The organism is Citrobacter sp. CK195 (assembly GCF_030333365.1).
In the GTDB taxonomy this organism is placed as follows: Bacteria; Pseudomonadota; Gammaproteobacteria; order Enterobacterales; family Enterobacteriaceae; genus Citrobacter_B; species Citrobacter_B koseri.
Window position 1 is genome coordinate 476,320 of sequence record NZ_JAOWGB010000026.1, and the last position, 57,671, is coordinate 533,990.

Annotated in this window: 53 protein-coding genes and 1 pseudogene (2 of these 54 only partly in view); 19 read left to right on the forward strand and 35 right to left on the reverse strand. The window is 54.9% G+C overall.

All coding sequences use genetic code 11. The features are described 5' to 3' along the window. The 11 genes from eutG to maeB form a co-directional block, all read right to left on the reverse strand. Positions 1-288, reverse strand: the 5' end (the start) of a protein-coding gene (eutG, locus tag OGX93_RS19750) for an ethanolamine utilization ethanol dehydrogenase EutG (protein ID WP_012131334.1). 900 nt of this gene lie to the left of the window's left edge; 288 of the gene's 1,188 nt are visible here — the first part of the coding sequence; the start codon lies at positions 286-288; the stop codon falls past the left edge of the window. Further along, positions 278-1,117, reverse strand: a complete 840-nt coding sequence (eutJ, locus tag OGX93_RS19755; protein WP_286449828.1) for an ethanolamine utilization protein EutJ — start codon at positions 1,115-1,117, stop codon at positions 278-280. Before eutJ ends, eutG begins: the two co-directional genes overlap by 11 nt. A gap of 36 nt (positions 1,118-1,153) precedes the next feature. Then, positions 1,154-2,557: an aldehyde dehydrogenase family protein gene (locus OGX93_RS19760; protein ID WP_012131332.1), complete on the reverse strand. Its 1,404-nt coding sequence runs from the start codon at positions 2,555-2,557 to the stop codon at positions 1,154-1,156. Positions 2,558-2,568: 11 nt separating this feature from the next. Further along, a complete protein-coding gene (gene eutN / locus OGX93_RS19765) occupies positions 2,569-2,856 on the reverse strand; it encodes an ethanolamine utilization microcompartment protein EutN (protein WP_024130131.1) in 288 nt (95 codons plus the stop codon). A gap of 144 nt (positions 2,857-3,000) precedes the next feature. Continuing rightward, positions 3,001-3,291: an ethanolamine utilization microcompartment protein EutM gene (gene eutM, locus OGX93_RS19770; RefSeq protein WP_000387720.1), complete on the reverse strand. Its 291-nt coding sequence runs from the start codon at positions 3,289-3,291 to the stop codon at positions 3,001-3,003. A gap of 39 nt (positions 3,292-3,330) precedes the next feature. Continuing rightward, on the reverse strand, positions 3,331-4,347 hold the full coding sequence (gene pta, locus OGX93_RS19775; protein ID WP_012131330.1) for a phosphate acetyltransferase: 1,017 nt from the start codon (positions 4,345-4,347) through the stop codon (positions 3,331-3,333). Further along, entirely contained in the window at positions 4,344-5,147 is an 804-nt protein-coding gene (eutT, locus tag OGX93_RS19780; RefSeq protein WP_012131329.1) for an ethanolamine utilization cob(I)yrinic acid a,c-diamide adenosyltransferase EutT, read from the reverse strand. Before eutT ends, pta begins: the two co-directional genes overlap by 4 nt. A 9-nt stretch (positions 5,148-5,156) precedes the next feature. Further along, on the reverse strand, positions 5,157-5,846 hold the full coding sequence (gene eutQ / locus OGX93_RS19785) for an ethanolamine utilization acetate kinase EutQ (RefSeq protein ID WP_012131328.1): 690 nt from the start codon (positions 5,844-5,846) through the stop codon (positions 5,157-5,159). Then, positions 5,824-6,303 (reverse strand): ethanolamine utilization acetate kinase EutP, encoded by a 480-nt coding sequence (gene eutP / locus OGX93_RS19790; protein WP_012131327.1) that lies wholly within the window; start codon positions 6,301-6,303, stop codon positions 5,824-5,826. Before eutP ends, eutQ begins: the two co-directional genes overlap by 23 nt. A 13-nt stretch (positions 6,304-6,316) precedes the next feature. Continuing rightward, entirely contained in the window at positions 6,317-6,652 is a 336-nt protein-coding gene (eutS, locus tag OGX93_RS19795; protein ID WP_012131326.1) for an ethanolamine utilization microcompartment protein EutS, read from the reverse strand. A gap of 159 nt (positions 6,653-6,811) precedes the next feature. Continuing rightward, entirely contained in the window at positions 6,812-9,091 is a 2,280-nt protein-coding gene (gene maeB, locus OGX93_RS19800; protein WP_012131325.1) for an NADP-dependent oxaloacetate-decarboxylating malate dehydrogenase, read from the reverse strand. Positions 9,092-9,369: 278 nt separating this feature from the next. On the opposite strand from maeB, the gene tal reads away from it, so the two are divergent. Together tal and tkt are read left to right on the forward strand one after the other, a co-directional pair. Then, entirely contained in the window at positions 9,370-10,320 is a 951-nt protein-coding gene (tal, locus tag OGX93_RS19805; protein WP_198448645.1) for a transaldolase, read from the forward strand. A gap of 20 nt (positions 10,321-10,340) precedes the next feature. Next, the gene (gene tkt, locus OGX93_RS19810; RefSeq protein WP_012131322.1) at positions 10,341-12,335 is read left to right on the forward strand and encodes a transketolase; all 1,995 of its coding nucleotides are present in this window, start codon (positions 10,341-10,343) and stop codon (positions 12,333-12,335) included. 675 nt (positions 12,336-13,010) lie between these two features. Here the strand turns inward: tkt and OGX93_RS19815 are convergent. The 3 genes from OGX93_RS19815 to aegA form a co-directional block, all read right to left on the reverse strand. After that, positions 13,011-14,054, reverse strand: coding sequence for a DUF1176 domain-containing protein (locus tag OGX93_RS19815; RefSeq protein ID WP_286449830.1), 1,044 nt, complete (start codon positions 14,052-14,054; stop codon positions 13,011-13,013). A 126-nt stretch (positions 14,055-14,180) separates the two neighbouring features. After that, the gene (nudK, locus tag OGX93_RS19820; RefSeq protein ID WP_049009707.1) at positions 14,181-14,756 is read right to left on the reverse strand and encodes a GDP-mannose pyrophosphatase NudK; all 576 of its coding nucleotides are present in this window, start codon (positions 14,754-14,756) and stop codon (positions 14,181-14,183) included. A gap of 91 nt (positions 14,757-14,847) precedes the next feature. Continuing rightward, positions 14,848-16,821: a formate-dependent uric acid utilization protein AegA gene (aegA, locus tag OGX93_RS19825; protein WP_286449831.1), complete on the reverse strand. Its 1,974-nt coding sequence runs from the start codon at positions 16,819-16,821 to the stop codon at positions 14,848-14,850. Positions 16,822-17,039: 218 nt separating this feature from the next. Here aegA and narQ point away from each other — a divergent pair, with 218 nt between their 5' ends. Both narQ and acrD read left to right on the forward strand, forming a co-directional pair. Then, complete coding sequence (gene narQ, locus OGX93_RS19830; RefSeq protein WP_071258044.1) at positions 17,040-18,740, forward strand: nitrate/nitrite two-component system sensor histidine kinase NarQ; 1,701 nt, start codon at positions 17,040-17,042, stop codon at positions 18,738-18,740. A 185-nt stretch (positions 18,741-18,925) separates the two neighbouring features. After that, positions 18,926-22,039, forward strand: a complete 3,114-nt coding sequence (acrD, locus tag OGX93_RS19835; RefSeq protein ID WP_047462093.1) for a multidrug efflux RND transporter permease AcrD — start codon at positions 18,926-18,928, stop codon at positions 22,037-22,039. Positions 22,040-22,112: 73 nt separating this feature from the next. Here the strand turns inward: acrD and ypfM are convergent, their stop codons facing one another. Further along, positions 22,113-22,172: a protein YpfM gene (ypfM, locus tag OGX93_RS19840; protein WP_001386977.1), complete on the reverse strand. Its 60-nt coding sequence runs from the start codon at positions 22,170-22,172 to the stop codon at positions 22,113-22,115. A gap of 410 nt (positions 22,173-22,582) precedes the next feature. Here ypfM and OGX93_RS19845 point away from each other — a divergent pair, with 410 nt between their 5' ends. The 3 genes from OGX93_RS19845 to OGX93_RS19855 are packed head-to-tail and all read left to right on the forward strand — an operon-like array spanning position 22,583 to position 24,298. Then, positions 22,583-22,939, forward strand: a complete 357-nt coding sequence (locus OGX93_RS19845; protein WP_012131310.1) for an ArsC family reductase — start codon at positions 22,583-22,585, stop codon at positions 22,937-22,939. 3 nt (positions 22,940-22,942) lie between these two features. Then, a complete protein-coding gene (gene dapE / locus OGX93_RS19850) occupies positions 22,943-24,070 on the forward strand; it encodes a succinyl-diaminopimelate desuccinylase (protein ID WP_012131309.1) in 1,128 nt (375 codons plus the stop codon). Between the two features lie 27 nt (positions 24,071-24,097). Further along, a complete protein-coding gene (locus OGX93_RS19855; protein ID WP_012131308.1) occupies positions 24,098-24,298 on the forward strand; it encodes a YpfN family protein in 201 nt (66 codons plus the stop codon). Positions 24,299-24,403: 105 nt separating this feature from the next. Here OGX93_RS19855 and ypfH read toward each other — a convergent pair whose 3' ends face one another. The 6 genes from ypfH to dapA form a co-directional block, all read right to left on the reverse strand. After that, positions 24,404-25,102, reverse strand: a complete 699-nt coding sequence (gene ypfH, locus OGX93_RS19860) for an esterase (RefSeq protein ID WP_286449832.1) — start codon at positions 25,100-25,102, stop codon at positions 24,404-24,406. Between the two features lie 73 nt (positions 25,103-25,175). Further along, on the reverse strand, positions 25,176-27,191 hold the full coding sequence (locus tag OGX93_RS19865; protein WP_286449833.1) for a tRNA(Met) cytidine acetyltransferase TmcA: 2,016 nt from the start codon (positions 27,189-27,191) through the stop codon (positions 25,176-25,178). A gap of 15 nt (positions 27,192-27,206) precedes the next feature. Then, positions 27,207-28,070 (reverse strand): KPN_02809 family neutral zinc metallopeptidase, encoded by an 864-nt coding sequence (gene ypfJ / locus OGX93_RS19870; protein ID WP_024130129.1) that lies wholly within the window; start codon positions 28,068-28,070, stop codon positions 27,207-27,209. Between the two features lie 130 nt (positions 28,071-28,200). Beyond that, positions 28,201-28,914 carry a phosphoribosylaminoimidazolesuccinocarboxamide synthase gene (purC, locus tag OGX93_RS19875; RefSeq protein ID WP_012131304.1) on the reverse strand — a complete coding sequence of 238 codons (714 nt, stop codon included), beginning with the start codon at positions 28,912-28,914 and terminating at the stop codon, positions 28,201-28,203. 189 nt (positions 28,915-29,103) lie between these two features. Continuing rightward, entirely contained in the window at positions 29,104-30,138 is a 1,035-nt protein-coding gene (gene bamC, locus OGX93_RS19880; protein ID WP_115181295.1) for an outer membrane protein assembly factor BamC, read from the reverse strand. A gap of 16 nt (positions 30,139-30,154) precedes the next feature. Next, a complete protein-coding gene (gene dapA / locus OGX93_RS19885) occupies positions 30,155-31,033 on the reverse strand; it encodes a 4-hydroxy-tetrahydrodipicolinate synthase (RefSeq protein ID WP_012131302.1) in 879 nt (292 codons plus the stop codon). A gap of 145 nt (positions 31,034-31,178) precedes the next feature. Between dapA and OGX93_RS19890 the strand changes: the two genes are divergently transcribed. Both OGX93_RS19890 and bcp read left to right on the forward strand, forming a co-directional pair. Then, a complete protein-coding gene (locus tag OGX93_RS19890; protein WP_024130128.1) occupies positions 31,179-31,751 on the forward strand; it encodes a glycine cleavage system transcriptional repressor in 573 nt (190 codons plus the stop codon). Next, positions 31,751-32,221 (forward strand): thioredoxin-dependent thiol peroxidase, encoded by a 471-nt coding sequence (bcp, locus tag OGX93_RS19895; protein ID WP_012131300.1) that lies wholly within the window; start codon positions 31,751-31,753, stop codon positions 32,219-32,221. The genes OGX93_RS19890 and bcp overlap by 1 nt, the downstream gene beginning before the upstream one ends. A gap of 115 nt (positions 32,222-32,336) precedes the next feature. Here the strand turns inward: bcp and iadA are convergent, their stop codons facing one another. From iadA to OGX93_RS19915, 4 genes are all read right to left on the reverse strand, one after another. Continuing rightward, positions 32,337-33,500 (reverse strand): beta-aspartyl-peptidase, encoded by a 1,164-nt coding sequence (gene iadA, locus OGX93_RS19900; RefSeq protein ID WP_286449834.1) that lies wholly within the window; start codon positions 33,498-33,500, stop codon positions 32,337-32,339. 11 nt (positions 33,501-33,511) lie between these two features. Further along, positions 33,512-33,973 carry a YjiG family protein gene (locus tag OGX93_RS19905; RefSeq protein WP_047462074.1) on the reverse strand — a complete coding sequence of 154 codons (462 nt, stop codon included), beginning with the start codon at positions 33,971-33,973 and terminating at the stop codon, positions 33,512-33,514. Position 33,974: 1 nt separating this feature from the next. Further along, complete coding sequence (locus OGX93_RS19910) at positions 33,975-34,634, reverse strand: nucleoside recognition domain-containing protein (protein WP_024130126.1); 660 nt, start codon at positions 34,632-34,634, stop codon at positions 33,975-33,977. A gap of 175 nt (positions 34,635-34,809) precedes the next feature. Further along, positions 34,810-35,871: an AI-2E family transporter gene (locus tag OGX93_RS19915; RefSeq protein WP_012131296.1), complete on the reverse strand. Its 1,062-nt coding sequence runs from the start codon at positions 35,869-35,871 to the stop codon at positions 34,810-34,812. A 225-nt stretch (positions 35,872-36,096) separates the two neighbouring features. On the opposite strand from OGX93_RS19915, the gene bepA reads away from it, so the two are divergent. Then, the gene (gene bepA, locus OGX93_RS19920; protein ID WP_024130125.1) at positions 36,097-37,560 is read left to right on the forward strand and encodes a beta-barrel assembly-enhancing protease; all 1,464 of its coding nucleotides are present in this window, start codon (positions 36,097-36,099) and stop codon (positions 37,558-37,560) included. A 72-nt stretch (positions 37,561-37,632) separates the two neighbouring features. After that, on the forward strand, positions 37,633-37,992 hold the full coding sequence (gene arsC / locus OGX93_RS19925) for an arsenate reductase (glutaredoxin) (protein ID WP_153257765.1): 360 nt from the start codon (positions 37,633-37,635) through the stop codon (positions 37,990-37,992). On the opposite strand, the gene OGX93_RS19930 is transcribed toward arsC, so the two are convergent. Continuing rightward, positions 37,989-38,834: an XRE family transcriptional regulator gene (locus tag OGX93_RS19930; protein ID WP_286449835.1), complete on the reverse strand. Its 846-nt coding sequence runs from the start codon at positions 38,832-38,834 to the stop codon at positions 37,989-37,991. The genes arsC and OGX93_RS19930 overlap by 4 nt on opposite strands. A 159-nt stretch (positions 38,835-38,993) precedes the next feature. Here OGX93_RS19930 and celB point away from each other — a divergent pair, with 159 nt between their 5' ends. Genes celB through OGX93_RS19945 form a run of 3 tightly spaced genes read left to right on the forward strand, consistent with a single transcriptional unit; the run spans position 38,994 to position 42,703 of the window. Further along, on the forward strand, positions 38,994-40,313 hold the full coding sequence (gene celB, locus OGX93_RS19935; RefSeq protein ID WP_286449836.1) for a PTS cellobiose transporter subunit IIC: 1,320 nt from the start codon (positions 38,994-38,996) through the stop codon (positions 40,311-40,313). A gap of 3 nt (positions 40,314-40,316) precedes the next feature. Then, positions 40,317-41,276, forward strand: a complete 960-nt coding sequence (locus OGX93_RS19940) for a glycosylasparaginase (protein ID WP_286449837.1) — start codon at positions 40,317-40,319, stop codon at positions 41,274-41,276. After that, on the forward strand, positions 41,273-42,703 hold the full coding sequence (locus OGX93_RS19945) for a leucyl aminopeptidase family protein (protein WP_286449838.1): 1,431 nt from the start codon (positions 41,273-41,275) through the stop codon (positions 42,701-42,703). The genes OGX93_RS19940 and OGX93_RS19945 overlap by 4 nt, the downstream gene beginning before the upstream one ends. 35 nt (positions 42,704-42,738) lie before the next feature. Here OGX93_RS19945 and OGX93_RS19950 read toward each other — a convergent pair whose 3' ends face one another. The 4 genes from OGX93_RS19950 to OGX93_RS19965 form a co-directional block, all read right to left on the reverse strand. Further along, on the reverse strand, positions 42,739-43,440 hold the full coding sequence (locus OGX93_RS19950; RefSeq protein WP_213164963.1) for a DnaA inactivator Hda: 702 nt from the start codon (positions 43,438-43,440) through the stop codon (positions 42,739-42,741). Between the two features lie 96 nt (positions 43,441-43,536). Continuing rightward, a complete protein-coding gene (gene uraA / locus OGX93_RS19955; RefSeq protein WP_012131287.1) occupies positions 43,537-44,826 on the reverse strand; it encodes a uracil permease in 1,290 nt (429 codons plus the stop codon). 87 nt (positions 44,827-44,913) lie between these two features. Further along, positions 44,914-45,540, reverse strand: a complete 627-nt coding sequence (gene upp / locus OGX93_RS19960; RefSeq protein WP_012131286.1) for a uracil phosphoribosyltransferase — start codon at positions 45,538-45,540, stop codon at positions 44,914-44,916. Between the two features lie 183 nt (positions 45,541-45,723). Beyond that, positions 45,724-47,154, reverse strand: a complete 1,431-nt coding sequence (locus OGX93_RS19965) for a 6-phospho-beta-glucosidase (protein ID WP_114848606.1) — start codon at positions 47,152-47,154, stop codon at positions 45,724-45,726. A 292-nt stretch (positions 47,155-47,446) separates the two neighbouring features. Here OGX93_RS19965 and purM point away from each other — a divergent pair, with 292 nt between their 5' ends. From purM to ppx, 4 genes are all read left to right on the forward strand, one after another. Continuing rightward, the gene (gene purM / locus OGX93_RS19970) at positions 47,447-48,484 is read left to right on the forward strand and encodes a phosphoribosylformylglycinamidine cyclo-ligase (RefSeq protein ID WP_286449839.1); all 1,038 of its coding nucleotides are present in this window, start codon (positions 47,447-47,449) and stop codon (positions 48,482-48,484) included. After that, the gene (purN, locus tag OGX93_RS19975) at positions 48,484-49,119 is read left to right on the forward strand and encodes a phosphoribosylglycinamide formyltransferase (protein ID WP_077956824.1); all 636 of its coding nucleotides are present in this window, start codon (positions 48,484-48,486) and stop codon (positions 49,117-49,119) included. The genes purM and purN overlap by 1 nt, the downstream gene beginning before the upstream one ends. Positions 49,120-49,349: 230 nt before the next feature. Continuing rightward, a complete protein-coding gene (gene ppk1, locus OGX93_RS19980) occupies positions 49,350-51,416 on the forward strand; it encodes a polyphosphate kinase 1 (protein ID WP_012131280.1) in 2,067 nt (688 codons plus the stop codon). 4 nt (positions 51,417-51,420) lie between these two features. Then, a complete protein-coding gene (ppx, locus tag OGX93_RS19985; protein ID WP_012131279.1) occupies positions 51,421-52,962 on the forward strand; it encodes an exopolyphosphatase in 1,542 nt (513 codons plus the stop codon). A gap of 7 nt (positions 52,963-52,969) precedes the next feature. On the opposite strand, the gene OGX93_RS19990 is transcribed toward ppx, so the two are convergent. Next, positions 52,970-55,219, reverse strand: a complete 2,250-nt coding sequence (locus tag OGX93_RS19990; RefSeq protein ID WP_286449840.1) for a sensor domain-containing phosphodiesterase — start codon at positions 55,217-55,219, stop codon at positions 52,970-52,972. Between the two features lie 164 nt (positions 55,220-55,383). Then, positions 55,384-55,452 (reverse strand): annotated as a pseudogene (locus OGX93_RS22395) (hypothetical protein); the annotation flags it as partial. Positions 55,453-55,571: 119 nt separating this feature from the next. Between OGX93_RS22395 and OGX93_RS19995 the strand changes: the two are divergent. Next, positions 55,572-55,763, forward strand: coding sequence for a YfgG family protein (locus tag OGX93_RS19995; protein WP_012131276.1), 192 nt, complete (start codon positions 55,572-55,574; stop codon positions 55,761-55,763). A gap of 119 nt (positions 55,764-55,882) precedes the next feature. Here the strand turns inward: OGX93_RS19995 and OGX93_RS20000 are convergent, their stop codons facing one another. The 3 genes from OGX93_RS20000 to guaA all read right to left on the reverse strand — a co-directional run. Then, positions 55,883-56,215, reverse strand: coding sequence for a type II toxin-antitoxin system RelE/ParE family toxin (locus OGX93_RS20000; RefSeq protein ID WP_200030526.1), 333 nt, complete (start codon positions 56,213-56,215; stop codon positions 55,883-55,885). A 30-nt stretch (positions 56,216-56,245) separates the two neighbouring features. Further along, positions 56,246-56,479, reverse strand: coding sequence for a type II toxin-antitoxin system Phd/YefM family antitoxin (locus OGX93_RS20005; RefSeq protein ID WP_286449841.1), 234 nt, complete (start codon positions 56,477-56,479; stop codon positions 56,246-56,248). Between the two features lie 271 nt (positions 56,480-56,750). Next, positions 56,751-57,671 carry the 3' portion of a glutamine-hydrolyzing GMP synthase gene (guaA, locus tag OGX93_RS20010; protein WP_058667885.1) on the reverse strand. It continues 657 nt past the right edge of the window, so the window shows 921 of its 1,578 coding nt (coding positions 658-1,578); the start codon falls outside the window, past its right edge; the stop codon is at positions 56,751-56,753.

Below are 57,671 nucleotides of genomic sequence, written 5' to 3' on the forward strand. Positions count from 1 at the left end.
GCAAACGTCAGTGATCGAAGGTTCTCCCACCGGGCAGGGCCAGATGCTCATCGCCACGCCTTTCATCGCCAGACTCCGTTCAAGCCCGGCGGTCATCCCTGCCTGATGCAGAAAACTGTCAACCATGACAAACAGATGCGTCAGCCCGCGCGTTTGCGCTTCCTGCCCGCAGGCGCTGAGCGCCCCCAGGCCGCACAGCGTGACGGGCGGAACGCTGAACGTTTTTATCCGTTGCAGATTCAGGGTATCGAATGCCTGAAAGAGCGCGGTCTGCAATTCACTTTGCATAGATCCCCTCCGCTTTTTCTTTCCCGATGTTGGCAATCGCCAGCGGCGTCATAAACAGGCTGTGTTCAGGTAAATGCACCCGCAGTTCCGGGAAGCGTTTACGGAATAGTTCATCCACGCCCGGTTGCATACAGGAGCCGCCCGCCAGCCACAGATCGGCTATACCTTGCCCTTCGATATGCCGGGCAACAATCTCCGCCATCTTTTCGTACACCGGTTTTACCACCGGCCAAATCTCCCGGGCGTTGCTGCGCTTGAACTGCTCAGCGTCTTCCAGTTCGATGCGGCGGTTTCCGGCCAGCGTCAGGGAAATATGGTGTCCGCCGGTCGCTTCATCAGCGGAGTAAGTCACCTTGCCCTGCTTCACAATGGCGATCCCCGTCGTACCGCCGCCGATATCCACCACGCCCGCGTTATCCAGTCGCAGCAGATCCGCCACGGCGGTCGGCTCATCCAGCACATGGCTAACCTCCAGCCCGGCGGATTCCAGAACATTGATGGAGATACGCGGGTCGGTGCCTGGCGGAAATGAGGTCGCCGCGTGGGTGAACTGGCAGCCAAGCTGGCGTTCGAGCGTGTCGAGATGGCGACGCACGATGGTGACGGCGCCGAAGAAGTCCCAGACGATGCCGTCACGCACGACGTCAGCCCAGTCCAGACAAACGGCGACTGGCTGCGCGTCGCGGTCGACAACTATCGACACCACATCGCACGTCCCTAAATCAATACCCAGCCACAGCGGCGAATCGCTGGCGACGGGATGCTGATTACATAGCTCAGCGGCTTTCTGGAGTCTCGGCGTCAGCCAACGTTGTTCATCGTGCGCCATCTCTTTTCTCCTTATAGACAGTCTGCTGGGCCGGAATCAGACAATGCGAAACGCATCCACCAACACGCAGCGACGCAGACGCACGAAGGTGCGCGCGCTGGTCACCCCTTCCCCGGTTGGCGTAGTAATGGTCATGGTGGTCCAGCCTTCGCCGCCCAGACCCAGCCCGGCGATACACGGCCCGTTCTTGACGAAGATGCTGGTATCAATGGCGTTTGCCATCCGGTTCATGTTGTCGATGTTGCGCGAGTGCATCGCCGCCGTATGGTGGCAACCGCCTTCCAGCGTGACCGCCAGCTCAATGGCCTCTTCTACGTTGGCAACCCGCACCACCGGCAGTACCGGCATCATCAGTTCCGTGACCGCGAACGGGTGCGTGGCAGGCGTTTCCACAAACAGCAAGCGCGTTTGCTCCGGCACCGTCAGCCCAATCGCGGCGGCGATTTTGGCGGCGTCACGCCCAACCCAGTCGCGGCTGACCGTTCCTTTGCCACGCTCGTCGATATTTTTCAGCAATACCGGCTGAAGCTGTTCGGCCTGTGCGGCGGTGAGTTTCACCGCATGCTGCCCTTCCATCAGGCGCATCAGTTCATCGGCAACGCTATCGACAACAATCAGCACCTTCTCGTCGGCGCAAATGATGTTGTTATCGAAGGATGCGCCTTTGACGATGGACTGCGCGGCACGCGCCAGGTCAGCGGTTTCATCCACCACCACCGGCGGGTTCCCGGCGCCTGCGGCAATCAGACGTTTGTTGGTGTGTTTACGCGCGGCCTCGACGACCGCTTCGCCGCCGGTCACCACCAGCAGACCGATACCGGGATATTTAAAGAGGCGTTGGGCGGTTTCGATATCCGGGTTCGCAACGGTCACCAGCAGGTTAGCCGGGCCGCCTGCGGCAACAACCGCCTGATTAAGCAGCGTAATGGCGCGCTGAGAAACCTTTTTCGCCGCCGGATGCGGCGCAAAGACCACGCTGTTGCCTGCGGCAATCAGGCTGATGGCGTTGTTAATCACGGTTGCCGCCGGATTGGTGGACGGCGTGACCGATGCCACAACCCCCCACGGCGCATTTTCAATTAAGGTCAGACCGTTATCGCCAGTCAGTACCTGCGGCGAGAGGCATTCCACGCCCGGCGTACCGCGCGCCTGCGCCACGTTTTTCGCTAATTTATCTTCGACGCGTCCCATGCCGGTTTCTGACACGGCAAGTTCCGCCAGTTCTCTGGCGTGCTTTTCACCCGCCTCACGTATCGCATGAATAGCGAGCTGGCGCATGGCCACGCTCTTCAGCCCCTGCTGAGCCACTTTCGCTGCGGCAACGGCGTCATCCAGGGAGGCAAAGACGCCCATTTCATGAACGGCGGCGGCAGGTTGACTGCTGTCTTTCATTTTCAGCAATACCGCTTTTACCACCTGTTCAATATCCTGTTGATTCATGATGTTCAGTCCTATTTATGGAAAACGACTTTCCCACCAGCCACCACTTCATCGACAATACCAATCACGCACAGATCGACAGGTGAGGATTCGCTCCGATGCGCCTGGCGGGCAGAACTGCCGCTAACCAGCAGCACCCACTCCCCGGTTCCCGCCCCAATGCTGTCGATTGCAACGGCGCACTGCCCGTCGGGATTCCCTTCGGCATCAATCATTTTCACCATCAGCAATTTGTCATGCGCGAGCCCTTCATGGCGCACCGTACAAACAATTTGTCCTGTGACGACTGCCAGCTTCATACCCGCCTCCATGTGTTGTGTGTTGCGTGCCGAAACTGTAGGCCGGATAAGCGAGGCGTCATCCGGCATCGATGCCATCTCATTGCCGGATGGCAACGCGTTTGCGTCTTCTCCGGCCTACACGATCAGACGTAGCCATCCAGCTTAGATATTGCTGTCACCTTTGAAGCTGATCGGGAACACCTCTTCCAGATCGCCGTGCGGGCGCGGAATGACGTGTACGGAAACCAGTTCGCCAATACGCTGCGCCGCTGCGGCGCCGGCATCAGTAGCGGCTTTGCACGCTGCCACATCGCCACGCACCATCGCGGTGACCAGACCGCCGCCAATCTGCTTCACGCCAACCAGTTTCACGCGTGCTGCTTTAACCATCGCATCAGAGGCCTCAATCAGTGCAACCAGGCCCCGGGTTTCAATCATTCCTAATGCTTCCATTGTGTTTTCCTCTTCGGTAAGGGGGTCCAGACGGGACCTTTATACAACCAGTGTTTGCGAGTCGTGTTCACGACTCACGTCAGTCTGGCGCGGCACTGCTGCCACCAACGCCAGTTCGATAATTTCCTGTACGCTACAGCCTCGGGAGAGATCGTGAAGCGGTGCGGCAAGCCCCTGAATCAGCGGCCCAACGGCGCGATATCCTCCCAGACGCTGGGCGATTTTGTAGCCAATGTTGCCCGCTTCCAGTGACGGAAAGACCATCACATTGGCTTTGCCCTGTAACGGACTGGCGGGCGCTTTTTGCGCGGCGACGTCCGGGACAAAAGCGGCGTCGAACTGCAACTCGCCGTCAACAATCAAATCCGGCGCGCGCTCACGAACGATCTCTGTCGCCTGCTGCACATTGGCGACATTGGGGTGACGCGCGCTGCCATGACTGGAGAACGACAGCATGGCGACCCGAGGCTCCTCTCCGGTAATGGTTCGCCAGGTCTGCGCGCTGGCGATGGCGATATCCGCCAGTTGCGCCGCCGTGGGTTGCGGCACCACGCTGCAATCGGCGAATCCCAGCGCCTGCCCGGTGTACTGCGGCAGCATCAGGAAGATCGACGACAGCGTTTTGCAGCCCGGCTGCAAACCGATCAGGCGTAGCCCTGCCCGCAGCACGTTCGCTGTCGAAGAGAGGTTGCCGGCAATGCACACATCGGCATGACCGGCGCTCACCATCGCGGCGGCGAACATCAGCGGGTCGTTCAGTTTTTCCAGCGCATCCGGCGGTGTTTTCTCTCCCGCCCGCGCCAGCCAGCGCCCGGCGAACACCTCGCGCATAGACAGATTGCTCTGTGGGTCAATCACCTGAATGCCATCCATCGCGATACGGTGAGTGAGCGCAAACTGGCGTAGCGCAAACGGGCTGGTGACAAGAACCGGTCGCGCCAGACCATGCCGTTGCAGATAGTGCGCCGCCTTCAGGACACGGACATCCAGCGCATCCGGGAAGACCACCCTGGCGGGCGCACGTAAGGCCTGTTCGCGGCAACGTTCAATGATCATTGCTCCCCTCCCAGTCGCTGTTGAATCTGGCTGACGGTGAGCGGATGCTTCGTCACGCACAAAATCATCATCACGTAGACCGTACTGGAGAGGCGGTTCAACGCCTGTAGAAGATCCGGGCGCAGCACGTCAAAATTGCGGGTGATAAAGACCTGAGCGGCCACGACTTCCGTCTCACGCACTTTGGTACGCAGCAGATTCAGCAGCGCGGCATCGCGGCCGTGGCTGGCTTCCGGCACCAGATGATCGTGATCGAGATAGCGCAGCGGCTGATGGGACAGACGATGCAATTCGTCTTCGTTTAGCCCCACAATGGCCTGCGCGGCCAGCGGTTCATCCATCGCATCGGCGCGCATGATGTTGCCCAGGCGGGACCGAATGTCAGCAAGCCAGGGTTGCCACTGCTCCGGCAACTCAATTTGCAGCCACACCACCAGCGCGATGGTGCTGTCCAGCGCGGCGCGAAATCCCAGGCGCGGATCGCTTTTCGCAACCATTTTGTCGGCGGTCAGGTGGGTCAGCGTATCGGGCTTTTTTGCCACCGGCTGGCGACACAGTTCGCAGCACGCCTTAGGGTGCGTATCGCTGCTGGTCAAACCGTGCACCGGCTGTAATTGCTGCTCATCGTCATCGACAAAAAGACGGCCTTGCTCATCCAGAAACTTGATGCGCAAATGGCGGCTTTCCAGCAATTCCCGGGCAGATGGCGTCAGGCGAGCGTCAGCGGGAAGATGGATCTCCGCCCCTTCGCTGAGCGTATGATTCGCTCTGAGCCATGCTTCGGTAATGAAATCCTTCATACATCCGCCTTAGCAGGACTGCCAGTTCGCAGGCCAGGCAACGTATAAGAAGCGCACGGTCGACGGTGTGCCAAACTCAATGCTGGAGCCTTTCGGGATAAACATCACGTCCCCGGCTTTCGCGATCATGGTTTCGCCTTCATGACGCACATGCAGTTCGCCCTCCAGTACCATATCGATCTCGTCGTAGTTCAGCGTCCACGGGAAAAACGCGTTATCCCACTGCATGAACCCGGCGGCCATGCTGCTGCCGTCCTTGTCGGTGACCAAATCCGTTAAGCCGACGCAGTGGGGCTGCGCGCCGTCGAAGCGACCAAACTTCACGCTGCTGCCGTCGATCACTTTTACGCCGCCCTTGCCGGTGACCGACTTAAAGCCCGGCTGCATGTCAGCCTGCTCCAGCGACTGTTTTTCCTTCATCACTTTGTCCATCAGCTGCGCGACCAGGCTTTCGGTAAACTGCCCTTCCGGCAGTTGTGCGATGATGGTTTCACGAATGCGCTGACTTTCGGTTTTCGCGTCTTCCACCGGCGCGACAGCCGGTGCCGATTCGTCGCATTCCACGATCGTGAAGTCCAGCAGTTCCGCAACTTCGCGGGCTTCCGGGGTAATGATGCTGGCGCGCAGAACAACCGACATTTCCTGTTCGCCGCGTGCGTGAGCCGCACGAATATCGTTAGCTGTGATGAGTTTCTTCACCTGCGCCTTCCTCCTGTTCGGTGAGTGCTGCCAGATAATCCACCAGGTGCTGCACACTTTGCGGGTCATGGCTGTTAAGCTCGAAAATCGGCTCCTGAAATCCCAGCCCGCTCAGTAGCTGTCGCGCGGCGGCGACGTCGGCATCCGGCATGTCCGTTTTGCTGATGACGGCGATGTGTCGTTTACTGGCACCAATATCCAATAACCCGGCGGGTAAGCGACTTTCGCGGTCATTTGCCGCATGTACATAAATCAGCGTATCCACATCCTGTAGCGTGGTAATTAAGGCGTGATACCAGCGAGGATGGCTAAAATATTCTCCCGGCGTATCGATATCGCCGTTGTCATTAAATTCCACGGCTTGTGTTTTTCGGGCGAGGGAATAATTTCCCTGCAAGGCGTTAAAAAGCGTTGTTTTCCCCGCGCCAACGGTGCCGACAAACGCAATACGTTTCATTGCCGCCCCCCAATTAACTTTTTGTTAATTCGCACAACGTGAAATTTAATAAGCGTCCCAGCCCGCTGACCGTTTGCAATAAGGCTTCCTCGACGGCGCCAACGGAGCCATAAATCACCAGCGCGCCGCTGAATCTATCGAGAAAACCGATATGAACATCGGCGGCTTTCATGGCTAAATCACCCGCGATCATCGCCGTTTCCCCTGGCGTTAGCGTCATGATGCCGATGGCGCCCGCTTCGGGAACGCCGATCTTTTTCGCCAGTTCTTCACCCGGGTGGGCAATCAGATGCGCCAGCGTGACCTGTTTCCCCGGCACAAATTCCTGAATAATGCGTTCTTTATCCATTGCTCACCGCCTCCGCTGAAACTGACCTCATCGTGGCAATTTTTTGTCAGAGTAAATAACAAAATTCGGCAAGCAGATTTAAAAGGTGAAGTAGATCACTAAGAAAGGAGGAAATAAAAAAGCGCGGGGAACCCCGCGCCGGAATGAATTAAAGTGAAATTACAGTGGCTGTGTTTGCGCTTCGACCACCGCCAGCGCCACCATATTAACGATACGGCGAACAGAAGCGATCGGCGTTAATACATGCACCGGTTTGGCAACGCCCATCAATACCGGCCCTACCGTCACGCCTTCCGAGCTGGAGACACGCAGTAAGTTGTAACTAATACGCGCGGCCTCCACGTTAGGCATAATTAAAATATTCGCCGCCCCTTTCAGCGGGCTGTCCGGCATTCTGTCGTTGCGAATACTTTCAACCAGCGCGGCATCACCGTGCATTTCTCCGTCGATCATCAGCTCAGGCGCACGCTCGCGTACTAACTCCAGCGTCTGACGCATTTTGCAAGCAGCGACCGACTTAGACGAACCAAAGTTGGAATGCGACAACAGCGCCACCTTCGGTTCAATACCAAAGCGGCGCACCGTTTCCGCAGCCATTAACGTAATTTCCGCCAGTTGCTCCGGCGTCGGATCGTCATTGACATAGGTGTCGGCGATAAAGGTGTTGCCGCTCGGCAACAGCAAGGCGTTCATCGCCCCCGCCGCGTGGACGCCCTCACGGTAGCCAAACAGTTCCTGCACCACGCTGAAGTGTTCGTGGTATTCGCCGATGGTGCCGCAGATCATCGCATCCGCTTCACCGCGCAGAACCATGATCGCGCCAATCACCGTGGTATTGCTGATCACCGCCCGCTGCGCCTGTTCCTGCGTCACGCCACGGCGTTTCATGATCTTATAGTATTCACCCCAGTACTCTTTGAAGCGCGGATCGGATTCATTGTTGACGATCTCAAAATCCACACCCGATTTGATCTGTAGCCCCAGCTTCTGAATGCGCATTTCGATCACGCTCGGGCGACCAATCAGGATCGGTTTCGCCAGACCTAACGTAATCAACTCCTGCGTCGCATGCAGGACACGCGCCTCTTCCCCTTCCGCCAGCACCACGCGCTTCGGCGCTTTACGGGCCAGAGAGAAGATTGGCTTCATGAACAGGTTGGTTTTGTAGACAAATTCGGTCAGCTTATCGATGTAGGCATCGAAATCAGCGATCGGCCGCGTCGCCACGCCGGAATCCATCGCCGCTTTCGCCACGGCAGGCGCAATCTTCACAATCAGGCGCGGGTCGAACGGTTTTGGAATGATATATTCCGGGCCGAAGCTCAAGTCCTGATCGCCATAGGCGGAAGCGACCACTTCACTTTGTTCGGCGTGCGCCAGTTCGGCAATGGCGTGTACCGCCGCCAGTTTCATCTCTTCGTTGATCGCGGTTGCGCCGACATCCAGCGCGCCACGGAAGATGAACGGGAAGCAGAGCACGTTGTTGACCTGGTTCGGATAGTCGGAACGTCCGGTACAGATGATGGCGTCTGAACGCACCTCTTTCGCCAGCGGCGGCAGAATTTCCGGCTCCGGGTTCGCCAGCGCCAGGATCATCGGCGCACGCGCCATTTTTTTCACCATCTCCTGGGTCAGCACTTTCGGGCCGGAACAGCCCAGGAAAATGTCCGCCCCGTCGATCACGTCATCCAGCGTGCGTTTACCGTCATCCACCACCGCATAGGCCGCTTTGGTCTCCACCATGTTGGGTTCGCGATCTTTATAGATAACGCCTTTCGAGTCACAGACCACGATATTGTGTTTCTGCATCCCCAACGCCACCAGCAGGTTCATACAGGCGATTGCCGCCGCCCCTGCCCCGGAAACCACCATCCGCACGTCAGAGATATTTTTTTCCACCACGCGCAGGCCGTTAAGAATAGCGGCGGTGCTGATAATCGCCGTTCCGTGCTGGTCATCATGGAATACCGGAATATTCATGCGCTCACGCAGTTTCTGCTCGATATAGAAACATTCAGGCGCTTTAATATCTTCGAGGTTAATCCCGCCGAACGTCGGCTCCAGCGCGGCAACGACATCAATGAATTTATCCGGGTTATGTTCATCGACTTCAATATCAAACACGTCGATGCCCGCGAATTTCTTAAACAGAACGCCCTTACCTTCCATTACCGGTTTACCGGCCAGCGCGCCGATGTTGCCCAGGCCGAGCACCGCCGTTCCGTTAGAGACCACCGCGACCAGATTGCCGCGAGCGGTGTATTTGTAAGCCGCCAGCGGGTCTTTTTCAATTTCAAGACACGGCGCCGCTACGCCAGGCGAATAGGCCAGCGCCAGATCGCGCTGTGTGGCAAGGGGCTTGGTCGGGGAAACCTGGATTTTACCTGGAACGGGAAATTCGTGGAAATCGAGGGCGCTTTGTTTTAATTGGTCATCCATCTTGTTGTTCCTTTCACGTATCGATCAAAAAAGTGGCGCGGGTAACCTCTGGTGCGCCGCACATTATCACCTCCCTGCGCGGCATAAACTTTGAAGGTAGCCATACTCTCACTACTCAAAGAAAGAATTTGTTATCAATTTATAGCATCCATGTTACCCGCTTAAACCCGCATTACCATGCCTGTCTGCTATGCTTTTTTGTTGTGTACTGCATGAATTTCTCAGAAGTGTGAATCAACGCACTCACCTAACGCTTTACTTTTCAAGGAGTATTTCCTATGAACCAGTTAGACGGCATCAAACAATTCACCACTGTCGTGGCAGACAGCGGCGATATCGAATCCATTCGCCATTATCAGCCTCAGGACGCCACCACCAATCCCTCGCTGCTGCTAAAAGCGGCTGGCCTTGCGCAATACAGCCATTTGATTGATGACGCGATCGCCTGGGGCAAGAAACGCGGTAAAACCCAGGAGCAGCAGGTCGTCGAGGCCAGCGATAAACTGGCCGTCAATTTCGGTGCGGAAATTCTGAAAATCGTCCCCGGACGGGTCTCTACGGAAGTGGACGCGCGCTTATCCTTCGATAAAGAAAAAAGTATGCAGAAGGCCCGCCACCTGGTTGACCTCTACCAGCAGCAGGGCGTGGAAAAATCGCGCATTTTAATTAAGCTCGCGTCAACCTGGGAAGGGATACGGGCGGCGGAAGAGCTGGAGAAAGAAGGCATCAACTGTAACCTGACGCTGCTGTTCTCTTTTGCACAGGCGCGCGCCTGCGCGGAAGCGGGCGTTTTTCTGGTTTCGCCGTTTGTCGGGCGTATCTATGACTGGTATCAGGCGCACAGCCCGATGGACCCCTACGTCGTGGAAGAAGATCCGGGGGTGAAATCGGTACGTAATATCTATGACTACTTCAAACGTCACCGCTACGAAACCATCGTCATGGGGGCCAGTTTCCGTCGCACCGAGCAAATCCTGGCGCTGACAGGCTGCGACCGCCTGACCATTTCTCCCAACCTACTGAAAGCGCTACAAGAAAAAGAAGAGCTGGTGATCCGCAAACTGGTGCCGTCATCGCAGACGTTCCATCGCCCGACCCCGATGACCGAAGCGGAATTCCGCTGGGAACATAATCAGGACGCGATGGCCGTTGAGAAACTGTCGGAAGGTATCCGCCTGTTCGCCGTTGACCAACGCAAACTGGAAGACCTGCTCGCCGCCAAACTGTAAACCTTGCCACGGAGTGATTTATGTCCCGAAAAGACCTTGCCAATGCCATTCGTGCGCTCAGTATGGATGCCGTACAAAAAGCCAATTCCGGTCATCCCGGCGCGCCAATGGGCATGGCGGATATTGCTGAAGTGTTGTGGAATGATTTTCTCCGCCACAACCCGACCGACCCCACCTGGTATGACCGCGATCGCTTTATTCTTTCCAACGGCCACGCGTCAATGCTGCTCTACAGCCTGCTGCACCTGACCGGCTACGATCTGCCAATCGAGGAGCTGAAAAACTTCCGTCAGCTCCATTCAAAAACGCCGGGGCACCCGGAAATCGGCTATACGCCAGGCGTTGAAACCACCACCGGGCCATTGGGTCAGGGACTGGCGAATGCCGTCGGTCTGGCAATTGCCGAACGCACGCTGGCCGCGCAGTTTAATCAGCCCGATCATGACATCGTCGATCACTACACGTATGTCTTTATGGGCGATGGCTGCCTGATGGAGGGGATTTCGCACGAAGTCTGCTCGCTGGCGGGTACGCTGGGGCTGGGCAAGCTAATCGGCTTCTACGATCACAACGGCATCTCAATTGATGGCGAAACCGAAGGCTGGTTTACCGACGATACCGCCAAACGGTTCGAAGCGTATCACTGGCATGTAGTGCATGAGATCGACGGACACGATCCCGAAGCCGTGAAGAAAGCAATTCTTGAAGCGCAGAGTGTGAAAGACAAACCGTCGTTGATTATTTGCCGGACGGTAATCGGCTTCGGCTCACCGAATAAAGCCGGGAAAGAGGAGTCTCACGGCGCGGCGCTGGGAGAAGAAGAAGTGGCGCTGACCCGCCAGAAACTGGGCTGGCATCACCCTGCTTTTGAGATCCCGAAAGAGATTTACCGTGCCTGGGATGCGCGTGAAAAAGGGGAAAAAGCGCAGCAGGCATGGCAGGAGAAGTTCGCGGCGTATCAGAAAGCGTATCCCGATCTGGCAAGAGCGTTTACCCGACGAATGCGCGGCGAGTTGCCAGAGTCCTGGGAAACCACGACGCGAAAATACATTGCTGAATTGCAGGCCAACCCGGCCAAAATCGCCACCCGCAAGGCATCGCAAAATACGCTGAACGCCTACGGCCCAATACTGCCGGAACTGCTCGGCGGCTCGGCGGATCTCGCGCCCAGTAACCTGACTATCTGGAAAGGTTCGACGTCGCTGAAAGAAGATCCGGCCGGGAATTACATTCACTACGGCGTGCGCGAATTTGGTATGACGGCCATTGCCAACGGCATTGCCCACCACGGCGGATTTGTGCCTTACACCGCGACCTTCCTGATGTTTGTGGAATACGCCCGTAACGCGGCGCGAATGGCGGCGTTGATGAAAGCCCGGCAGATCATGGTTTATACCCACGACTCCATCGGGCTGGGTGAAGATGGGCCGACGCACCAGGCCGTGGAGCAACTGGCCAGCCTGCGTCTGACGCCGAATTTCAGCACCTGGCGTCCGTGCGATCAGGTTGAGGCGGCAGTCGGCTGGAAGCTGGCGGTTGAGCGTCATACCGGCCCGACGGCGCTGATTCTCTCAAGGCAGAATCTGGCGCAGGTGGAGCGTACCCCGGAGCAGGTGAAGGAGATCGCCCGTGGTGGTTATGTGCTGAAAGACAGCGGCGGTAAGCCGGATGTGATCCTGATTGCCACCGGGTCTGAAATGGAAATCACCCTACTGGCGGCGGAAAAGCTGACCGGAGAAGGCCATAACGTCCGGGTGGTATCCCTGCCTTCGACGGATATTTTTGATGCTCAGGATGAGGCGTATCGCGAATCCGTGCTGCCGTCGAACGTTGCCGCTCGCGTGGCGATTGAGGCGGGCATTGCCGACTACTGGTACAAATATGTCGGGCTGAAAGGTGCGATTGTCGGGATGACGGGATATGGCGAATCGGCCCCGGCCGAAAAACTGTTCCCTTATTTCGGCTTTACGGTCGAGAATATCGTCGAAAAAGCGCATAAGGTGCTTAAAGCGTAAAAATGGATGAGTGGGTCGGAAGCCGGATGGAAACGCAATGTGCCTTATCCGGCCTACAAAACAGTCCGTAGGCCCGGTAAGCCTTAGCGCCTCCGGGCACCTTGCCGGATGGCGACGCAATGCGTCTTATCCGGCCGACAAAACAGCCCGTAGGCCCGGTAAGCGTTAGCGCCTCCGGGCGCTTTGCCGGATGGCGATGCGATGCGTCTTACCGGGCCTACAAAACAGCCCGTAGGCCCGGTAAGCCTTAGCGCCTCCGGGCACCTTGCCGGATGGCGACGCAATGCGTCTTATCCGGCCGACAAAACAGCCGTAGACCCGGTAAGCGCTAGCGCCACCGGGCGCTTTGCCGGATGGCGACGCGATGCGTCTTATCCGGCCTACAAAACAGTCCGTAGGCCCGGTAAGCGTTAGCGCCACCGGGCACCTTGCCGGATGGCGACGCGATGCGTCTTATCCGGCCTACAAAACAGTCCGTAGGCCCGGTAAGCATTAGCGCCACCGGGCACCTTGCCGGATGGCGACGCGATGCGTCTTATCCGGCCTACAAAATGGCCCGTAGGCCCGGTAAGCCTTAGCGCCACCGGGCGCCTTGCCGGATGGCGACGCGATGCGTCTTATCCGGCCTACAAAACAGTCCGTAGGCCCGGTAAGCGTTAGCGCCACCGGGCGCCCCTAACGTGTGATCCACAACGTGGGCCAGGCATCTGGCCCATGCCAGTTATCGCAGCTTGGCTCTTCGGCATAACGCACCAGACGAAAACGCTGCCCGTCAAAACGCCAGCGCGTCTGGATACCGCAATCGGCCAACCTCCGCCCTTTTGCCAGCGTGATTAATTCCCGGGATTTCTCGTCAAAAACCGCGTTCATCAGCTCCATATCATTGCTTTCAGCCCCGGAGTTAAAGGGCAAACGCAACCGTACGGCGCGGGAGGCGAATGGTTTTTTGCGTGAGACAATCCACGCGAGATCGACCGTATTATAGGCTCCGGCTTCACAACCGGTCATCAGCAGGGCTTTGTCATCGGTCAGGGCCGCGACACGCACTTCCCGGCGCATCGGGTCAAGCGAGCAGTGAATACTGTTCATCCGCCAGTTACCGTAATCCAGCAGATCGTTGCGTTCATCATAAGAGAGCGGCGTCGGCGTTGGGTTGACGATAGCCACGCCTTTCAGCGCTGGCGCGGGCGGCACGCTGAGCGGTGGATCATTCCCTTTATCAATCCACGCCGTTTCGCTGCCAACGCGTTTTTGCTGTGCGTCGATAAACAACAGCGCAGCTTTAAGCCCCACCAGAGAAATCGTCTGTTTTCCCTTTTTCAGAGTAATCGCCTGGGCTTCCTGAATGGTCTGTAAAAACGCGGCAATGGTGGCGGTGTCGTCCGTCATCAGATGCCAGGGCGTGATACGCCATTGCCCGGCATTTAGCGGCAGCGGTTTTTCATCCAGCAGCAGACGCGGCGCAATCTCCGCCTCTTTCGCACCGGGCGAGGTCAGCCCCCCCAAATCAATGCGAAGTACCGCATCGGTATGCGCCCCGGCGCTGCGGCTTAAGGTCATCACCAGCCCGCGATGTTCGCCGGTATTACGCGCCACGCAAAAATTCTGATTGTTACAGGTGACCTGCCAGTCAGAAAAAGTCTGCTGCGCTGGCGCCGCCCACGTCAGCGACGTCGGCAGCAGACCGAGCAGGAAAACGAAAATAACGCGATTGCGCATGGACGGTACAACCCCAGAAGAAAAACGAAACGGCTTTAGGCGGTATCTTCCTTGCGCGACTCCTGTGGCTCAATCAGATTTGTCGGATAGCGACATCATTATGTAAAGAAATATAAACCTTATTTATCAATCCATTAGCGAGGAAGAATGCAAATAATTGAGCAATAACACGGTCTTACCGTCTCGTATCTCACCGGTTTTGATCATCGCCAGCGCCTGTGTTAATGGCAGTTCCAGTACCTCAATATCTTCATCTTCCACACCGCCGCCTGCGTTTGCCCGCTGGCTGTCGCTATATTCTGCAATGAAGAAGTGAATCAGCTCCGTCACGCCGCCAGGCGACATGTATAACTCAAACAGTTTACGCACCTCACCCACTTCATAGCCGGTCTCTTCAATCGCTTCTTTGCGAATGCACGCTTCCGGCTCGTCGTTATCCAGCAGCCCGGCGCAGGTTTCTATCAACTGGCCGCTTTCATTGCCGTTCACCCAGGTGGCAACGCGAAACTGGCGGATGAGCACCACGGTCTGTTTTTCGCGGTTATACAGCAGGATCGTTGCGCCATTGCCGCGATCGTAAACCTCGCGCTTATGGCGAATCACATCGCCATTTTTACGGGTCAGATCGTAGGTAATATTGCGCAGGATAAAGTAGTTATCAGAGAGAACTTTGTCTTTGATGAGAGTAATTTTTTGCGACATACCGGCTCCACAGCGTAAGAAGACAGGTAATCTTACGCCGCAAGGCCGGTTTTGTCTGCGCGCTATCATGCTGCTCACGCCGAATGGAGACTTATCCGGTTTGCATGATCCCCAGCCACTGAATAATCCCCTGCGCGGCGTGACGCCCTTCCGCCATCGCCGTCACCACCAGATCGGCGCCGCGCACGGCGTCACCGCCCGCGAAGATTTTAGGATTACTGGTCTGGTAACGGAACGCGCTTTCAACATTTGCCGCAATGCGCCCCCAGTCGTCCACTTTCACACCGTGCGCCTCCAGCCACGGCATACCATGCGGATGAAAACCAAACGCCATAATTACCGCATCAGCGGGCATGACAAACTCGCTGCCCGCGATGGGCATCGGGCGGCGACGCCCCTGCGCATCGGGTTCGCCAAGCTGAGTACGTAAAAAACGCACGCCGCTGACGCAACCGTCGGCATTCAGCACCAGCTCAACCGGCTGTACGTTAAATTCAAAGTGCGCCCCCTCTTCCCGCGCGTTTTTTACCTCTTTTTTCGACCCCGGCATATTCGCCTCGTCGCGACGATATGCGCAGGTCACCTGGCTTGCGCCATGACGCAGCGCGGTACGCACGCAGTCCATCGCGGTATCGCCGCCGCCCAGCACCACAACATTAAGCCTGGCGGTGTCGATAAAAGGTTCGTCAGGCAATTCATCCAGCCCCATAACCTGTTTTGTGTTAGCAATCAGGAACGGCAGCGCATCATATACGCCCGGCGCATCTTCGTTTGGCAGGTCGGCCTTCATGGAACGGTATGTGCCGACGCCGACAAAAACCGCATCGTACTCATCCAGCAACGACGCCAGCCTGACGTCTTTGCCGACTTCGCAGTTCAGTTCAAAATGAATTCCCATCGCGCTGAAGATTTCGCGACGGCGCGCCAGCAGTGATTTATCCAGCTTAAAAGAGGGAATGCCAAAGGTCAGCAGGCCGCCAATTTCAGGGTGGCGATCGAACACGGTCGTGCTCACGCCATGACGCGCCAGCACATCCGCGCAGGCCAGCCCGGCCGGGCCCGCGCCAATAATCGCCACGCGTTTATCCTGCTGCTGCACGCCGCTCAGGTCTGGCCGCCAGCCTTTGTCCAGCGCCCGGTCGGAAATGTAGCGTTCAATATTGCCGATCGTCACCGCGCCATACTCATCGCGCACCGTACAGGCGCCTTCACACAGCCTGTCCTGCGGGCATACGCGCCCGGTAATTTCCGGCAGGCAGTTAGTCTGGTGCGACAGCGCCACCGCATCGTCAATGTTTCCTGCTTTTACCAGCTCAATCCACTGCGGAATATGGTTGTGCAGCGGACACGTCCACTCGCAGATACTGTGTTCACCGCACTTCAGGCAACGGGCCGCTTCGCGTTCAGCCTGCGCGGTACGAAACGGCAGGTAGATTTCATCAAAGCTGGTTTTTCGCGCGTCAATCGCCAGCTTATCCGGCTCGCCGCGTGGGGGCGTCGCCCGCATCTGTTCGACTTTATTGAGCGCACCAGGAGTGACTCCCGTCGCACAGGCATGCCAGGGCTGATTTTCCTGACGCGCGGTGCGCAGACGCCGCGCTTTCGACAGCCGGGTCAGCGACGCCTCCGTTACCAATTGCAACGCATCTGCCGGGCAGTTTTCAACACAGGCCGGGCCGTCTTCGCGATCCAGACACAAATCACATTTGTGCGCCGTGGCTTTGACCTGATCCTGACCTGTTGGCGTAAGGATTATCTGCATTGTGCCGAAGGGACAGGCAACCACGCAGGATTTACAGCCGATACATTTTTGCTGGTTGACCTGAACGCTGTCTTTGACATGACGGATTGCGCCATTTGGGCAACTCCTGGCACAAGGCGCATCCTCGCAGTGGTGGCAGGTTACCGCGCTGCGCTGATGCTGATGTTTGATCACCGTAATTCGGGGCTGAAAATGCCGCTGGTGCAGTACGTGTTGCTCATCATTGTGGGCCATTACGCAAGCGACCTCACAGGCATGGCATCCCAGGCACTGTTGGCTATTGGCCATAATAAAACGATTCATGGCGTCCTTCTGTTTTGGTGGCAAAAACCTTATTCTTTATATGAATGTTATTAACCGACGCCGAAGGGGTCGGCAATGTTCATTTGCCCAGGACGCACAACTATTTATCCAGAACCTGTGGCAGATCAATTTATTTCATCGCTGGTGAAATTGCGTTTCAGTTACACTTGCCAATATTTATCCGTTCACTGTGAGCATATTTTTCGGGGATTACGCGCGTGGTCGTCAAACGCCCTGTCTCGGCCAGCCTGGCCCGGGCCTTTTTTTACATTGTGCTGCTGTCGATTCTCTCAACCGGTATCGCCCTGCTGACGCTGGCGAGCAGTTTGCGGGATGCCGAGGCCATTAACGTGGCCGGTTCACTGCGTATGCAGAGCTACCGACTGGGTTACGATCTGCAAAGCGGCAGTCCGCAATTGAACGCGCACCGTCAGCTTTTTCAGCAAGCGCTCAACTCTCCCGCGTTAAGTAACCTGAACGCCTGGTACGTTCCGCAGACGGTTAAAAGCCGTTACGGGCAACTGCATGCAAACTGGCTGGAGATGAACACGAGACTGGTGGATGCGGATATAAAGTGGTATCGCGCCAATATCAATAACTATGTCGATCAGATTGATCTCTTCGTTCTGGCGCTGCAACACTATGCCGAGCGCAAGGTGATGCTGGTGGTTGGCATATCGCTGGCGGGCGGCATCGGGATCTTCACGCTGGTCTTTTTCACCCTGCGGCGCATTCGCCAGCAGGTAGTCCAGCCGCTTAACCAACTGGTCGCCGCCAGCCAGCACATTGAACATGGTCAGTTCGACATCCCGCCGCTGAATACCCACTTGCCGAATGAGCTGGGGCTGCTGGCCAAAACATTTAGCCAGATGTCGAGCGAGTTGCATAAGCTGTACCGCTCTCTCGAGGCTTCGGTAGAAGAAAAAACCCACGATCTGCACGAAGCCAACCGCCGTCTGGAAGTGCTGTACCAGTGCTCACAGGCGCTCAATACCAGCCAAATCGACGTTCACTGTTTCCGCCATATTCTACAGATCGTCCGCGAACATGACGCCGCGTACTATCTGGAATTAACCGTGGGCGATAACTGGCGGATCAGCGAAGGAACGGAAAGCGCTGATTTGCCCATGCAGATTCTGCCGGTCACGATGCAGGAAACGGTCTACGGCGAACTGCACTGGCAAAGCCCCAACGTCAGCGCCTCCACCCCGCTGCTGCACAGCGTATCGACCATGCTGGGGCGCGGTTTGTACTTTAATCAGGCGCAAAAACATTTCCAGCAACTGCTGCTGATGGAAGAGCGCGCGACTATTGCCCGCGAGCTGCATGACTCACTGGCGCAGGTGCTCTCCTATTTGCGCATTCAGTTGACGCTGCTGAAGCGCTCAATTCCAGAAGATAATCTCCCCGCGCAAAGCATCATGGCGGATTTCTCCCGGGCGCTGAACGACGCTTATCGTCAGTTGCGCGAGCTGCTGACCACCTTCCGCCTGACGTTACAGCAGGCCGACTTACCTTCTGCGCTGCATGAAATGCTGGATACCCTGCAAAGCCAGACCTCTGCGAAACTGACGCTGGATTGCCGTTTACCGACGCTGGCGCTGGATGCGCAAATGCAGGTGCACCTGTTACAAATCGTTCGCGAGGCGGTGCTGAATGCGATTAAACACGCCAGCGCCACGGAGATCGCCGTTAGCTGCGTCACCGCCCCCGATGGCAACCATACGGTCTATATTCGGGATAACGGCGTCGGCATTGGCGAACCGAACGAACCAACGGGGCACTACGGTCTGAACATTATGCGCGAGCGTGCGGAAAGACTTAGCGGCACGCTGAATTTCTCGCAACCGTCAGGGGGCGGGACGCTGGTCAGCATCAGTTTTCGCTCATCGGAAGATGAAGAGGGTCAATTAGCGTAAAGAACGGCAAAGCACCGCACGGCGGGAATACAGACAGGGCGGCACTGGCACAAAATGTATGCTGTAAACGTGCATGATAATTTACATTATCTTCTTTTTTTCTCCACGTTTGACACGTACCTTGCCGCTACAGTGAAGCAGGTCATACCCAATAATTATACGCAGAAACACGAGGTCCTCCTTTAATGGCGAATTTCTTTATCGATCGCCCCATTTTTGCCTGGGTGCTGGCAATCCTGTTGTGTCTGACGGGCACCCTGGCCATTCTCTCTTTGCCCGTAGAGCAATATCCCGACCTGGCGCCGCCAAACGTCCGCATTACCGCGAATTATCCGGGGGCATCCGCGCAGACGCTGGAAAATACCGTCACTCAGGTTATCGAACAGAATATGACCGGCCTCGATAATCTGATGTATATGTCGTCGCAAAGCAGCGGGACGGGCCAGGCAACGGTGACGCTCAGTTTTGTGGCCGGAACCGACCCCGATGAAGCCGTCCAGCAGGTACAAAACCAGCTGCAATCGGCAATGCGTAAATTGCCGCAGGCGGTACAGAACCAGGGCGTCACGGTCCGTAAAACCGGGGACACCAACATCCTGACCATTGCGTTTGTCTCCACCGACGGCTCAATGGATAAACAGGACATCGCCGACTATGTCGCCAGTAATATCCAGGACCCGCTCAGCCGCGTAAACGGCGTGGGGGATATCGACGCCTACGGTTCGCAATATTCGATGCGTATCTGGCTGGACCCGGCCAAACTCAACAGCTACCAGATGACCGCAAAAGATGTCACGGATGCTATCGAATCACAGAACGCGCAAATTGCCGTCGGGCAGCTTGGCGGCACGCCTTCGGTCGACAGGCAGGCGCTCAATGCGACAATCAACGCCCAGTCGCTGCTGCAAACGCCCGAGCAGTTCCGTGATATCACGCTGCGCGTAAACCAGGACGGTTCAGAGGTCAAGCTGGGCGATGTGGCGACCGTCGAAATGGGCGCTGAAAAATATGATTATCTCAGCCGCTTCAACGGTAATCCGGCCTCCGGTCTGGGGGTAAAACTGGCCTCTGGCGCCAACGAAATGGAAACCGCCAAACTGGTGCTTAACCGCCTGGACGAGCTGGCCGAATACTTCCCGCACGGTCTGGAGTATAAGGTGGCGTATGAAACCACCTCCTTCGTCAAAGCCTCGATTATCGATGTGGTGAAAACCCTGCTGGAAGCCATCGCGCTGGTGTTCCTGGTGATGTACCTGTTCCTGCAAAACTTCCGCGCCACGCTGATCCCCACTATCGCCGTACCGGTGGTATTGATGGGGACGTTCTCCGTCCTGTATGCCTTCGACTACAGCATTAACACGCTGACGATGTTCGCGATGGTGCTGGCGATCGGCCTGCTGGTCGATGACGCCATCGTGGTGGTGGAAAACGTCGAGCGCATCATGAGCGAGGAAGGTCTTTCGCCGCGCGAAGCCACCAGAAAATCGATGGGGCAGATACAAGGGGCGCTGGTTGGTATCGCGATGGTGCTGTCAGCCGTATTTGTGCCGATGGCTTTCTTTGGCGGTACGACCGGGGCTATCTATCGCCAGTTCTCCATCACGATTGTCGCCGCGATGGTGCTCTCCGTGCTGGTGGCGATGATCCTGACGCCCGCCCTGTGCGCCACGCTGCTAAAACCCCTGCACAAAGGCGAGCATCACGGACAGAAAGGCTTCTTCGGCTGGTTTAACCGGACGTTCAACCGCAACGCTGAACGCTACGAGAAAGGCGTTGCGAAGATCCTGCATCGCAGCCTGCGCTGGATACTGATCTACGTTCTGTTGCTCGGCGCGATGGTGGTGCTGTTCCTGCGTCTACCGACCTCCTTCTTACCGCAGGAAGACCGTGGGATGTTTATTACCTCGGTACAGTTGCCAAGCGGCTCCACGCAGCAGCAGACCTTAAAAGTGGTGCAGGAAGTTGAAAAATATTACTTCACCCAGGAGAAAGACAACGTCATGTCCGTCTTCTCGACGGTGGGATCGGGGCCTGGCGGGAACGGTCAAAACGTGGCGCGCATGTTTGTCCGCTTAAAAGACTGGGACGAACGCAACGCCACAACCGGCACCTCGTTTGCCATTATTGAACGCGCCACGAAAGCCTTTAACAAGATTAAAGAAGCGCGCGTTTACGCCAGCAGTCCACCGGCAATCAGCGGTCTGGGCAGTTCCGCAGGGTTTGATATGGAACTTCAGGACCACGCGGGCGCCGGTCATGATGCCTTAATGGCCGCGCGCGATCGGTTGATTGAGCTGGCGGCGCAGGACAGTTCGCTGACCCGCGTGCGTCACAATGGTCTGGACGACAGTCCACAGTTGCAAATTGATATCGATCAGCGCAAAGCCCAGGCGCTGGGCGTCTCTATCGACGACATCAACGACACGCTGCAAACCGCATGGGGCTCCAGTTACGTCAATGACTTTATGGACCGGGGTCGCGTGAAGAAGGTCTATGTACAGGCGGCGGCGAAATACCGCATGCTGCCGGACGATATCAATCTCTGGTATGTGCGTAATAAAGACGGCGGCATGGTGCCTTTCTCCGCCTTTGCGACGTCACGCTGGGAAACGGGCTCTCCACGTCTGGAGCGCTATAACGGCTACTCGGCGGTCGAAATTGTCGGCGAAGCGGCGCCTGGCGTCAGTACCGGCACGGCAATGGATGTAATGGAGTCGCTGGTTCGCCAGTTGCCAACGGGGTTTGGGCTTGAATGGACGGCGATGTCTTATCAGGAACGCCTCTCTGGCGCGCAGGCGCCTGCGCTGTACGCCATTTCGCTGCTGGTCGTTTTCCTGTGTCTGGCCGCGCTGTATGAAAGCTGGTCGGTGCCGTTCTCGGTTATGCTGGTGGTGCCGCTGGGCGTCATTGGCGCGCTGCTCGCCACCTGGATGCGCGGACTGGAAAATGACGTTTACTTCCAGGTCGGGTTGCTAACGGTGATCGGCCTTTCCGCGAAAAACGCGATCCTGATTGTCGAATTCGCCAATGAGATGAACGAGAAAGGCCACGATCTGCTGGATGCCACGCTGCATGCCTGCCGCCAGCGTTTACGCCCAATTTTGATGACCTCTCTGGCCTTTATTTTCGGGGTGCTGCCGATGGCGATTAGCAACGGGGCGGGTTCCGGGAGCCAGCATGCCGTCGGGACAGGCGTCATGGGCGGGATGATCTCCGCCACCATCCTGGCGATTTACTTCGTACCGCTGTTCTTTGTGCTGGTGCGTCGCCGCTTCCCGCTGAAACCGAAGCCGGAATAAGACACAAAAAAGGCGACTTACTTTGAGTCGCCTTTTTCTTATCCTTTTCAGAATCAGGATATCTTCCAGAAATTTATTTGCGAAGCATAACTTCGATAAAATCTTTCCAGTTCCCCAGTTCACGTTCAATCATAACAACCTCTCTTATTATTATGGCTATTCTACGAAAACATTATCCTCAAGAGAAGATAATTTAACCGATTGCAGTGATTACATCCTCCGGTGAATGGGGTTCATGGCATTACTATGACCCTGTAACCATAAATTTTATGTGACTTACTGCAATATTTTGAAACATTAATCCACTTCTGAAAACCGCGCTCATTTCAGTTAAGAAACAGCCTATTGCAGCTCGCTGGATTTATACTTCCCGATGAGATGCTTATTAAGCAACATTTCAGAATTATTATTCACAAGAGTTCAACAATGTTATATTTACCGTTTATTATGTCATGATAAATAACCGGTATATGGCAGTTCCGCACTGACGGATACCACGATAATATTGCTTAATTATTCGTAATTCGCGTAAAAGGATTCAACATGATCACCGTCTACGGCATCAAAAATTGTGACACGATTAAAAAGGCGCGACGCTGGCTGGAGGCTCACGGTATTGACTACCGCTTTCACGATTACCGCGCAGACGGAATCGATGCCGCGTTATTGAATACGTTTATTGCGGAGTCAGGCTGGCAGCCCTTGCTGAATACGCGCGGAACGACATGGCGTAAACTTGATGAAGCCACGCGTAACGGCATCACGGATGCGGCGTCCGCCGCAGCATTAATGACTGAAATGCCAGCAATTATCAAACGCCCATTGCTCTGCGCGACCGGGAAGCCTATGCTGCTGGGTTTTAGCGAATCCAGTTATCAGCAGTTTTTTGATGAGGTGTAGTCTATGTCGTGCCCGGTTATTGAGCTGACACAGCAGCTTATTCGCCGCCCTTCCCTGAGTCCAGATGACGCAGGATGCCAGGCGTTAATGATTGAACGCCTGCGTGCAATCGGTTTTACCGTTGAGCATATGGATTTTGGCGATACACAGAATTTTTGGGCATGGCGCGGACAAGGCGAAACGCTGGCTTTTGCCGGGCATACCGATGTCGTACCTGCGGGTGATGTCGATCGCTGGATCAACCCGCCTTTTGAACCGACAATCCGCGACGGAATGCTGTTTGGCCGTGGTGCGGCAGACATGAAAGGCTCTCTGGCGGCGATGGTCGTTGCGGCTGAACGTTTCGTCGCCCAGCATCCAGATCATCAGGGGCGTCTGGCGTTCCTTATCACCTCGGATGAAGAAGCCAGCGCAAAAAACGGCACCGTGAAGGTGGTCGAAACGCTGATGGCGCGTAACGAACGTCTGGATTATTGCCTGGTCGGCGAACCGTCCAGCACTGAAATCGTCGGTGATGTGGTCAAGAATGGCCGTCGCGGGTCGCTGACCTGTAACCTGACGATCCACGGTGTGCAGGGGCACGTCGCTTATCCTCATCTGGCGGATAACCCGGTGCATCGCGCAGCGCCGATGCTGAATGAACTGGTGGCGATCGAGTGGGATCAGGGAAATGAATTTTTCCCGGCGACCAGTATGCAGATTGCCAACATTCAGGCTGGCACCGGCAGCAATAACGTCATTCCGGGCGAGCTGTTTATTCAGTTCAATTTCCGCTTCAGCACCGAACTGACCGATGAGACTCTCAAAGAGCGCGTTCACGCGCTGCTGGATAAACATCAATTACGCTACACGGTGGACTGGTGGCTTTCCGGCCAGCCGTTCCTGACGGCGCGCGGCAAGCTGGTGGATGCGGTGGTGAACGCCATTGAGCACTATAATGAGATAAAACCGCAGTTACTCACTACGGGTGGAACGTCCGACGGGCGCTTTATTGCGCGTATGGGGGCGCAGGTAGTCGAACTCGGGCCGGTCAACGCCACCATTCATAAAATTAATGAATGTGTTAATGCAGCCGATCTGCAACTGCTTGCCCGCATGTATCAACGTATAATGGAACAACTCGTCGCCTGACGCGTGTTCCTGTAAGAGGAAATAAGCATGGACTGGCTGGCAAAATATTGGTGGATTCTGGTGCTGGTGTTTTTGGTGGGCGTACTGATCAATGTGATCAAAGACCTCAAGCGGGTCGATCACAAAAAATTCCTCGCCAATAAACCGGAGCTGCCCCCGCATCGTGATTTTAACGATAAGTGGGACGATGACGACGACTGGCCGAAGAAAGATCAGCCAAAGAAATAGTCAGATAAACCTGTAGGCCTGATAAGCGTGTCGCCATCAGGCAACATACCGTCTGAATGCCGGATGGCGGCTTCGCCCCTATCCGGCCTACGGTTCAGTTCCGGCTTATATCATTTCGATAATATCATCATCATTCGGCTTACCGCCGCTCAACGCTTCATCAAAGTAGTGTTTCGGCACGGTATAGCGCAAATGGTCGAGCGCAAACTGCATACTGCGATCGTCAATCGCATGGCCTAAATCCTCGACGATATCCAGCGTCACATCGCCTCCGGCACGGACTAACGCTTCCTGTGCGGCAACCGCATGAGATAACTCAATCACCCGGTCTTCACCGCCGTGAATCAAATGTACCGTTGTGGCGGTCGTGGCGATTTCCGGCAAGCTGGCGTAGCGTCCGTTGAAAGCAATCACGCGCGATGCCAGACCCGGCTCGGCCTTGATGCTCTCAAGAGACATAATCGCCCCCTGCGAAAACCCAATCAGCGCGGTAGCCTCCGGCCCAACGCCGCTCTGTTTCTGCCAGTAGTGAACCGTTTCGATAAACACCGGCATAATCGCATCAACCCGCGCCTGGCGGTTCTCTTCCGTCACATCCTGAACCGAAAACCACTGACGCCCAGGCGCCGGGCCACAAGGTTCCGCGCCGCCAATGCTGACCACCAGCGCCTCTGGAAACAACGGTGCGAACCAGGAGCCAATTTCTCCCATTGAGACCGGGTTATCGCCCACGCCATGAAACAGCAACAGCAGTTGTTTCGCGGGTTTATCGGGGCTTTGAACAACAAAATGGTCATGTTTCATGGCGATCTCCTTAACTGATAGAACAGATTCTACGCCGCTTAATCACAATGACCATGCCAGGAAATTGAAGGAGTTAGTGAAAAAATTGCCATTGCAAAACGCGTTCGCGTAACCGCTGCGCCCGTTCGTCATCCAGCGCGGTAAGCGCATGGGCGACTTCCCGACGCTGAGCGACAAGCAGCGCTTTACGCCCAGGCAAACCCAGCCGGATACAAAGATTCGCGTCGCTGCACTTCTCCTCCAGGCGTCCACGCAGCGCGGGGAGCGCCAGCTCGCAGCACTCAAGCAGTCGACTCAGACAGCCTAACGACGTGAGCAACGGTCGATGGGCAAACGCAAAGCCCGCCAGTTCATCCCAGTCATCATCATTAAGCGTAGACGCTTTCAGCGGGATAACCGGGATCGCTTCGCCGTTCCAGCGAGCAAGGATCTCCGCATCCCGGCGCAGACGCTGGTGCTCGCGGTGCGCCAGCCGCGCGCCGGTCTCGCTTATGGGCAGCAAAGCCATCGCCGTATAACAGCCACTGCTCGCCTCCTTGTGGTTCCCCATCCGCACCAGCACAAAACCGCAACGCTGCCAGAATCGCCAGAGTTCGGCGGTATAACCAAAACTGACGGAGAGATAGTCGCACTGGCTGGCGCCGCCGTATGCCTCAGCGATCAGCTGCTGCCCAATCCCTTCCCGCTGGCGGGCCGGGTGGACGGCAATACGGCTCACCCGACGCCCGGTCAGCGTCGCCGCCAGCGGATCGCCACCATGAGCGGCCAACGACTGCGCGACAAGATTCCCGCGCGGGCGACGATAGCCCGCCCACACGGCCTGGCTCAGCGCGGCCGATAATCCGCCCTCTTCCACCAGCCAGGCGGCCCCCGCCACTCGCTCAGCCGTAAAAGCGCCGAGAAAATGCTGCCCCGGCGCATCCATCATGCGACGCAGATCGAGCGGAGAGGTGCGGTAGTGCGCGCCGGAAAGCAGCTGATACACCGCCAGCGGCTGCGTCGGCCCGGTATGCCAGAGCGCCTGCGTAAAAGCGGAGAACCGAATCGCCCCCTGCGGCGCATGGGCAAACGTCTCGTCGTCGAATATCAGCGCTTCGCCGACCCATTGTTCCAGCGGGCACCCCTGCGCCCAGCGAACAGGCTGTCGCAGTTCAAAACGCCGGAGATGAGGAAAACGGGCGCAGAACTTCAGCAAAAAACCGCGTCCCGTCCCTTCATAGCCCTGAACGGTGGTGGTCAACAATATGCGTGAAAAACGCGACGCCAGGCGATGCAGCAGCGGCGCGGGGATTGCCGCCGCTTCATCGACAATCAGCCAGTCGGCCGTCTCCGTGCCCGCCAACAGCGCATCAGGAGCGAGAAAGCGAAATTCCTCACCGGCAAACTGCGCCAGCACGTCCGTCGCCGCTTTCGACGGCGCAGTTACAATGGCCGTCCCGCTCATCCGCGAAATTAACTGCCCGGCCAGCGCCGATTTACCCCGACCTCGCGCTGCCGTAACGGCGGCCACGCCAGGCGGCATCCGCAGCAGATGCCGCAAAATCGCGGCCTGCTCAGGCTGTGGTTCACCCGTAGCGGGTCGCCAGTGGGGACGGGCAGGAAAGCGCGGCCATGAAAACGGTTGAGACTGCTGCCAGTGCAGCGCCTGCTCGTCACGGGCCATCACGCGTTTGAGGTGCTGGATAAAATGTGGCGTTGCAACAGGCTGCGGGCAGTCGCTCCAGCGCAGCGAATCCGCATCGGGACGGGATTCCCATGCAGAATACGGCGGCGTCAGCAGCACCAGCCAGCTTCCGGCTCGCAGCGTGCCGCTCAGCGCCGCGAATGCCGAGGCATCAAACCCCGACTGCGCATCAAAAACCGCGTGGCGGAACTCGCGTCCCAGTAGCGTTTGTAACGCCTGCGGCGTACAGTGCGGCGCGGCGGGCGCATCGGTTGCCACCCACAGCCAGTCGCCAGCCAATGCTTCTCGCAGCGCCAGCGCCCGTTCACGACACCAGGACGCATCGCCGCTGAGCACCAGCAGCCGACGAATCCCTTCCTGCGCCATTTGTGCGGTTAGCGCCCGCAATGCGTCATTGTCAGACATCCCTGCCCCGGTATGTTAAAAACCTTTGCCGAAGGTATTACATTGCGCCGGATCGCCGCTATCAAAACCGCGTTTAAACCAGGTATAGCGCTGCTCGGAAGTGCCGTGAGTGAAGCTGTCCGGCACCACGCGTCCCTGACTTTGTTGTTGCAGACGATCGTCACCAATCGCCTGCGCCGCATTCAACGCTTCTTCCAGATCGCCGGATTCCAGCACGCCCTGTTGCTGCATGTTGTGCCCCCAGACGCCCGCGAAGCAATCCGCCTGTAGCTCCATACGTACGGAGAGTCGGTTCACTTCCGCTTGCGATGCGGTCTGTTGCAGCTGACGGACCTTCGGTTCGATGCCCAACAGTTTTTGCACATGGTGCCCCACTTCGTGGGCGATAACGTAACCCTGGGCAAAATCGCCATCCGCGCCCAGTTTGTTTTTCATGTCATCGTAGAAGGAAAGATCGATGTAGACCGTGCCATCCGCCGGGCAATAGAACGGCCCCATTACGGACTGACCCGCACCGCATCCTGTGCGCGTCGCGCCACGGTACATCACCAGCTTAGGCTGCTGATATGTGCGCCCCATTTTCTCAAACTGCTGGCCCCAGGTATCTTCTGTGGTCGCCAGAATAACGGAGGTAAACTTCGCGGCCTCGTCGTCATTTGGACTGATCGAACGCGTCGTTTCCTGCTGAGAAATCGGCTGCCCGGTCATTAAACCGGTAAGATCCACCCCGTAATAGCCCGCCACCAGCACGACAATCAGCAGAATAATTCCGCCTTTGCCGCTGGGCAAACGAAAGCCCGGCCCGCCCATTGACGGGCCGCCGGAGCTATTGCGTCTGTCTTCTACATTGTCACTTTCACGACGCCCTTGCCAGCGCATAATCACCTCAACATACTATTCATTATGATGATGATCGTAGGCGGTTCAGCGCAAGATTACCATTAGAATAATGGTGGTAGAGAAAAACCGGAGAGCGTTGACTCTCCGGTTGATGCTGATGGGGGAAGAATTAATCTAACTGCACACCCAGGCGACGTGCGACGGTTTCATAGGCTTCGATCAGGCCGCCCAGACTCTGGCGGAAACGGTCTTTGTCCATTTTATCCAGCGTCTCTTTGTCCCACAGGCGGCTGCCGTCCGGGGAAAATTCATCGCCCAGCACCACTTCGCCTTTGTACAGACCAAACTCCAGTTTGAAATCGACCAGGATCAGACCGGCATCGTCAAACAGCTTTTTCAGCACGTCGTTAGCTTTGTAGGTCAGCTCTTTCATGCGCGCCAGATTCTCTTTGCTCACCCAGCCGAAGGTTTCGCAGTAAGAATCGTTGACCATCGGATCGTGCATCGCATCGTTTTTCAGGAACAGGTCGAACAGCGGCGGGTTCAGTTCGATGCCTTCTTCAATGCCCAGACGCTTGACCAGAGAACCAGCCGCACGGTTACGCACCACGCACTCGACCGGCACCATATCCAGCTTTTTCACCAGACACTCGGTATCGGACAGCAGCTGCTCCATCTGGGTCGGGATGCCCGCTTCTGCCAGTTTAGTCATGATGAAATGGTTAAACTTGTTGTTCACCATCCCTTTGCGATCAAACTGTTCAATGCGCGCGCCATCCCCTGCTGACGTATCATTGCGGAATTCGAGCACCAACAGGTCCGGGTTTTCCGTGCTGTATACGGTCTTCGCTTTACCACGATACAACTCAGCTTGCTTTTGCATCTTTATTACTCCTGGTGTGAATTAACGATAAAAATTCATTTTCTGCCACACTTTGCCGGATGGCGGCGTTGCCTTATCCGACCTACAGCCTGGGGGCGAAATTACGGTAAAAATTGCGTTTTTCTGCTGACGCACACGTTTGCGTATCATATCAGAAAAAAGGGCTGGATTGCTCCAGCCCCTCAATTTTTACTTGCTGAACGCTGCCTGGAAGACGGCAACCAGCGCGTCGTTCTGGCTCTGCGTCAGGGTATGCCCCTTCGGATCGATAAACTGTAGGCTACTGCGGTTGTCTAAATCGCCCACCTGCAATTTATAGTCGCCGGACGACAGCCCCGGATCGGTTGCGCCCAGCTCCTGCCAGCCGCTGTCAGACAGCGGTTTGTAGGTCACTGCCAGGCTGCCCTGAGAACGCGTGCTGTCGGTCACTTTCATGCCCACTTTTTCAAGCGCGGCTGGCAGACGCTGCCACACCACGTTGAACGGCCCACGGACGACCAGCATTGGCAAACCGGTGTCATCTGCGGCGCTCTGCACATCCATCGTAGCGGCAGAACGGTTTTGCGCGGCGTTCGCAGCGTCGGTGGCGGTTTTATCCAGACCCGCCGAGATTACGTTCATCATCTCAGCGCTATAACGCTGTAGCGAAGCGGCATCTGCGGCAGGCTTGCCAGCCTGTTCCAGATTCACCAGTTTCACCGTTACAGCCTGCTGATAACCCTGCGGTTTCACCGAGATTTGATAACGTCCACGGTATTGCTGGTCTTCATCCAGACGGTTCCATTCAACCCAATCGGTCGTCAGGGTCTGGCTGGCGTCATCACGTTTTTCAATCGTGTAGTTTTTGGACTGAATCACGCTGACAACCTGCGGCCACAGGTTGGTATTGCGACCATTTTCCACCAGCAAGGTTGCGGTATCACCCGTAAACTGGGTACGCGCGCCGGTCACCAGCGCTAACGGCTGAGCAGGCGGACGAATGTCCAGTGCTTTGCCGACAGCGCCGCTGCCGTTGGTCACCGGAATGTTATAGTCGCCCGTCGTTACCGGCAGAATCATCCCTGCTGGCGCATGAAGTTCAGCAAGCGGCGCGGCTTCCAGATAGGATTCATCACCGCTCACCTGGCGCTTGTAGCGCGAGTCAGAGCTACAGGCCGCGAGCAGCATAATGAGCGAAACACCCGCAACCCTGGCCAGGCGCGACTTTTGTACTGAGTAAGCCATCAAATCTCCCTAAACTTTACAGCAAACCGGCATGCTTGAGCGCCGCTTTGACAATCTCACGACCCGTATCGGTGATCGGCGTCATCGGCAAGCGCAGCGTATCGGTCGCCACAAGTCCCAACTCCTTACATGCCCATTTCACCGGGATCGGATTGGGTTCGACAAATAGTTTGTTATGTAACGGCATCAGACGCTGATTAATCACCCGCGCGTCGGCAAAACGACCTTCCGCCGCCAGTTTGCACATTTCCGCCATATCACGCGCCGCAACGTTCGCGGTAACGGAAATCACGCCATGACCGCCGAGCTGTATGAAGTCCAACCCGGTCGCATCATCACCGCTGAGCAGAATAAAATCGTCTGAAACCAGCTCTTTGATCTGGTGAACCCGACTTAAGTTCCCTGTCGCCTCTTTGATTGCGACAATATTTTTTACTTTCGCCAGACGACCGACGGTTTCCGGCAGCATATCGCAGCCTGTACGGGACGGCACATTATACAGAATTTGCGGCAGGTCAGTATGTTCAGCGATGGCTTTGAAATGCTGGAACAGACCTTCCTGAGTCGGGCGGTTGTAGTAAGGCGTCACTGTCAGGCAACCGACAACGCCGCTGTCGTTGAAACGCTGCGTCAGGCTAATGGCCTCCGCCGTCGCGTTCGCGCCCGTTCCGGCGATAACCGGAATACGCCCGTCCGCCAGCTCCAGCGTCATCATGACCACATCGCCATGCTCGTCATGGCTCAGCGTGGCGGATTCGCCGGTGGTGCCAACAGAAACAATCGCCGAGGTACCGCTGGCGACATGATAATCAATCAGTTTTTTCAGGCTTGACCGGCAGACATTACCTTTTTCATCCATCGGTGTAACAAGCGCGACAATACTTCCCGTGAACATGGGCCATCCTCTGTGCAAACAAGTTTCTCAATGGTACGTTTGGTACGACAATAAAAGCAAGAGACCATAGCCCTTCTGATTATTGTATGCAGGTTTTTTTTATGCTTTCCTTATGATTACCTCACCTCTCAAAGGAAGAACCGGTTTGACATCGTCATCACAACATTACCTGGTTATCACTGCGCTGGGTGCCGATCGCCCGGGAATTGTGAATACTATCACCCGCCATGTCAGCAGTTGCGGTTGCAATATCGAAGACAGCCGACTGGCCATGCTGGGCGATGAATTCACGTTTATCATGCTGCTGTCTGGCTCCTGGAACGCCATCACCCTGATTGAATCAACCTTGCCGTTGAAAGGCGCAGAGCTGGATTTATTGATTGTGATGAAGCGCACCACCGCTCGCCCCCGTCCGGCCATGCCCGCAACGGTATGGGTACAGGTCGAGGTGGAAGATTCTCCGCATTTAATTGAACGTTTTACCGCGCTTTTCGACAGCCATCAGATGAACATCGCTGAGCTGGTCTCCCGCACGCAACCTGCTGAAAATGAAAAGGCTGCACAGCTGTTTGTTCAAATCACCGCGCACAGTCCGGCATCCCATGATGCCGTAAATATTGAGCATGCCTTTAAAGCACTATGTACAGAACTCAATGCGCAAGGCAGTATTAACGTTGTTAATTACTCACAACATGATGAACAGGATGGAGTTAAGTAATGAATCCACTGAAAGCCGGTGACATCGCACCGAAATTTAGCTTGCCGGATCAAGACGGAGAACAAGTAAATTTGACCGACTTCCAGGGACAGCGCGTACTGGTGTATTTCTACCCTAAAGCCATGACGCCCGGCTGTACCGTACAGGCCTGTGGTTTACGCGATAACATGGACGATCTGAAAAAAGCAGGCGTAGACGTGTTGGGGATCAGCACCGATAAACCTGAAAAACTGTCTCGTTTCGCCGAAAAAGAGCTGCTTAACTTTACGCTCCTGTCCGATGAGGATCATCAGGTCTGCGAGCAATTCGGCGTCTGGGGGGAAAAATCCTTTATGGGGAAAACCTACGACGGCATCCATCGCATCAGCTTCCTGATCGACGCTGACGGCAAGATCGAACACGTATTTGACGACTTTAAAACCAGTAACCACCACGATGTAGTGCTGAACTGGCTGAAAGAAAACGCCTGATTTGCGTTTTGCCGGATAAAGCCTGATGCGGCGCTAACGCGTCTTATCAGGCCTGATTCGCACAACCCCGTATGCCGGATAAGGCGTTTACGCCGCCATCCGGCATACGCGTCGTTTATTCAAACGTTCCTTTCACGCACGCTTTGCCGTCTTTCACCACCGCTTTGCCTTTCGCCCACAGATGGCTGACTTCCAGCGCCTGATTCAGCACCAGAATGTCGGCGTCACAACCTGCCGCCAGACGTCCTTTATGCTCAAAGCCGAGAAATTCCGCAACGGTGCGGGTAAGCGGACGCAGCGCCTGCTCCAGCGGCAGTTTATGCTGCGTAACTAACTGACGCAGCGTGCCAATCAGCGACTCAAAACCCGCCACGCCAATGCCCGTCAAATTCCCATGCTCATCAAATTCCGGCTGGCTGCCGTTGCCATCAGAACTCAGGGTAATGCGCGACAGCGGAACCTCATGGCGCAAGGCTGTCACGATGGCCGTCGCCGGATCGATCGGTTCATCAATGCTGCTGGTAATATCGATGTAGCCGCCATCAAGCGCGTACTCCAGCGCCGCCTGGAACAGCGGTTCGGCGCGGTTAACATGCGTCGGCAGCAGTTTCGTGATGGGGACATCGGCGTTGGCGAGAATATCGTACAGCGGTTCCAACATGTGTGGGCTGTCGCCCATATGAAAGACGCTGATTCCCGGCTTCTGGCCCAGTAATCCCCCCACGCGGGACTGCGCCGCCATTGTCGCCAGCACGGCGGAATTCGGCGCAGAAGAACGATGATCGGAGACGGCGCATTTCACGCCAATCACTTTATCAATCAACGCCACATCGCGATCGACGCTCCCGGTGATGGTTGGCGAAGGCAGAGAATACGCCCCTGTTAACATCCATGCGCTGATCCCTTCATATTCCAGCGCGCGCGTTTTCGCCAGCAGAGATTCAGGATGACGGGTGATGCCGTCCGTTCCCAGCAGCCCGACAACGGAGGTAATACCGGCTTCAACCAACCGTGACAGCCGCACCTCTGGCGTACGGGTATGCGGCCCGGCTTCGCCGCCACCGCCGATGAGATGAACATGCTGATCGATAAATCCCGGGCAGACGATATCACCGTGGAGATCGACCTGCTGGCAACCGGGGAAGTCTTTCGCAGCGATAGTCGGCGCAATAGCGACAATTTTGCCGTTGGCAACCAGAATGTCCTGCTGGCCCAGATCGTCCGGGGCATATACGTGTCCGCGCTGAAAAAGCGTCAGATTAAGAATGGAACAGTCCATGATAGTCCTTTTTAAACAATAGCCTGCATTACCCAAATAGAGACCAGGGCATTAATCACGCACACCGCAATAATATGCGGGTAATAACGCGGATGAACGCCCGCCGTTCCCAGGCAGCGCCCTACATTCTGAACCGGGTTGCCCATCAGGTAAATGGCGGGTAACAGCACAGTGGCATCGTGACCGGACAGCGCGCCAGTAACCACCAGGCTGGCGCAGACGCCCACGCCGCCGCCCATACTCATCACCGCAGCCAGCAAAACGGTCGCCGATTCTCCCGGCAAACCCCATAGCGCCATTACCGGTTCACACACTCGCCCGACGATATCCAGCAACCCCGTCACCTTCAGCGCCTGAATAATGACAAAGGCCATGACGACGTTGGGCAACAGGCTGGTGGTGGCGATGGTAAAACCGCGCCGCGCGCCGTCGATAAACAGATCCATGACGTTTTTACGTACCTGTGCGCTCATTTCAGGCCTCCTGTTTCATACGACGATGTTCAAGCTGCGCGATCCACACCCGCAACAGGTTCGCACCGATAAATTTGAAGACTAAAATGACCGCCAGCGGCGTAATAACCGGTACGGTTATCGTGGCAAATAGCGCGGCGCCTGATGAGAAGTAGTTCGTCAGAATCGCGCTGCCGCTTGTCTGCCAGCAGGCGAAAATTGCCCGTTCCTGTTCGGTAATCACCCCCTCTTCCGCCAGCTCTTTGGTCATCCCGGCGGCGGCATCCGTATTTTGCAAATTGGCGATAAGCGCCAGAGAGCAAATGCCGGGGATGCCCAGGATCGGCCTGAGTATCGGCGTCATCAACTGCTGTGCGGCGCGCAGTCCGCCCAGCCCTTCCGTCACGGAAATAATGCCGAGCGATAAAATAACCGATGGCGCCAGCTCCAGTGCGAATAAAAAGCCGTCTCTCGCCCCGGTACCGCCAGTGCCGCGAAATGAAACCGCCGTGTCGCCTGCTGCGTTAACCAGGCCAAACGCGCCATTGAGCACGGTAAAATCAAACACTCGCCACCATTCCGTACTTTTCGCGAACATGCCTGAAAAAAGGATAATGGTAATAAAAAAGGCGAGATAACCGCCCCACCCCACTTTTTGCTGCGTGTGCATCTGATGACCCATTTTTTTCTCCGGTTGGTCTTGTCCTTGTGAGATTAAAAAACCATCTATACCGGTAAGTTGAAAGCAAAAAAGGAGGGCGGGACAGCACATTCGGAAAACGTTCAGGAAAGGAGAAAGCGGATAAAACGTGGAACGCCCGATGACGTTGCGCCACCGGGCAGAGTGAAAATCGTGCTTAACCGTCGCTGACCTGCCCGTCCGGCCAGGCATGTACCACGGCTTTAATTAACGTCGCCAGCGGGATGGCGAAGAACACGCCCCAGAAACCCCACAGGCCGCCGAAAATCACCACCGACAGAATAATCACCAGCGGGTGCAGGTTGACGGCTTCTGAAAACAGTACCGGCACCAGCAGGTTTCCATCCAGCGCCTGAATGATCAGATACACGGCGAAGCAGCTCCAGAATTCCGTTCCGAGGCCAAACTGGAATAACGCCACGCCAATCACCGGAATGGTCACCACGAACGCGCCGATGTAGGGGATTAATACCGAGAATCCAACCAGAACCGCCAGCAGCAGCGAGTAGTTGAGACCAAAGAGCAGGAAGCCAAGCCAGGTCGCCACGCCAACCACCACCATCTCCAGCACTTTGCCGCGAATATAGTTGGTGATCTGCTGGTTCATCTCCATCCAGACCTGCCCGGCCAGTCCGCGATTGCGCGGCAGCACCCGGCGCACGGCATTCAGCATCTGCTCTTTATCCTTGATCAGGAAGAAGACCATCAGCGGCACCAGCACCAGATACACCGCCAGCGTCAGCAACCCGACCAGAGAGGCCAGGGAGTATTTCACAACCGAATCACCTAACGTCAGCATCCGGGTGCGCATATTTTCCGCCATCGCATCAATGATCCCGGCATCCATCAGCGCCGGGTAACGACGGGGTAACGTGGCGGCATAATCAGAGAGCTTATTGAGCATACCCGGCATATCGCGAATCAAATAGATCCCCTGCTGCCAGGCCACCGGCATCACGACAAACGCCATCAGCAGTAAAATGCCGACAAACACAATCAGTACGATTGAGGTGGCCCAACGCCGGGAGCAGCCAATCGCCTCCAGACGGACCGTAGGCCACTCCAGCAGGTAAGCGAGGACAATAGCCACCAGCAACGGCGCCAGAAGCCCACTGAAAAAGAAAAGGATGCCAAAACCGGCAACCAGGATAACCAGCAAGGCGATCGCCTCCGGGTCGCTAAAACGACGGCGATACCACTGCATCAACATCTCAAGCATAGAAACCGTTCCCTGAACCTCAATAGCGGGATTGCGATCCCGAATTGTATCTAAATGTCACAAAAAAGACTTCGCTTTTTGTTGCTGATTCAGGAAACTGAAAAGTCATTTGAGCGGGGTATTCACCACCGGGTTTCGCAGTTACACTCCCTGTGCTGGCGTGGCGGAACGATACGTCGCGGCATCGGTCAAATGGCTATATTAAAGAAAACAGGACAGAGGTCTATGTTCAGGCTGTTGAAGAAAAACCTGGTTGCTACCCTCATCGCTGCGCTGACTATCGGTCAGGTAGCCCCCGCGTTTGCAGATTCCGCAGACACGCTACCGGATATGGGGACCTCAGCAGGAAGCACGCTTTCTATCGGTCAGGAAATGCAAATGGGCGACTATTACGTTCGCCAGTTGCGCGGCAGCGCGCCGTTGATCAACGATCCGCTATTGAGTCAGTACATCAACGCGCTGGGGATGCGTTTAGTCTCTCATGCGGACTCCGTGAAAACGCCGTTCCATTTCTTTTTGATTAACAACGACGAAATCAACGCCTTCGCCTTTTTCGGCGGCAACGTTGTGCTGCATTCCGCGCTCTTTCGCTATTCCGATAACGAAAGTCAGTTGGCCTCGGTGATGGCGCACGAAATTTCCCACGTAACCCAACGCCATCTGGCGCGCGCGATGGAAGATCAAAAGCGCAGCGCTCCGCTGACCTGGGTCGGCGCCTTAGGCTCTATTCTTCTGGCGATGGCCAGCCCACAGGCCGGTATGGCGGCGCTGACCGGTACGCTGGCGGGAACGCGTCAGGGGATGATCAGCTTCACCCAACAAAACGAACAGGAAGCAGACCGAATCGGTATTCAGGTGCTGCAACGTTCAGGGTTCGATCCGCAAGCGATGCCGACGTTCCTGGAAAAACTGCTCGACCAGGCGCGCTACTCCACGCGTCCTCCCGAAATTTTGCTGACGCACCCCTTGCCGGAAAGCCGTCTGGCGGATGCCCGCAACCGTGCAAACCAGATGCGCCCGGTGGTAGTGGAATCGTCTGAAGATTTTTATCTGGCGAAGGCGCGTACGCTGGGGATGTACAATTCTGGCCGTAATCAGCTTACCAGCGACCTGCTCGACGCATGGGAAAAAGGAAACGTGCGCCAACAGCGTGCGGCGCAATATGGCCGGGCGCTACAGGCGATGGAAGCCAGCAAGTACGACGAAGCTCGCAAAGCGCTGCAACCGTTGCTGACGGCTGAACCGAATAACGCGTGGTATCTCGACCTGGCGACCGATATCGATCTGGGGCAGAAGAAAACCAGCGAAGCGATTAACCGTCTGAAAAATGCCCGCGATCTGCGCGCAAACCCGGTATTGCAGCTAAACCTGGCGAATGCTTATTTACAGGGCGGGCAAGCCCGAGAAGCCACGACCATCCTCAATCGCTACACTTTCAACAATAAAGACGACGGCAACGGCTGGGATCTCCTGGCGCAGGCTGAAGCGGCGCTCAATAACCGCGATCAGGAGCTGGCGGCACGCGCCGAAGGCTATGCGCTGGCCGGGCGACTGGATCAGGCGATCTCTATGCTCAGCAGCGCAAGTTCTCAGGTCAAGCTGGGCAGCCAGCAACAGGCGCGTTACGATGCCCGTATCGACCAGCTGCGCCAGTTGCAGGAACGCTTTAAGCCATACACCAAAATGTAGTATTCGTTCTGTTGCCGGGTGGCGACGCTATCGCGTTTTATCCGGCCTACAGTTCGCGCGAAAGGAGAAATCATGTCTGATGCAGTAAAAATCTACCACAACCCGCGTTGTTCAAAGAGCCGCGACACGCTGAGCCTGCTGAAATCTAACGGCGTTGAACCGGAAGTGGTGCTTTACCTGGAAACACCTGCCGACGCAGCGACGCTGCGTGAACTGCTGCGTATGTTAGGGATGTCCAGCGCACGCGAACTGATGCGCCAGAAAGAAGATCTCTACAAGTCTCTCAATCTGGCCGACGGCCACCTGAGCGAAGAGGCGCTGATTCAGGCGATGGTGGAAAACCCGAAACTGATGGAGCGACCGATTGTCGTCGCCAACGGTCAGGCTCGTATTGGCCGCCCGCCGGAGCAGGTGCTGGAAATCGTGAGCTAATCCATGCGCCGCAGCGCTTCCAGAAAGTCCTGCGGCGTACAATCCCCCAGTTTTTTCTGTGTCTTACCACGGTTGTAGCATTCACATAAGCGGATAAGCAACTCGCTGGCAGATTCACTATTTAGCCGGGGAACAATCTCATTCAGCGGTATTGTCACCGGCACCCAACCGGGCATCGTACCGGTTATTTGGCATGACATGCCGCGCGTCGCCAGGTGCGTTTTTAGCTGCGGGCATATGCGATCAGAAATATTTGTCTCAATAGATTGTATATCAGCCGGGCAGGTTTCCAGCAATTCATCCAGCCAGACCACGACCCGCTGCGGTGAAATACCCGCATACAGTCGGGCAAAGCACCAGCCGCTCATCGGCTCGCGCGCCCAGAACAAATGATGTTCGCCACCGTCGTCCATATGTAACGAGAGTGGAAGGTGATACAGCGCCAGATGATTCGGCAGCATCCCGGATTTTAACGCTTTTTTCCCTTGTAACGACGCCCGCTGTCGCCGAGGTGTCGCCGGTTTAAGATAACGATTCAATGTCGCGCGCGACACAACAATGCCCAGCACCTCGTTCACCAACAATAAGAGGTCATCCAGCGGCGCACCTGTTACGTCGCGCAAGGCGTTCACCAAAACAACCTGCTCTTGTCTCATCGCTTTGTATATCGTCTTCGGCGTAGTTTGCCCATCACTAACCCGATCACGATGTCGCCATCGCCTTACTGTCGTAACAGAAATCCCAAGCTCGGCGGCAAGCTCTCTGTCGCTTTTTTCAGACTGCTGAAGATAGCGACGAATACGCGGTGTGGTAGTGGCATTGGCGTGCAATTTTATTTCCATCGCAAGAATCCCTGTCGATTTTTAGATAATTAATCTTATGAGATTTATATGCTAATCGCGATCACATTGTGAGCTATTTCACCTTTCGTTCACACGCCTTCGCAGATAATCCTCATGCATAGCACACACAACGTGAGTTAATCTTGTACGGAGTTCACAATGAACAATGTTCTGGGATTTCTTGAAGCAAAACTGATGCCTCTGGCGGCGAAAACCGCTCAGCAGCGGCATCTCGGCGCGATTCGTGGCGCATACGTTTCGTTTATGCCGTTTATTATCGTCGGCTCTATTCTGCTGGTGATCTCTTCGTTTCCGAATCAAAACTATCAGCAGTTTATGTCTCAGGCTTTTGGCGAGAGCTGGAGTGCGATTATTGAGATCCCGTTTAACGCGGTGTTCTCAACGATGTCGCTGTTTATCAGTTTCCTGGTCGCATTTCGTCTGGCGGAACACTACGGCGAAGATCGCATCTCCTGCGGCATTCTGGCGCTGGTCTGTTTTCTGATCCTTACACCGTTTATCAAAGTGGCGGAAAACGGCGGTATTACCGTGATCCCCGTAGAATGGATTGGCACAAAAGGATTGTTCGTCGCGATGATCGGTTCGCTGCTGTGGACTGAACTTTTCTGCTGGCTAAAGCGTAAAAATCTGGTGATCAAAATGCCAGAAGGTGTGCCACCGGCGGTGCAAGAATCTTTTGCCGCGCTGATCCCCGCCTTACTGGTCATGATACTGGTACTGAGCATTCGCATCTTGTTTGAAAACACCCATTACCAGACCATCCATCAGTTTATTTACGAAGTGGTCGCCACACCGATTCGTCATTACGGCACCTCTTACTTTGGCGCGCTGATGACAGTGTTCAGCATCACTATTTTGTGGTCGGTCGGTATTAACTCCGGCTCAATGGTTAACGGCATCATCCGTCCGCTGTGGATGGAAAACCAGACCGACAACATTGCGGCTATTCAGGCTGGCACCACACCCCCACACATCATTACAGAACAGTTTTTTGACATGATTTGGATGGGCGGCGCGGGCGCAACGTTGTCGCTGGTGTTAGCCATGCTTTTCTTTGCACGCAGTAAAAACATGCGGGAAGTGGCGCGGCTCGGTGCCGGAGCGTCTGTGTTCAACATCAACGAACCGATTCTGTTCGGTCTGCCGGTGATAATGAATCCGATAATGCTGATCCCCTTCAACCTGGTGCCGCTGGTGCTGGTCACCGTACAGTATACCGCGATGAAGCTCGGCGCAGTCGCCGTCACCACGGGCGTCTTTATTCCGTGGACGCTGCCGCCAGTCATTAGCGGTTTTATCGTTACCGGACATATTAGCGGCAGCGTCATGCAGCTCATTAACCTGCTGATTGGCGCAATGCTGTATCTGCCCTTTATGCGGATCGTCGATAAACAGTACCGCGCGGCGGAACGGGCTGCCGTAACACAGCCCGATGCACCACTTGCAAAACAGGAGTAAACCATGTGGGGAATTATCGCAACCTGGCGAATGGCGCTTGAAGGTGTGGCGGAATCCGCGTCTGCACTGGCTGCGGGAAACCCGGTCGCAATGGCGGTGGTAGACGCCGTCGCAACCGTTGAGGACTTTCCGTTTTATAAATCCGTGGGCTATGGCGGACTGCCTACTGAAAATGGCGAGGTCGAACTGGATGCCGCCTATATGGACGGCGATACCCTCGCGTTTGGGGCGGTCGGGAATCTGGTGGATATTGCCAACCCGGTGCACGTCGCACATGCGTTAAGCCGTCAGCGCTATAACTGTCTGCTGGTTGGCCAGGGTGCGCGTGAATGGGCACTGAGCCAGGGATTTGCGGATAAAACCATGCTCACCGACAGAGCCATCCAGCACTATCAAAAACGCTGCCGGGAGACGCTGGATAAAGGCTTAAGTCCATATAACGGCCACGATACGGTCGGCATTATTGGTCTGGATAAACTGGGGTCGATGAGCGTTGCCACCTCCACCAGCGGCCTGTTTATGAAAAAACGCGGTCGCATTGGCGACTCTCCGGTTATTGGTTCCGGCTTCTATTGCGACAGTGAAGTCGGCGCGGCAACGGCAACGGGCGTTGGTGAAGATCTGATGAAAGGCTGCGCCAGCTATGAAATTGTTCGTCGCATGGCGCAGGGAATGACACCGCAACAAGCGGCTGATTCTGTCGTGTTTGAGCTGGAAGATAAATTGATGTCGCGATTTGGTCGCACAGGCGACCTCTCTGTGGTCTGCATGAACCGTAAAGGCGAGTTTGGCGCAGCCACTAACATCAAAACATTCTCGTTCGTTGTCGCTACCGCACGCCAACCGCTCACCGTATTTCGCACCGAACGCCAGCACGAGAAAACCCATTATCACCCCGTCGATGAAGAATGGATGCAAGACTATGCCGCACGGATACGTGCTCCAGTCGAGGAAGAGAAATGATTTCATACCAACTGATTTGCTCACCCGCAGAGGTTCAACCACAAGGCCATCTTATCGCGCCTCCTGGCTGTTCTTTATTGCGGGATTCCGCTCTGCTCGCGGAAATGCGCGTACTGGCGCAAGATAAAGTAGCAGATACCCGCTTTGGCTGCGCGCCTTTTACGCGAATTACCCTGGTGCCTGATGCGCTCTGGCAGGACAGCCTGACCGAAGGTTTACTCAATGCGATACGACCGCTGCTGGCTTCATCGATCAGTGAAAATGTGCTGATTGATGTCACCGAAATAAATGACACTGTACTGGCGCTGCTGCTGCGTTTTCTGTTTAATCAGGCGTATACGCTCAATGATTTACAATTGAAAAAAACGGATGCCACCGCCACTCGCATCCGCCATATCACCGCGTTCTGCCTGCCAGAACAACACGAGAAACGTGAAAAAGTGTTCAGGCAGCAGCAGGCTATTGCCAACGGCATGGTCACTGCAAGGCGGCTGGCGGATACCCCCTCCGATTGCTGTACGCCGCAGTTCGTGGTCAACGAGGCACAAACCCTGTGCGCCTCTTTTCCTGCGTTGCACTGTGAAGTCCTTGATGAACAAAAAATTGTTGAACAAGGTCTCGGACTGCTCCATGCGGTTGGCAAAGGAGCGACCTGTCCACCGCGTTTGCTTGCCATTCATTACAACGGCATAAGTGACGGCCCGGTACGCTGCTACATAGGTAAAGGGATAACGTTTGATACCGGTGGCCTGTGGTTGAAAGAGGGCGCGGGTATGTACACCATGAAATATGACATGTGTGGCGCAGCCAACGTGTTAGGACTGCTCCTGACGGTTGCGGAGTTAAAACTGCCCGTACGCATAATGGGCGTGCTGGCGCTGGCTGAAAACGCGATCGGCCCGAACGCAATGCAGCCTGGCAGCGTTGCTCGCGCCTGCAACGGTATGACAGTGGAAATCAATAACACCGACGCCGAAGGACGGCTGGTGCTGGCCGACGCCATTGCATGGACGAGCCAACGACAGCCGCAGGCCCGTTATATCATCGACATGGCAACCTTGACCGGTGCGGTGGTGAAAGCGCTTGGCTACGAACTCAGCGGGCTGATGACTCAGGACGATGCGTTAAGACAGGCGCTAACAGAGGCTGGGCGGCAGAGCGGAGATGAAGTCTGGTCTTTACCTCTGGATGCACGACTGAAAAAGCAGACCGAAAGCGCCATAGCCGATCTCTGTAATACGCCGACGAACAATGCGGCAATCAGCGCTTCCGCAGCCTGGTTACTGCATCATTTTTGCCCGTCGGATATCCCGTGGGCACATCTGGACATTAGCGGTACGGCGCTATGGCGAGAAAACGGCAGAAGCGTCGCGTCCGGCAGGCCGATTCCACTGCTGGTTGAGCACTTACTGGAAGATATTGCCTGAGTTTTTTGCCCGGCCACCGGGCAAAAACGGCAGCGTTACAGCGTCAGAATCTCTTTAACGAACGGAATGGTGAGTTTACGCTGTGCGGTGATTGAGGCGTGATCGAGCTGATCCAGCGTAATAAATAGCGTACGCATCTCGCGATCCAGCCGCTTCAACAGAAAACGCCCGACATCTTCCGGCAGTTCAAACCCACGCAGTCTGGCGCGCAGTTGTAACGCCTGGAGTTTGTCTTCATCAGAGAGAGGTTGCAGCTTGTAGATTTGCCCCCAGTCCAGACGAGAAGCCAGATCGGGTAATCCCAGCTTTAACTGACGTGGAGGACGATCGCCGGTGATCAGCAGGCGCGTTTTTCCCGACTCAAGGATGCGGTTATAGAGATCAAAGATCGCCATTTCCCACAGTTCATCTCCGGCGACACATTCAATATTGTCAATACACACCAGCGACAAATGTTCCATGCCGTCAAGCACTTCCGGTACAAACCAGGTGCGCTTATCCAGCGGCACATAGCCTACCGCGTCGCCGCGTTGCGACAATTCAGCACACGCCGCGTGCAGCAGATGGCTACGACCCGCGCCTTCACGCGACCAGAGATAAATATATCCGCTATGTTCCTGACGCAGCACGTTTTGCAGTGCAGCCAGTAAAGAGGCGTTATCCCCCGGCCAGAAACTTGCGAAAGTTTCGTCGTCAGGAAGATAAAGTGGCAGAGAGAGCTGTGCCGGAGTGTTCAGAGATACCTCAATCCAGGATTCCATAAAATCGCGATGAGTTTACCACAGAATTCCATCACGATAGAACCGGGCAGCAAGCACTGCCCGGTTTCAGGATTATTGCTGCGGCGTATCCGCATCTTTCGCATCCAGCACCACTTCTTCCGGGCGCAGGACGCTGATCAGTTTGAAGATCAGGCTCAGGCCGATCCCAACGATGGTCGCCAGCGCCATTCCTTTCAGTTCAGCCGCGCCAATATGCACTTTCGCGCCGCTGACGCCGATGATCAAAATCACCGAGGTCAGGATCAGGTTCTGCGCTTTGTTGTAATCGACTTTTGATTCAATCAATACGCGAATACCGGATGCGCCGATCACGCCGTACAGCAACAGCGATACGCCGCCCATTACCGGCAGAGGGATTATCTGAATCGCAGCGGCCAGTTTACCCACGCAGGAGAGCAGAATAGCAAAAATCGCCGCGCCGCCGATAACCCAGGTGCTGTACACCCGGGTGATCGCCATAACACCGATGTTTTCACCGTAGGTGGTGTTCGGCGTAGAACCGAAGAACCCGGAAATCATCGTTGATAACCCGTTGGCAAACATCGAACGATGCAGGCCAGGGTCACGAACCAGATCCTTTTTAACGATGTTCGCCGTCACGACCAGGTGGCCTACGTGTTCGGCAATCACCACCAGCGCCGCTGGCAGAATTGTCAGAATGGCAAACCATTCAAAGCGCGGCGTATAGAACGTCGGCAGCGCGAACCAGTGCGCTTCGGCAATCGGCGCGGTATCCACCACTCCCATCGCAAATGACAGCGCATAGCCTGCCAGCACGCCGATCAGGATCGGGATAATGGCCAGGAAACCCCGGAACAGCACGGAGCCAAAGACCGTCACCGCCAAGGTCACAAGGGAGATGGTAATGGTTTTGGTATCCGGGGATTGCCCTTCAGCAGGCAGCAACCCGGCCATTCCCGCAGCCACGCCCGCCAGTTCCAGACCGATAACGGCAACGATTGCGCCCATCGCCGCAGGCGGGAACATCACGTCCAGCCAGCCGGTCCCGGCTTTCTTCACGATAAAAGAGACCAGGCAGAACAGCACGCCGCACATGATAAAACCACCCAGCGCCACTTCATACCCCAGCGGCAACAGCAGCAGAACCGGTGAAATAAAGGCAAAGCTCGACCCTAAATATGCAGGAATTTTACCTTTACAAATAAAGAGATACAGCAACGTACCGATGCCGTTAAACAGCAGAACGGTAGCCGGGTTGATATGAAACAGGACTGGCACCAGCACGGTTGCGCCAAACATGGCGAACAAATGCTGCAAACTAAGCGGGATTGTCTGTAAAAGCGGCGGTCTTTCACTTACCCCGATAGCACGGCGCGTCATAGTGTTTTCCTCTGAGTGTTGTATGTTATGGGTGTTTTATTCAAAAAAAAGCCGACTCTTAAAGTCGGCTCTTTATTATTCATTCACTTACTTCGTACCAAAGATCTTATCGCCGGCATCGCCGAGGCCCGGAATAATGTATCCGTGCTCGTTAAGTCCCTTATCAATCGATGCGGTGTACAGCTCAACATCCGGGTGCGCTTTCTCCAGCGCCGCAATGCCTTCCGGCGCAGCAACCAGCACCAGCACTTTAATGCTGTGGCAGCCTGCGTTTTTCAGCAGATCGATCGTCGCAATCATTGAACCGCCGGTTGCCAGCATTGGGTCAACCACCAGCGCCATACGCTCATCGATGTTGGATACCAGTTTCTGGAAGTACGGAACGGGCTCCAGCGTTTCTTCGTTACGGTAGATGCCCACCACGCTGATACGCGCGCTCGGCACATGCTCCAGGACGCCTTCCATCATGCCCAGACCGGCACGCAGGATAGGAACCACGGTGATTTTTTTACCTTTGATTTGTTCGATTTCAACCGGGCCATTCCAGCCGTCGATGGTTACCGTTTCGGTTTCCAGGTCTGCGGTCGCTTCATAGGTCAGCAGGCTGCCTACTTCCGAGGCGAGTTCACGAAAGCGTTTGGTGCTAATGTCGTTTTCACGCATCAGACCCAGCTTGTGTTTGACGAGTGGGTGTTTGACTTCCACGATCTTCATACTCTTCTCCTTTCCTCAGACGAGTGGCAACCACAAAAAAAATCGCCGGATTATACCGCTTTTCCTCTCTGGCGCAACACAACGTATGCTTGACATGGATCAACCAAAGTGACATACGTCTGGAGAATGAGTATAAAACACGCCCCGCACAGATGGCGGGGCTGAATAACAACGTATTGAATCTTAAATATTTTCTCCGTTGTTTTTAATCACATTTTGATACCAGGCAAAAGATTTCTTCGGATGGCGCGCTAACGTCCCGCTGCCGTCATTATTTTTATCGACATAGATAAAGCCATAACGTTTTTTCATCTCGCCCGTCCCCGCCGACACCAAATCAATGCAGCCCCACGGGGTGTAGCCCATCAAATCAACGCCATCTTCCACAACGGCTTTTTTCATTTCACGAATGTGCGCTGCGAGATAGTCGATACGGTACCGATCGTCAACGGAACCATCTCCCTGCTGAATATCTATCGCCCCAAAGCCGTTCTCGACAATAAACAGCGGTAGCTGGTAGTGATCCCAGAACCAGTTGAGCGAGTAGCGTAACCCCACAGGATCGATCTGCCAGCCCCAGTCCGACTTCTGCACATACGGATTGGAGACCAGACTTTTCGTTTCGTCGTAATCGAGCTGTGGGTTATCTGCGGTCGCTTTCGTGGCAAAAGACATGTAATAGCTGAAACCGATATAGTCTACACAGCCCTGTAACAGGGCTGCGCGATCTTCATCGGTGATATCCAGCGCAAAGCCCCGACGCGCAAAGTAGTTGAGGATATGCTGCGGATATTTCCCGCGCACATGCACATCCGTAAACCAGTAGCGACGGTGCATCGCGTTCATCGCCATCATCATATCGTCCGGTGCGCAGGTCAGCGGATAGATCGGACACATGGCGATCATGCAGCCAACCTGCAACGCCGGGTTGATCTCCCGCGCCGCTTTCACCGCCAGCGCGCTGGCGACCAGCTCATAGTGCGCCGCCTGATACATCACCGGTTCACGATCTTCGCCCGGCAGGTATTTCAGCCCCGAGTTGGTGAACGGCGCGAAATCTTCGTGATAATTGGCCTGGTTGTTGATCTCATTGAAGGTCATCCAGTATTTCACTTTGTGCTGATAGCGGGTAAATACCACTTTCGCGAAGCGCACGAAGAAATCGATCAGCTTACGGTTACGCCAGCCGCCATATTCCGTGACCAGATGGTAAGGCATTTCAAAATGCGACAGCGTAATCACCGGCTCAATACCGTACTTCAGGCATTCATCAAACAGGGCATCATAAAACTGCAAACCCGCTTCATTCGGCTGTAATTCATCCCCCTGCGGGAAAATGCGCGTCCAGGCGATAGAGGTGCGAAAACATTTAAAGCCCATCTCGGCAAAGAGCTTAATATCGTCTTTGTAGCGATGATAGAAATCGATAGCCTCATGGTTGGGGTAATTTTTCCCGGCGATCACACCGTCGGTAATTTCCCGCGGAACGCCATGCGCACCGGCGGTCATCACATCCGCCACGCTAATCCCCTTTCCGCCTTCCTGCCAGCCGCCTTCTAACTGGTGAGCAGCAACGGCACCGCCCCACATGAAATTCGCTTTAAATCCAGACATACGTTTCCCTCATTGTAATTGCAATGTTAACGCCGCTACGCTGACAACCCGAAGCAAAACAGAAACCGGTTTCAGTACGATACTGTGCATAACTGGCGCAGGTTTCAAGCACGTTAATGAACCCGGTTTCATTTTCGTGGAGCAGTTCAAACAAATGGGTACACAACGGTAAAACGCTGAAAAATTCGGCAGATAAAAACGGATGCAGAGCAGGCTCGCAAACGTTTGCTTTCCCTGTTAGAATTGCGCCGAATTTAATTTTCACCGCAAGTAACGCGTGGGGACCTAAGCAGTGACCGACAAAACCTCTCTTAGCTATAAAGATGCCGGTGTTGATATTGACGCTGGTAATGCTCTGGTTGATCGAATCAAAGGCGTAGTGAAGAAAACTCGCCGCCCGGAAGTCATGGGTGGTTTGGGTGGCTTCGGCGCGCTGTGCGCATTGCCGCAAAAATATCGTGAGCCTGTACTGGTTTCCGGCACTGACGGCGTAGGGACAAAACTGCGTCTGGCGATGGATCTGAAACGCCACGACACCATCGGGATCGACCTGGTGGCGATGTGCGTCAACGATCTGGTCGTTCAGGGCGCGGAGCCGCTGTTCTTCCTGGATTACTACGCGACCGGCAAGCTGGACGTCGATACCGCCGCCAGCGTGATCAACGGTATTGCCGAAGGTTGTCTGCAATCAGGCTGCGCGCTGGTCGGCGGCGAAACCGCTGAAATGCCAGGGATGTATCATGGCGAAGATTACGATGTCGCCGGTTTCTGCGTCGGCGTGGTGGAAAAATCAGAAATTATCGACGGTTCCAAAGTGGCCGATGGCGATGTGCTGATTGCCCTTGGCTCCAGCGGCCCGCACTCCAACGGCTATTCTCTGGTGCGCAAGATCGTTGAAGTCAGCGGCTGCGACCCGGAAAACACCGAGCTGGAAGGCAAACCGTTAGCCGATCACCTGCTGGCGCCAACCCGCATTTATGTGAAGTCCATTCTGGAACTGATTGAAAAAGTCGATGTGCACGCCATCGCCCACCTGACCGGCGGCGGTTTCTGGGAAAATATTCCTCGCGTATTGCCGGACAACACCCAGGCGGTGATTGACGAATCTTCCTGGCAATGGCCAGCCGTCTTCAACTGGCTGCAAACCGCGGGCAACGTCAGCCAGCATGAAATGTATCGCACCTTCAACTGCGGCGTCGGGATGGTGATCGCCCTGCCGGAAGCGGAAGTGGATAACGCCCTCGCCCTGCTGAAAGCAAAAGGTGAAAACGCCTGGAAAATCGGTATCATTAAAACCTCTGATTCCGAACAGCGCGTGGTTATTCAATGATGAATCTTGTGGTGCTTATTTCCGGCAACGGAAGCAATTTGCAGGCGATTATCGATGCCTGCAAAGAGAAAAAAATCAAAGGCACCCTTCGGGCAGTATTCAGTAACAAGGCCGACGCGTTCGGCCTTGAACGCGCGCGTGAGGCCGGAATTCCGGCACATGCGTTAACGGCCGATCAATTCGCCAGCCGTGAAGCGTTTGACCGCGAACTGATGCGTGAAATAGACGCTTACGCCCCCGATCTCGTGGTGCTGGCGGGCTATATGCGCATCCTGAGCCCCGCGTTCGTCGCCCACTATGAGGGGCGTCTACTCAATATTCACCCTTCCCTGCTGCCAAAATACCCGGGGTTGCATACGCACCGTCAGGCGCTGGAAAACGGCGATGAAGAACACGGAACCTCTGTCCATTTTGTTACCGATGAACTCGACGGCGGCCCGGTTATTCTGCAAGCGAAGATTCCGGTCTTTGAAGGCGACAGCGAAGATGAAATTACGGCCCGCGTTCAGACGCAGGAACACGCTATCTATCCGCTGGTCGTCAGTTGGTTTGTGGATGGCCGTCTGGAAATGCGTGATAACGCCGCCTGGCTGGATGGCAATCGCCTGCCGCCGCAAGGCTATGCCGCCGAGTAATAACATTCCCTCGCAGGACGGGTAAGCGAAGCGCCATCAGGCAATCCAACGTTTCAATGCCGGGTGGCGCGTCAACGCCTTATCCGGCCTACGCCTCAGGAATTCCCCTCATCTCTTTGCTTATCTGACGGTTTATTGTCATATTTTTCTGGCACAGTTGGACATCTGAGCGCAATGCTCGCCATAATAACCAGGCAGTGTCCCGTGAATAAAACGGAGTGTGAGTTGTAATGGGTCAGGAAAAACTATACATCGAGAAAGAGCTAAGTTGGTTAGCGTTCAACGAACGCGTGCTCCAGGAAGCTGCGGATAAATCAAATCCGCTTATTGAACGCATGCGCTTTCTGGGCATCTATTCCAATAACCTTGACGAGTTCTATAAAGTTCGTTTCGCCGAACTGAAACGTCGCATCATTATCAGCGAAGAACAGGGTTCTAATTCTCATTCTCGCCATCTGCTAGGTAAGATCCAGTCCCGGGTACTAAAAGCTGACCAGGAATTCGACAGCCTGTACAACGAATTGCTGCTGGAAATGGCGCGTAATCAGATCTTCTTAATCAACGAACGCCAACTGTCGGCCAACCAGCAAAGCTGGCTGCGGCATTATTTTAAACACTACTTACGCCAACACATCACGCCAATTCTGATCAATCGCGAGACGGATTTAGTTCAGTTTCTGAAAGATGATTACACCTATCTGGCCGTAGAGATTATTCGTGGCGATGCTATCCGCTACGCGCTGCTGGAAATTCCATCCGACAAAGTGCCGCGTTTTGTGAATCTGCCGCCGGAAGCACCGCGCCGCCGTAAGCCGATGATCCTGCTGGATAACATTTTGCGCTACTGCCTGGACGACATCTTCAAAGGCTTCTTTGACTACGACGCGCTGAATGCCTACTCAATGAAGATGACCCGTGATGCCGAATACGATTTGGTGCACGAGATGGAATCGAGCCTGATGGAGCTGATGTCCTCCAGCCTGAAACAACGCCTGACCGCCGAGCCGGTGCGTTTTGTTTATCAGCGCGATATGCCAAACGCGCTGGTGGAAGTGCTGCGTGAAAAGCTGACCATCTCCCGCTACGACTCCATCGTACCCGGCGGCCGGTATCACAACTTCAAAGACTTCATTAGCTTCCCCAACGTGGGCAAAGCCAATCTGGTGAACAAGCCGCTGCCGCGACTGCGCCATCTCTGGTTCGATAAAGAGAAGTTCCGCAACGGGTTCGACGCCATTCGCGAGCGCGACGTTCTGCTCTATTATCCGTACCACACTTTCGAACATGTGCTGGAATTGCTGCGCCAGGCCTCCTTTGACCCCAGCGTGCTGGCGATCAAAATCAACATCTACCGTGTGGCGAAGGATTCACGCATCATCGACTCGATGATTCACGCCGCCCATAACGGCAAGAAAGTCACCGTGGTGGTGGAATTGCAGGCGCGATTCGATGAAGAGGCGAATATCCACTGGGCGAAGCGGCTGACCGAAGCAGGCGTACATGTGATCTTCTCGGCGCCAGGCCTGAAAATTCACGCCAAACTGTTCCTCATCTCGCGTAAAGAAGGCGATGAGGTGGTGCGTTATGCGCACATCGGCACAGGGAACTTCAACGAAAAAACGGCACGCCTGTACACCGACTATTCCTTACTGACCGCCGATGCGCGTATCACGAACGAAGTCCGTCGCGTGTTCAACTTTATCGAGAACCCTTACCGCCCGGTGACGTTCGACTATTTGCTGGTCTCTCCGCAGAACTCACGACGCTTGCTGTACGAGATGATCGATAAAGAAATCGCCAACGCCCAGCAAGGTCTCCCCTCCGGCATTACGCTGAAGCTGAATAACCTGGTGGACAAGGGGCTGGTCGACCGTCTGTACGCCGCATCCAGCTCGGGTGTGCCGGTCAATCTGCTGGTTCGTGGGATGTGTTCGCTGATTCCAAATCTGGAAGGCATTAGCGACAATATCCGCGTGATCAGTATCGTGGATCGCTATCTCGAACATGACCGGGTTTATATTTTTACCAACGGCGGCGATAAGCAGGTGTATCTTTCCTCCGCTGACTGGATGACGAGAAATATCGATTACCGTATCGAAGTTGCTGCGCCGCTGCTCGACCCGTGTCTTAAGCAACGCGTGCTGGATATTATTGACATCCTGTTTAGCGACACGGTAAAAGCCCGCTACATAGATAAAGAACTGAGTAATCGCTACGTGCCGCGCGGAAATCGTCGCAAGGTGCAGTCGCAACTGGCGATTTACGACTACATCAAATCACTCGAGCAACCTGACTAACGCTATGCCAATACATGACAAGACACCCCGGCCGCAGGAGTTCGCGGCGGTCGACCTCGGTTCGAACAGTTTTCATATGGTCATTGCCCGCGTGGTGGATGGCGCCATGCAGATCATCGGTCGGCTGAAACAGCGCGTACATCTGGCGGATGGTCTCGGCGAAGACAATATGTTAAGTGAAGAAGCGATAGAACGCGGGTTAAGCTGCTTATCGTTATTCGCCGAACGCCTACAGGGATTCTCCCCGTCAAGCGTGTGTATCGTAGGCACCCATACCCTGCGCCAGGCGCTGAACGCCACCGATTTTCTGAAGCGCGCGGAGAAGGTCATCCCCTACCCGATCGAAATCATTTCCGGTAACGAAGAAGCCCGCCTGATTTTTATGGGCGTGGAGCATACGCAGCCGGAAAAAGGCCGCAAGCTGGTGATCGATATCGGCGGGGGGTCGACGGAGTTAGTCATCGGTGAAAACTTCGAGCCCAAACTGGTCGAAAGCCGTCGCATGGGGTGCGTCAGTTTCGCACAAATCTATTTTCCTGGCGGCGCCATCAGCCCGGAAAATTTCCAGCGCGCCCGAATGGCCGCTGCGCAAAAACTGGAGACGTTAACCTGGCAGTTCCGCATTCAGGGCTGGAACGTCGCGCTGGGCGCGTCCGGCACCATCAAAGCCGCCCATGAAGTGCTGCTGGAAATGGGTGAGAAGGACGGCTTCATTACGCCAGAACGACTGGATAAACTGATGGCGGAAGTGCTCAGGCACCGCTCCTTTGAAGCGCTGAGCCTGCCGGGCCTGTCTGAAGAGCGAAAAGCGGTCTTTGTTCCGGGTCTGGCCATTCTGTGTGGCGTTTTTGATGCGCTGGCAATCCGCGAACTCCGCCTTTCCGACGGGGCGCTGCGCGAAGGCGTGCTGTACGAAATGGAAGGCCGCTTCCGTCATCAGGATGTGCGCAGCCGTACTGCCAAAAGCCTGGCGAATCAGTATAACATCGACAGCGATCAGGCCCGGCGCGTGCTGGAAACAACCATGCAGATGTATGAACAGTGGCAGACGCAACAGCCAAAGCTGGCGCATCCACAGCTGGAAGCGTTACTGAAGTGGGCTGCAATGCTGCATGAGGTGGGGCTGAACATCAACCACAGCGGCCTGCACCGCCACTCTGCCTATATTCTGCAAAACAGCGATTTGCCGGGTTTTAACCAGGAACAGCAACTGATGATGGCGACATTAGTCCGTTATCATCGTAAAGCCGTTAAGCTGGATGACTTGCCCCGCTTTACGCTGTTCAAGAAAAAACAATTCCTGCCGTTGATTCAGCTATTGCGCCTGGGCGTTCTGCTGAATAATCAGCGCCAGGCCACCACAACGCCGCCAACGCTACGGCTAAAAACTGACGACAATCACTGGACGTTGCGCTTCCCGCATGACTGGTTTAGCCAAAACGCGCTCGTCCTGCTCGATCTGGAAAAAGAGCAGCAATACTGGGAAGCGGTCACGGGCTGGCGTCTCAAAATCGAAGAAGAGAGTTCGCCCACTATCGCGGCGTAATTTCGCCTCAGGCATCAGACAATGGTGCCTGTACCTCTTCCAGCGTCGCCGCCAGCGGCCTGGGTTCGCCAAGCAAATAGCCCTGAAGGTAATCGATCCCCAACGCGCTCACCGCGCTACGAATTTCTTCGCTTTCCACATATTCCGCCACCACTTGCATATTCTTCATTCGCGCCAGATGGCAAATGGACGCCACAATCTGGTAATCGAGACTGTTAGAGACGATATTGCGAATAAAGCTGCCATCGATCTTGAGAATATTCGCGCTCACATTTTTCAGCCGCGCATAACTGGCATAACCGGTTCCAAAATCATCAATCGCTATCTGGCAACCTAACTGTTGCAACTGTGACAACGTTGCCTGACCCTGTTCGGCATTGGTGAACGCATTGCTTTCGGTCACTTCAAAGATCAGTTGCCACGCTTCAACTTCGTACTGGCTCAGCAGGTTACTGACATCAATCGGAAACTGGGCGCGGCATACCGACGTTGGTGACAGATTGATGGCAAAACGGTGGGCTGGCAGCTTATCCCGGTTCTGCGCCATAAAGCGCAGGGTATTTTCAATCACCCACAGATCGATGCTGGACGACAGGCCAAATTCGTGAGCAACGGGCAGAAAACCATCGGGATTGATCATGCCGCCATTATCGTCTTTCAGTCGCAGCAGTATTTCGTGGTAAACATCGCCGCGAATGCCTGAAATCGGCTGCGCCATCAGGCAAAAATGATCGTGCTCCAGTGCATACTGCAAACGGTTCATCATCGCCACTTTATCTTTCAGGTCCCGCTGCAAATGCATTGCGCCACGCCGCTGCATATTCTCCGGTTTGTTGGTCATTAGGGAAAGATCGGCGATGGTGCTTAATTCGCCTAATAACAGATAGATATGGCTAACCGGAGAGCGCACATAGCAGTAGCTGACCCCAACCTGCGGCTGGAGCGGCATATCATCCCACATGAAACGGAATTGCTTGATATGGTTGTCCAGCGCTTCAATGCGCTGTTGATGCGACTCCATATTCAGACGCAGAATCAAATCATGCCCCGACAGCTGATACACGCATTCACCGGGCGCCAGCAAGGTGTTTATCCAGTGGGAGAGCTTTTGCTTGTACTGAATCCGCAGCATAACGCCATAGTTCTTCCCCAGTAATTCCAGGCCGGGCACGCGTAAAAAACAGAGTGCTGACCAGGGCGAATTTTTCAGCGCGCGATTTAGCGCCCGCAGGTTAGGCAGATGCACGACGGGATCAAGATACGCGAGCCGACGCGCCCGACCGCTGACGATTCTCTGGCGCGTTGCCAGCACCGCCATATAGCTCACAATAAAAGAGAAAACCAGGTAGCTTGAAGACGTAATAGTGAGTTGTGTGTCATACCCGGAATAATAAGGCATGTAGCTCTGGTAATAATGAATTGCGGTAATGAGAACAGCCGACCATATCAGCGAAATAAATCGATAACCGTAGCGCATCGCTCCCCATAGCATTACCGGCAATAATAATGACAAGGTATAGTTAGTGCTAAATATTGAACTATTTTCATTCAATGGCATGCAAAGCATTGTCATGAGCAATGTCAGCACGAGTAACCAGACAACAACCTCTTTCTTTGTGACTTTCTTATCAAACTGTTGTTTCAGCTGCGCATAATATCCACGCAGATATAGCGGATTGCGGACAGTACGAATAATAAAATAACACAGCGGAACGCCGATAAGATTTCCCACCAGCAAAGCCTGATAGTTAATCAATGTATTGATATTAAAAGGCATTACGCCCATCATGCTTGATTTGCTCGCATACATTCCCAGGAAGGCGGCAAATTGAAAGAGAACCAGAAATAACGTCGCCGGGCAAAACACCTGCCAGAACATCCGCTGAAACATCAGATGAGCATCGCCATGAGACACCTGATTACGCCGGGGAGTAAACACGCGATACCCGCCCCAGCAGAGCACGACCGGGATAATGAAATGTCCGATAATGGAGAGCGTCTCATACAATCCCACTATCGGATAGCGATTCCAGAAGATTGCGACCGCAATGCCCGGTAATGCCGCCCAGTCAAAAAATGACATCAGGCTGATAGTGAATGCCAGAGGAAGGTAAAAAAGCGTGACATTACCGGAACCCGTATTGGTATGTGCGTAGGTATTGGCAATGCTTAATATGGGCAACAGCAAAGAGGGTAAAATGAGAGGCAGCACCCACCATTTATCTCTGATTTTGATATAGGTCTGATTTAGTTTCATAGATGCTCAGCAAAAACCCTCGCTTCCTGCAAGGTGCTTCAGACAGGCATCCCACCTGACTTTAAAATAATAATAAAAACAACGTCACAATATGTGTCTTGATTCTAGTTATCAACGGGAAGCAACATTTGATATATATCAATCAATTTTCTTCTCAGTAACTAATAATTACGTTTTTTCTGCTTCGTTATCATTAATTTATTATTAATGTAAATACTAAAATTATCTTCCATAACAATAAGAGATAAATCAACTGACGTATTTTTACATAATCGACAATTGACCATTCCTTTACAATGTGCCTTAATGTACCCATCGCCCACTATGCTGGGCATACCCTAAGGAACCTTTTGTGAGTCAGGCAACCAGTATGCGAAAACGACATCGATTTAACAGTCGAATGACCCGTATCGTACTGTTTATCAGTTTTCTCTTCTTCTTCGGACGCTTCGTCTACTCTTCTATCGGTGCCTGGCATCATCATCAGGATAAAAAAGAAGCTCAACAGTCCACTCTCTCAGTCGAGACGCCTGCTCAACGCTAAACTTTTCCTGCTCACATAAACATACTGTTTTCTGGATTGCATATGCATTCGCCGGACAGATAGCGCTGTGCCTCAGCCGGGTAATAGACTCTGGAAGATGGGTATCGTCGCCTGATTGTTCAGGCGGCAATCAGACGCCTGAACAACAACTGCTGTATGTCCTGCCGATGTGACAAAATCGCATGTGCTGTCACTAATGTGCCGTCTACTGAATACAAAACTCGATAGCCTTCAGCGTGGTTAAACTCCCGGTACTTTGCACAGCCAATTTTCAGCAGTTCAGGGCAAATCTGGCATCCCAGCGGGAACTGGCCAACGGTACTCTCAAACTGTGTAAGAATATCTGCGATAACCGGGCGCGGTTCGACATCAACGCGTCGGAGGAAACCCGCTATTGTGTCAATGCAGTGTTTTACAGTAAGCGTGTACTCAAAGGTCACCTGCTGTTCCATGGAAGTCCCTTAACGTTGAGTGCTCTGCGTTTAATCCGCAAGTCCATCCAGCAACTGGTCTTTTGAGAACACGCGCCCTTCAGTTTTATCTTTCTCCGAAAGAGTAAGCAGCTTCAGCAACGCAATAGCGTTTTCCCGCTCCTGCTGCTGGTCATAGGATTCTATAACATAAGCAGGGACACCATTTTGCGTGACCAGGATCGGTTCTGACAGATCAAGCGTTGCTGCGTTCTTTTTAACGTAGCTAATTGTCTCTACTTTCATGATACGCCCCACCTAATAGTCATTGGTCACTTTTCGGTTCAAATATAGACCACATTTAGACCAACAACAAGTATTCATCTTTTTCCTGCTGTCGAGGCTTGCTAATGTGGAGCGGCCAGCAAACGCTCTTCGACAATACCGTCACCTGTACCGTCAAAAGATGTGAGGTAGAGTGAATAGATATGATTAGATATAAACAAAAACCCTCTGCAATTACAGAGGGTTAATGATGAATCTGAATAGATATGATGAGCTATGAACTAGCTATACATCATTCCCACTCAATCGTTGCTGGCGGCTTACCGCTGATGTCATACACCACGCGGGAGATGCCGTTGACTTCGTTGATGATGCGGTTAGAGACGCGGCCGAGGAAATCATACGGCAGGTGCGCCCAGTGCGCGGTCATAAAGTCGATGGTTTCTACCGCACGCAGGGAGACAACCCAGTCGTATTTACGGCCATCGCCCATTACGCCAACGGAACGAACCGGCAGGAACACGGTGAACGCCTGGCTCACTTTGTTGTACAGATCCGCTTTGTGCAGCTCTTCGATGAAGATAGCATCCGCACGACGCAGCAGGTCGCAGTACTCTTTCTTCACTTCGCCCAGTACGCGAACGCCAAGACCCGGCCCCGGGAACGGGTGACGGTACAGCATATCGTACGGCAGGCCCAGTTCCAGACCAATCTTGCGCACTTCGTCTTTGAACAGCTCTTTCAGCGGCTCAACCAGACCCATCTTCATCTCTTTCGGCAGGCCGCCCACATTGTGGTGAGATTTGATGACGTGCGCTTTACCGGTGGCGGAAGCGGCGGACTCGATAACGTCAGGATAGATAGTGCCCTGCGCCAGCCATTTCACGTCTTCCAGTCTGAACGCTTCTTCGTCGAAGACTTCAACGAATACGCGACCGATGATCTTACGTTTCGCTTCTGGATCGTTTTCGCCTTTCAGCGCGGTCAGGAAACGTTCTTCCGCCGGAACGTGAACAATGTTGAGGCCAAAATGATCGCCGAACATGTCCATTACCTGCTCGGCTTCGTTCAGACGCAGCAGGCCGTTATCAACAAATACGCAGGTCAGGTTTTTACCGATTGCACGGTGCAGCAGCATCGCGGTAACGGAAGAGTCAACGCCGCCAGACAGGCCGAGGATCACTTTGTCGTCGCCAACCTGTTCACGGATGCG

Coding starts and splice junctions, on each gene's coding strand:
- eutJ (WP_286449828.1), bottom strand. CDS start 1,117: ATGGCGCACGATGAACAACGTTGGCTGACGCCGAGACTCCAGAAAGCC.
- OGX93_RS19760 (WP_012131332.1), bottom strand. CDS start 2,557: ATGAATCAACAGGATATTGAACAGGTGGTAAAAGCGGTATTGCTGAAA.
- eutN (WP_024130131.1), bottom strand. CDS start 2,856: ATGAAGCTGGCAGTCGTCACAGGACAAATTGTTTGTACGGTGCGCCAT.
- eutM (WP_000387720.1), bottom strand. CDS start 3,291: ATGGAAGCATTAGGAATGATTGAAACCCGGGGCCTGGTTGCACTGATT.
- pta (WP_012131330.1), bottom strand. CDS start 4,347: ATGATCATTGAACGTTGCCGCGAACAGGCCTTACGTGCGCCCGCCAGG.
- eutT (WP_012131329.1), bottom strand. CDS start 5,147: ATGAAGGATTTCATTACCGAAGCATGGCTCAGAGCGAATCATACGCTC.
- eutP (WP_012131327.1), bottom strand. CDS start 6,303: ATGAAACGTATTGCGTTTGTCGGCACCGTTGGCGCGGGGAAAACAACG.
- eutS (WP_012131326.1), bottom strand. CDS start 6,652: ATGGATAAAGAACGCATTATTCAGGAATTTGTGCCGGGGAAACAGGTC.
- maeB (WP_012131325.1), bottom strand. CDS start 9,091: ATGGATGACCAATTAAAACAAAGCGCCCTCGATTTCCACGAATTTCCC.
- tal (WP_198448645.1), top strand. CDS start 9,370: ATGAACCAGTTAGACGGCATCAAACAATTCACCACTGTCGTGGCAGAC.
- tkt (WP_012131322.1), top strand. CDS start 10,341: ATGTCCCGAAAAGACCTTGCCAATGCCATTCGTGCGCTCAGTATGGAT.
- OGX93_RS19815 (WP_286449830.1), bottom strand. CDS start 14,054: ATGCGCAATCGCGTTATTTTCGTTTTCCTGCTCGGTCTGCTGCCGACG.
- nudK (WP_049009707.1), bottom strand. CDS start 14,756: ATGTCGCAAAAAATTACTCTCATCAAAGACAAAGTTCTCTCTGATAAC.
- aegA (WP_286449831.1), bottom strand. CDS start 16,821: ATGAATCGTTTTATTATGGCCAATAGCCAACAGTGCCTGGGATGCCAT.
- acrD (WP_047462093.1), top strand. CDS start 18,926: ATGGCGAATTTCTTTATCGATCGCCCCATTTTTGCCTGGGTGCTGGCA.
- OGX93_RS19845 (WP_012131310.1), top strand. CDS start 22,583: ATGATCACCGTCTACGGCATCAAAAATTGTGACACGATTAAAAAGGCG.
- dapE (WP_012131309.1), top strand. CDS start 22,943: ATGTCGTGCCCGGTTATTGAGCTGACACAGCAGCTTATTCGCCGCCCT.
- OGX93_RS19855 (WP_012131308.1), top strand. CDS start 24,098: ATGGACTGGCTGGCAAAATATTGGTGGATTCTGGTGCTGGTGTTTTTG.
- ypfH (WP_286449832.1), bottom strand. CDS start 25,102: ATGAAACATGACCATTTTGTTGTTCAAAGCCCCGATAAACCCGCGAAA.
- OGX93_RS19865 (WP_286449833.1), bottom strand. CDS start 27,191: ATGTCTGACAATGACGCATTGCGGGCGCTAACCGCACAAATGGCGCAG.
- ypfJ (WP_024130129.1), bottom strand. CDS start 28,070: ATGCGCTGGCAAGGGCGTCGTGAAAGTGACAATGTAGAAGACAGACGC.
- purC (WP_012131304.1), bottom strand. CDS start 28,914: ATGCAAAAGCAAGCTGAGTTGTATCGTGGTAAAGCGAAGACCGTATAC.
- bamC (WP_115181295.1), bottom strand. CDS start 30,138: ATGGCTTACTCAGTACAAAAGTCGCGCCTGGCCAGGGTTGCGGGTGTT.
- dapA (WP_012131302.1), bottom strand. CDS start 31,033: ATGTTCACGGGAAGTATTGTCGCGCTTGTTACACCGATGGATGAAAAA.
- bcp (WP_012131300.1), top strand. CDS start 31,751: ATGAATCCACTGAAAGCCGGTGACATCGCACCGAAATTTAGCTTGCCG.
- iadA (WP_286449834.1), bottom strand. CDS start 33,500: ATGGACTGTTCCATTCTTAATCTGACGCTTTTTCAGCGCGGACACGTA.
- OGX93_RS19905 (WP_047462074.1), bottom strand. CDS start 33,973: ATGAGCGCACAGGTACGTAAAAACGTCATGGATCTGTTTATCGACGGC.
- OGX93_RS19910 (WP_024130126.1), bottom strand. CDS start 34,634: ATGGGTCATCAGATGCACACGCAGCAAAAAGTGGGGTGGGGCGGTTAT.
- OGX93_RS19915 (WP_012131296.1), bottom strand. CDS start 35,871: ATGCTTGAGATGTTGATGCAGTGGTATCGCCGTCGTTTTAGCGACCCG.
- bepA (WP_024130125.1), top strand. CDS start 36,097: ATGTTCAGGCTGTTGAAGAAAAACCTGGTTGCTACCCTCATCGCTGCG.
- arsC (WP_153257765.1), top strand. CDS start 37,633: ATGTCTGATGCAGTAAAAATCTACCACAACCCGCGTTGTTCAAAGAGC.
- OGX93_RS19930 (WP_286449835.1), bottom strand. CDS start 38,834: ATGGAAATAAAATTGCACGCCAATGCCACTACCACACCGCGTATTCGT.
- celB (WP_286449836.1), top strand. CDS start 38,994: ATGAACAATGTTCTGGGATTTCTTGAAGCAAAACTGATGCCTCTGGCG.
- OGX93_RS19940 (WP_286449837.1), top strand. CDS start 40,317: ATGTGGGGAATTATCGCAACCTGGCGAATGGCGCTTGAAGGTGTGGCG.
- OGX93_RS19945 (WP_286449838.1), top strand. CDS start 41,273: ATGATTTCATACCAACTGATTTGCTCACCCGCAGAGGTTCAACCACAA.
- uraA (WP_012131287.1), bottom strand. CDS start 44,826: ATGACGCGCCGTGCTATCGGGGTAAGTGAAAGACCGCCGCTTTTACAG.
- upp (WP_012131286.1), bottom strand. CDS start 45,540: ATGAAGATCGTGGAAGTCAAACACCCACTCGTCAAACACAAGCTGGGT.
- OGX93_RS19965 (WP_114848606.1), bottom strand. CDS start 47,154: ATGTCTGGATTTAAAGCGAATTTCATGTGGGGCGGTGCCGTTGCTGCT.
- purN (WP_077956824.1), top strand. CDS start 48,484: ATGAATCTTGTGGTGCTTATTTCCGGCAACGGAAGCAATTTGCAGGCG.
- ppk1 (WP_012131280.1), top strand. CDS start 49,350: ATGGGTCAGGAAAAACTATACATCGAGAAAGAGCTAAGTTGGTTAGCG.
- ppx (WP_012131279.1), top strand. CDS start 51,421: ATGCCAATACATGACAAGACACCCCGGCCGCAGGAGTTCGCGGCGGTC.
- OGX93_RS19990 (WP_286449840.1), bottom strand. CDS start 55,219: ATGAAACTAAATCAGACCTATATCAAAATCAGAGATAAATGGTGGGTG.
- OGX93_RS20000 (WP_200030526.1), bottom strand. CDS start 56,215: ATGGAACAGCAGGTGACCTTTGAGTACACGCTTACTGTAAAACACTGC.
- OGX93_RS20005 (WP_286449841.1), bottom strand. CDS start 56,479: ATGAAAGTAGAGACAATTAGCTACGTTAAAAAGAACGCAGCAACGCTT.